Annotated in this window: 60 protein-coding genes (1 of these 60 only partly in view); 39 read left to right on the top strand and 21 right to left on the bottom strand. The window is 72.8% G+C overall.

Annotated features, from left to right (window positions below; translation table 11 throughout):
• From Q9S36_RS25435 to Q9S36_RS25445, 3 genes are all read left to right on the top strand, one after another.
• The coding region (locus Q9S36_RS25435; RefSeq protein ID WP_311287625.1) for a hypothetical protein at positions 1–755 on the top strand (755 nt) is incomplete at its 5' end.
• Between the two features lie 21 nt (positions 756–776).
• On the top strand, positions 777–1,337 hold the full coding sequence (locus Q9S36_RS25440) for a basic secretory protein-like protein (RefSeq protein ID WP_311287626.1): 561 nt from the start codon (positions 777–779) through the stop codon (positions 1,335–1,337).
• A 118-nt stretch (positions 1,338–1,455) separates the two neighbouring features.
• Positions 1,456–4,029, top strand: a complete 2,574-nt coding sequence (locus Q9S36_RS25445; RefSeq protein ID WP_311287627.1) for an ATP-dependent Clp protease ATP-binding subunit — start codon at positions 1,456–1,458, stop codon at positions 4,027–4,029.
• 102 nt (positions 4,030–4,131) lie between these two features.
• On the opposite strand, the gene Q9S36_RS25450 is transcribed toward Q9S36_RS25445, so the two are convergent.
• The gene (locus Q9S36_RS25450) at positions 4,132–5,016 is read right to left on the bottom strand and encodes an A/G-specific adenine glycosylase (RefSeq protein ID WP_311287628.1); all 885 of its coding nucleotides are present in this window, start codon (positions 5,014–5,016) and stop codon (positions 4,132–4,134) included.
• Positions 5,017–5,084: 68 nt separating this feature from the next.
• Between Q9S36_RS25450 and Q9S36_RS25455 the strand changes: the two genes are divergently transcribed.
• Genes Q9S36_RS25455 through Q9S36_RS25465 form a run of 3 tightly spaced genes read left to right on the top strand, consistent with a single transcriptional unit; the run spans position 5,085 to position 6,568 of the window.
• Positions 5,085–5,903: a hypothetical protein gene (locus Q9S36_RS25455; RefSeq protein ID WP_311287629.1), complete on the top strand. Its 819-nt coding sequence runs from the start codon at positions 5,085–5,087 to the stop codon at positions 5,901–5,903.
• A gap of 54 nt (positions 5,904–5,957) precedes the next feature.
• Complete coding sequence (locus Q9S36_RS25460) at positions 5,958–6,203, top strand: hypothetical protein (RefSeq protein WP_311287630.1); 246 nt, start codon at positions 5,958–5,960, stop codon at positions 6,201–6,203.
• Positions 6,204–6,208: 5 nt separating this feature from the next.
• Complete coding sequence (locus Q9S36_RS25465) at positions 6,209–6,568, top strand: hypothetical protein (protein ID WP_311287631.1); 360 nt, start codon at positions 6,209–6,211, stop codon at positions 6,566–6,568.
• Positions 6,569–6,921: 353 nt separating this feature from the next.
• Here Q9S36_RS25465 and disA read toward each other — a convergent pair whose 3' ends face one another.
• Both disA and radA read right to left on the bottom strand, forming a co-directional pair.
• Positions 6,922–8,004: a DNA integrity scanning diadenylate cyclase DisA gene (gene disA, locus Q9S36_RS25470; protein ID WP_311287632.1), complete on the bottom strand. Its 1,083-nt coding sequence runs from the start codon at positions 8,002–8,004 to the stop codon at positions 6,922–6,924.
• Positions 8,005–8,067: 63 nt separating this feature from the next.
• On the bottom strand, positions 8,068–9,462 hold the full coding sequence (radA, locus tag Q9S36_RS25475) for a DNA repair protein RadA (protein WP_311287633.1): 1,395 nt from the start codon (positions 9,460–9,462) through the stop codon (positions 8,068–8,070).
• 521 nt (positions 9,463–9,983) lie between these two features.
• Here radA and Q9S36_RS25480 point away from each other — a divergent pair.
• The gene (locus tag Q9S36_RS25480; RefSeq protein WP_311287634.1) at positions 9,984–11,024 is read left to right on the top strand and encodes a LacI family DNA-binding transcriptional regulator; all 1,041 of its coding nucleotides are present in this window, start codon (positions 9,984–9,986) and stop codon (positions 11,022–11,024) included.
• Here the strand turns inward: Q9S36_RS25480 and Q9S36_RS25485 are convergent.
• From Q9S36_RS25485 to Q9S36_RS25495, 3 genes are all read right to left on the bottom strand, one after another.
• Positions 11,021–11,704, bottom strand: coding sequence for a class I SAM-dependent methyltransferase (locus Q9S36_RS25485; RefSeq protein ID WP_311287635.1), 684 nt, complete (start codon positions 11,702–11,704; stop codon positions 11,021–11,023). The genes Q9S36_RS25480 and Q9S36_RS25485 overlap by 4 nt on opposite strands.
• A gap of 10 nt (positions 11,705–11,714) precedes the next feature.
• A complete protein-coding gene (locus tag Q9S36_RS25490) occupies positions 11,715–12,353 on the bottom strand; it encodes a VOC family protein (RefSeq protein WP_311287636.1) in 639 nt (212 codons plus the stop codon).
• A gap of 81 nt (positions 12,354–12,434) precedes the next feature.
• Complete coding sequence (locus Q9S36_RS25495; protein WP_311287637.1) at positions 12,435–13,196, bottom strand: hypothetical protein; 762 nt, start codon at positions 13,194–13,196, stop codon at positions 12,435–12,437.
• A 26-nt stretch (positions 13,197–13,222) separates the two neighbouring features.
• On the opposite strand from Q9S36_RS25495, the gene Q9S36_RS25500 reads away from it, so the two are divergent.
• From Q9S36_RS25500 to Q9S36_RS25525, 6 genes are all read left to right on the top strand, one after another.
• Complete coding sequence (locus Q9S36_RS25500) at positions 13,223–14,167, top strand: Ppx/GppA phosphatase family protein (protein ID WP_311287638.1); 945 nt, start codon at positions 13,223–13,225, stop codon at positions 14,165–14,167.
• A gap of 14 nt (positions 14,168–14,181) precedes the next feature.
• Entirely contained in the window at positions 14,182–14,973 is a 792-nt protein-coding gene (locus Q9S36_RS25505; RefSeq protein WP_311287639.1) for a sugar phosphate isomerase/epimerase, read from the top strand.
• A gap of 19 nt (positions 14,974–14,992) precedes the next feature.
• Positions 14,993–15,607, top strand: a complete 615-nt coding sequence (locus Q9S36_RS25510) for a TetR family transcriptional regulator (protein WP_311287640.1) — start codon at positions 14,993–14,995, stop codon at positions 15,605–15,607.
• Between the two features lie 63 nt (positions 15,608–15,670).
• Complete coding sequence (locus Q9S36_RS25515; RefSeq protein ID WP_311287641.1) at positions 15,671–17,299, top strand: heme peroxidase family protein; 1,629 nt, start codon at positions 15,671–15,673, stop codon at positions 17,297–17,299.
• Between the two features lie 63 nt (positions 17,300–17,362).
• On the top strand, positions 17,363–18,082 hold the full coding sequence (locus tag Q9S36_RS25520) for an ABC transporter ATP-binding protein (protein WP_311287642.1): 720 nt from the start codon (positions 17,363–17,365) through the stop codon (positions 18,080–18,082).
• A 64-nt stretch (positions 18,083–18,146) separates the two neighbouring features.
• Positions 18,147–18,884, top strand: a complete 738-nt coding sequence (locus Q9S36_RS25525) for an ABC transporter permease (protein ID WP_311287643.1) — start codon at positions 18,147–18,149, stop codon at positions 18,882–18,884.
• Here Q9S36_RS25525 and Q9S36_RS25530 read toward each other — a convergent pair.
• Genes Q9S36_RS25530 through Q9S36_RS25540 form a run of 3 tightly spaced genes read right to left on the bottom strand, consistent with a single transcriptional unit; the run spans position 18,865 to position 20,941 of the window.
• The gene (locus tag Q9S36_RS25530; protein WP_311287644.1) at positions 18,865–19,233 is read right to left on the bottom strand and encodes a hypothetical protein; all 369 of its coding nucleotides are present in this window, start codon (positions 19,231–19,233) and stop codon (positions 18,865–18,867) included. The two genes, Q9S36_RS25525 and Q9S36_RS25530, sit on opposite strands and share 20 nt — an antisense overlap.
• Positions 19,234–19,265: 32 nt before the next feature.
• Entirely contained in the window at positions 19,266–20,033 is a 768-nt protein-coding gene (locus Q9S36_RS25535; RefSeq protein WP_311287645.1) for a hypothetical protein, read from the bottom strand.
• Positions 20,030–20,941, bottom strand: a complete 912-nt coding sequence (locus tag Q9S36_RS25540; protein ID WP_311287646.1) for an ABC transporter ATP-binding protein — start codon at positions 20,939–20,941, stop codon at positions 20,030–20,032. Before Q9S36_RS25540 ends, Q9S36_RS25535 begins: the two co-directional genes overlap by 4 nt.
• A gap of 83 nt (positions 20,942–21,024) precedes the next feature.
• Here Q9S36_RS25540 and Q9S36_RS25545 point away from each other — a divergent pair, with 83 nt between their 5' ends.
• The 9 genes from Q9S36_RS25545 (at position 21,025) to Q9S36_RS25585 (ending at position 27,920) form a co-directional block, all read left to right on the top strand.
• Positions 21,025–21,960, top strand: a complete 936-nt coding sequence (locus tag Q9S36_RS25545) for a proline dehydrogenase family protein (RefSeq protein ID WP_311287647.1) — start codon at positions 21,025–21,027, stop codon at positions 21,958–21,960.
• 29 nt (positions 21,961–21,989) lie between these two features.
• Positions 21,990–22,790 (top strand): pyrroline-5-carboxylate reductase, encoded by an 801-nt coding sequence (proC, locus tag Q9S36_RS25550; protein ID WP_311287648.1) that lies wholly within the window; start codon positions 21,990–21,992, stop codon positions 22,788–22,790.
• Between the two features lie 61 nt (positions 22,791–22,851).
• Positions 22,852–23,358 (top strand): SigE family RNA polymerase sigma factor, encoded by a 507-nt coding sequence (locus tag Q9S36_RS25555; protein WP_311287649.1) that lies wholly within the window; start codon positions 22,852–22,854, stop codon positions 23,356–23,358.
• The gene (locus tag Q9S36_RS25560) at positions 23,345–23,917 is read left to right on the top strand and encodes a hypothetical protein (protein WP_311287650.1); all 573 of its coding nucleotides are present in this window, start codon (positions 23,345–23,347) and stop codon (positions 23,915–23,917) included. The genes Q9S36_RS25555 and Q9S36_RS25560 overlap by 14 nt, the downstream gene beginning before the upstream one ends.
• A 70-nt stretch (positions 23,918–23,987) precedes the next feature.
• Complete coding sequence (locus tag Q9S36_RS25565; protein ID WP_311287651.1) at positions 23,988–25,169, top strand: acetoin utilization protein AcuC; 1,182 nt, start codon at positions 23,988–23,990, stop codon at positions 25,167–25,169.
• 196 nt (positions 25,170–25,365) lie between these two features.
• Entirely contained in the window at positions 25,366–25,572 is a 207-nt protein-coding gene (locus Q9S36_RS25570; protein WP_156385092.1) for a helix-turn-helix domain-containing protein, read from the top strand.
• 102 nt (positions 25,573–25,674) lie between these two features.
• On the top strand, positions 25,675–25,776 hold the full coding sequence (locus Q9S36_RS25575) for a 30S ribosomal protein bS22 (RefSeq protein ID WP_008356322.1): 102 nt from the start codon (positions 25,675–25,677) through the stop codon (positions 25,774–25,776).
• Positions 25,777–25,801: 25 nt separating this feature from the next.
• Positions 25,802–26,767: an SDR family oxidoreductase gene (locus tag Q9S36_RS25580; protein WP_311287652.1), complete on the top strand. Its 966-nt coding sequence runs from the start codon at positions 25,802–25,804 to the stop codon at positions 26,765–26,767.
• Complete coding sequence (locus Q9S36_RS25585) at positions 26,760–27,920, top strand: lysophospholipid acyltransferase family protein (protein WP_311287653.1); 1,161 nt, start codon at positions 26,760–26,762, stop codon at positions 27,918–27,920. The genes Q9S36_RS25580 and Q9S36_RS25585 overlap by 8 nt, the downstream gene beginning before the upstream one ends.
• 27 nt (positions 27,921–27,947) lie before the next feature.
• On the opposite strand, the gene Q9S36_RS25590 is transcribed toward Q9S36_RS25585, so the two are convergent.
• The 3 genes from Q9S36_RS25590 to Q9S36_RS25600 form a co-directional block, all read right to left on the bottom strand.
• The gene (locus Q9S36_RS25590) at positions 27,948–29,174 is read right to left on the bottom strand and encodes a DUF5667 domain-containing protein (RefSeq protein ID WP_311287654.1); all 1,227 of its coding nucleotides are present in this window, start codon (positions 29,172–29,174) and stop codon (positions 27,948–27,950) included.
• A gap of 79 nt (positions 29,175–29,253) precedes the next feature.
• The gene (locus Q9S36_RS25595) at positions 29,254–30,027 is read right to left on the bottom strand and encodes a sigma-70 family RNA polymerase sigma factor (protein WP_311287655.1); all 774 of its coding nucleotides are present in this window, start codon (positions 30,025–30,027) and stop codon (positions 29,254–29,256) included.
• 92 nt (positions 30,028–30,119) lie between these two features.
• Positions 30,120–31,007: an HAD-IB family hydrolase gene (locus Q9S36_RS25600; RefSeq protein WP_311287656.1), complete on the bottom strand. Its 888-nt coding sequence runs from the start codon at positions 31,005–31,007 to the stop codon at positions 30,120–30,122.
• Positions 31,008–31,075: 68 nt separating this feature from the next.
• Here Q9S36_RS25600 and Q9S36_RS25605 point away from each other — a divergent pair, with 68 nt between their 5' ends.
• From Q9S36_RS25605 to hemB, 8 genes are all read left to right on the top strand, one after another.
• On the top strand, positions 31,076–32,644 hold the full coding sequence (locus tag Q9S36_RS25605; protein WP_311287657.1) for a class I adenylate-forming enzyme family protein: 1,569 nt from the start codon (positions 31,076–31,078) through the stop codon (positions 32,642–32,644).
• Entirely contained in the window at positions 32,641–32,901 is a 261-nt protein-coding gene (locus Q9S36_RS25610) for a glutaredoxin family protein (protein ID WP_311287658.1), read from the top strand. The genes Q9S36_RS25605 and Q9S36_RS25610 overlap by 4 nt, the downstream gene beginning before the upstream one ends.
• A gap of 15 nt (positions 32,902–32,916) precedes the next feature.
• The gene (locus tag Q9S36_RS25615; protein ID WP_311287659.1) at positions 32,917–33,885 is read left to right on the top strand and encodes an LLM class flavin-dependent oxidoreductase; all 969 of its coding nucleotides are present in this window, start codon (positions 32,917–32,919) and stop codon (positions 33,883–33,885) included.
• A 182-nt stretch (positions 33,886–34,067) separates the two neighbouring features.
• On the top strand, positions 34,068–34,742 hold the full coding sequence (locus Q9S36_RS25620; protein WP_311287660.1) for a redox-sensing transcriptional repressor Rex: 675 nt from the start codon (positions 34,068–34,070) through the stop codon (positions 34,740–34,742).
• Positions 34,739–36,025 (top strand): glutamyl-tRNA reductase, encoded by a 1,287-nt coding sequence (locus tag Q9S36_RS25625; RefSeq protein WP_311287661.1) that lies wholly within the window; start codon positions 34,739–34,741, stop codon positions 36,023–36,025. Before Q9S36_RS25620 ends, Q9S36_RS25625 begins: the two co-directional genes overlap by 4 nt.
• Positions 36,022–36,999: a hydroxymethylbilane synthase gene (gene hemC, locus Q9S36_RS25630; RefSeq protein WP_311287662.1), complete on the top strand. Its 978-nt coding sequence runs from the start codon at positions 36,022–36,024 to the stop codon at positions 36,997–36,999. Before Q9S36_RS25625 ends, hemC begins: the two co-directional genes overlap by 4 nt.
• On the top strand, positions 36,996–38,654 hold the full coding sequence (locus tag Q9S36_RS25635) for a uroporphyrinogen-III synthase (protein ID WP_311287663.1): 1,659 nt from the start codon (positions 36,996–36,998) through the stop codon (positions 38,652–38,654). The genes hemC and Q9S36_RS25635 overlap by 4 nt, the downstream gene beginning before the upstream one ends.
• 28 nt (positions 38,655–38,682) lie before the next feature.
• On the top strand, positions 38,683–39,675 hold the full coding sequence (hemB, locus tag Q9S36_RS25640) for a porphobilinogen synthase (protein WP_311287664.1): 993 nt from the start codon (positions 38,683–38,685) through the stop codon (positions 39,673–39,675).
• 292 nt (positions 39,676–39,967) lie between these two features.
• Here hemB and Q9S36_RS25645 read toward each other — a convergent pair whose 3' ends face one another.
• Positions 39,968–41,161, bottom strand: a complete 1,194-nt coding sequence (locus tag Q9S36_RS25645) for a lytic murein transglycosylase (RefSeq protein WP_311287665.1) — start codon at positions 41,159–41,161, stop codon at positions 39,968–39,970.
• Between the two features lie 181 nt (positions 41,162–41,342).
• Between Q9S36_RS25645 and hemL the strand changes: the two genes are divergently transcribed.
• The 5 genes from hemL (at position 41,343) to ccsB (ending at position 46,574) form a co-directional block, all read left to right on the top strand.
• Positions 41,343–42,671, top strand: a complete 1,329-nt coding sequence (gene hemL / locus Q9S36_RS25650) for a glutamate-1-semialdehyde 2,1-aminomutase (RefSeq protein ID WP_311287666.1) — start codon at positions 41,343–41,345, stop codon at positions 42,669–42,671.
• Between the two features lie 2 nt (positions 42,672–42,673).
• A complete protein-coding gene (locus Q9S36_RS25655) occupies positions 42,674–43,351 on the top strand; it encodes a histidine phosphatase family protein (RefSeq protein ID WP_311287667.1) in 678 nt (225 codons plus the stop codon).
• A gap of 119 nt (positions 43,352–43,470) precedes the next feature.
• Entirely contained in the window at positions 43,471–43,914 is a 444-nt protein-coding gene (locus Q9S36_RS25660) for a TlpA disulfide reductase family protein (protein ID WP_311287668.1), read from the top strand.
• A 9-nt stretch (positions 43,915–43,923) separates the two neighbouring features.
• Positions 43,924–45,543: a cytochrome c biogenesis protein ResB gene (locus tag Q9S36_RS25665; protein WP_311287669.1), complete on the top strand. Its 1,620-nt coding sequence runs from the start codon at positions 43,924–43,926 to the stop codon at positions 45,541–45,543.
• Positions 45,540–46,574, top strand: coding sequence for a c-type cytochrome biogenesis protein CcsB (ccsB, locus tag Q9S36_RS25670; protein ID WP_311287670.1), 1,035 nt, complete (start codon positions 45,540–45,542; stop codon positions 46,572–46,574). Before Q9S36_RS25665 ends, ccsB begins: the two co-directional genes overlap by 4 nt.
• Here ccsB and Q9S36_RS25675 read toward each other — a convergent pair.
• Positions 46,488–46,676 carry a hypothetical protein gene (locus Q9S36_RS25675; RefSeq protein ID WP_311287671.1) on the bottom strand — a complete coding sequence of 63 codons (189 nt, stop codon included), beginning with the start codon at positions 46,674–46,676 and terminating at the stop codon, positions 46,488–46,490. The two genes, ccsB and Q9S36_RS25675, sit on opposite strands and share 87 nt — an antisense overlap.
• A gap of 36 nt (positions 46,677–46,712) precedes the next feature.
• Between Q9S36_RS25675 and Q9S36_RS25680 the strand changes: the two genes are divergently transcribed.
• Both Q9S36_RS25680 and Q9S36_RS25685 read left to right on the top strand, forming a co-directional pair.
• Positions 46,713–46,976 (top strand): DUF4229 domain-containing protein, encoded by a 264-nt coding sequence (locus Q9S36_RS25680; RefSeq protein ID WP_311287672.1) that lies wholly within the window; start codon positions 46,713–46,715, stop codon positions 46,974–46,976.
• 11 nt (positions 46,977–46,987) lie between these two features.
• The gene (locus Q9S36_RS25685) at positions 46,988–48,085 is read left to right on the top strand and encodes a DNA glycosylase AlkZ-like family protein (protein ID WP_311287673.1); all 1,098 of its coding nucleotides are present in this window, start codon (positions 46,988–46,990) and stop codon (positions 48,083–48,085) included.
• On the opposite strand, the gene Q9S36_RS25690 is transcribed toward Q9S36_RS25685, so the two are convergent.
• The 7 genes from Q9S36_RS25690 to Q9S36_RS25720 form a co-directional block, all read right to left on the bottom strand.
• Complete coding sequence (locus Q9S36_RS25690; protein WP_311287674.1) at positions 48,072–49,328, bottom strand: GNAT family N-acetyltransferase; 1,257 nt, start codon at positions 49,326–49,328, stop codon at positions 48,072–48,074. The genes Q9S36_RS25685 and Q9S36_RS25690 overlap by 14 nt on opposite strands.
• Before the next feature lie 48 nt (positions 49,329–49,376).
• The gene (locus tag Q9S36_RS25695; RefSeq protein WP_311287675.1) at positions 49,377–49,892 is read right to left on the bottom strand and encodes a DUF1707 domain-containing protein; all 516 of its coding nucleotides are present in this window, start codon (positions 49,890–49,892) and stop codon (positions 49,377–49,379) included.
• A gap of 50 nt (positions 49,893–49,942) precedes the next feature.
• The gene (locus Q9S36_RS25700; protein ID WP_311287676.1) at positions 49,943–50,815 is read right to left on the bottom strand and encodes a 1,4-dihydroxy-2-naphthoate polyprenyltransferase; all 873 of its coding nucleotides are present in this window, start codon (positions 50,813–50,815) and stop codon (positions 49,943–49,945) included.
• 7 nt (positions 50,816–50,822) lie between these two features.
• Positions 50,823–52,181 (bottom strand): MFS transporter, encoded by a 1,359-nt coding sequence (locus Q9S36_RS25705; RefSeq protein WP_311287677.1) that lies wholly within the window; start codon positions 52,179–52,181, stop codon positions 50,823–50,825.
• Positions 52,182–52,459: 278 nt separating this feature from the next.
• Positions 52,460–52,618, bottom strand: coding sequence for a hypothetical protein (locus tag Q9S36_RS25710; RefSeq protein WP_311287678.1), 159 nt, complete (start codon positions 52,616–52,618; stop codon positions 52,460–52,462).
• Between the two features lie 55 nt (positions 52,619–52,673).
• Positions 52,674–52,961 carry a DUF1330 domain-containing protein gene (locus Q9S36_RS25715; protein WP_311287679.1) on the bottom strand — a complete coding sequence of 96 codons (288 nt, stop codon included), beginning with the start codon at positions 52,959–52,961 and terminating at the stop codon, positions 52,674–52,676.
• A gap of 29 nt (positions 52,962–52,990) precedes the next feature.
• Positions 52,991–54,271: an MFS transporter gene (locus Q9S36_RS25720; RefSeq protein WP_311287680.1), complete on the bottom strand. Its 1,281-nt coding sequence runs from the start codon at positions 54,269–54,271 to the stop codon at positions 52,991–52,993.
• A 37-nt stretch (positions 54,272–54,308) separates the two neighbouring features.
• Here Q9S36_RS25720 and Q9S36_RS25725 point away from each other — a divergent pair, with 37 nt between their 5' ends.
• Together Q9S36_RS25725 and Q9S36_RS25730 are read left to right on the top strand one after the other, a co-directional pair.
• Positions 54,309–55,328, top strand: a complete 1,020-nt coding sequence (locus Q9S36_RS25725; protein ID WP_311287681.1) for an AMP-binding protein — start codon at positions 54,309–54,311, stop codon at positions 55,326–55,328.
• Between the two features lie 8 nt (positions 55,329–55,336).
• On the top strand, positions 55,337–55,467 hold the beginning of the coding sequence (locus tag Q9S36_RS25730) for an o-succinylbenzoate synthase (protein WP_311287682.1). It continues 823 nt past the right edge of the window; only the first 131 of its 954 coding nucleotides appear in the window; its start codon is at positions 55,337–55,339; the stop codon falls past the right edge of the window.

Genomic DNA, 55,467 nt, shown 5'->3' on the forward strand with positions numbered 1-55,467 from the left:
TCCTCGGCGCACTCACCACGCTCGCGGCCCTGGCCGGCGGCGGCCTCGCCACCCTGCCGGCGGAGGCGTCTGGGCCGGCGGCCCCGGCGACCCGCACCGTCGAGGTCGCCTACGGCGACGGCCCCGTCGCGCAGACCAGCTGGGACGAGCCGATCGACCTCGTCTTCCGCGGCGAGAAGGGCGACCGCGTGTCTGTCGTGACGAGCCTGAAGCCTGACGGCTGTGACACCGGTGAGGACCTCGTGCTCACCGGGCGCGATGGCGAGGTCCCGCAGCCCGAGTCGCTGTTCTACCGCCTTCCCGCCTCCGGTCGTTACACCTTCTCCTATCGGCAGGACTGCTGGGACTCGACCAACGACGAGCACAACCCGACGCTGCGCTACCCGGCTCGGCTGCAGCTGGTCAAGCTGCGGGTGAAGGACGCCACCGCTCGGGAGGAGGTCAGCATCCCGTTCCAGACGGGCTACGTGGCCGCCGTCCGCATCGCCCTGCAGCGCCACGAGCGCCCCCTCGAGATCCCCGCGCTGGAGTGGGACGACCTGATCACGCCCTACGCCACGCGGACGACCATCGCGGGCGCCGGAACGCCGATCCAGGACTGGTACCACGGCTACGGCACGAAGATCGTGCTGAAGAAGGGCGCGCGGGTCCCCGGGTTCAACGTCTCGCACTCGCGCGTCCGCTACGGCAAGCCGTTCGTGTTCTACCGGATCGACGCAGGGATCACGCTGACGCTGCGCCACGTCCGGTCCTGACGTCGAGCTGAGGGGCGCACGGTGGGGTTCAGCCGTCGAGCCGTGATCCGCGCGTGGGCCGAGTCGCTGGTGGCCGAGCTCGGGCCCGACGTGGCGGCGATCGTGGGGATCGCTCCGCCGCTCCCGCGCGTCCGGGTGCGCGTCGTACGGGTGGCCGACCACCCCGCCTCCTGCTCGGGTACGACGATCACGCTGCACGAGCAGTGGTTCGCCGACCACCCGGACGACGCGGGAGCCGTGGTCCACGAGCTGTCGCACGCCTACCTCCGCCGACGGCGTGCCCGACCGCACACGAGCTGGCTGGTCGAGGGCATCGCCGACCTCACCCGGAACCGGCTCGGGCTCGACACGTCCTGGTCCTTCGCCTACTACGAGCCCGGACGCGCCACGGCCGGCTACCAGACCTCGGCCCACTTCCTCGCCTGGGTCGAGGCGAGCAGTCCCGGCACGGTCGCCACGCTCGCGCACCGGCTTCGGAGGGACGCCTACGCCGAGCGGGACTTCACCGCCGACGGGCGCTCGCTGCACGAGATGGTCCGGCTCTACGAGGAGCTCTGCAGCGCGGAGGGTCGTTCGCTGTGAGCGGACGCTCTCGTGTGTGCGGTGGGAACACGTAGGCTGAGGTCGGGCGTTGAGCCCAGTGTTCGCAACCCGGCGCCTGCGTCGGCCCCGCGGACCACGCAGACGTAGAGGAGCGCACATGTTCGAGCGGTTCACCGACCGAGCCCGGCGAGTTGTCGTGCTGGCCCAGGAAGAGGCCCGCATGCTCTCCCACAACTACATCGGGACCGAGCACATCCTGCTCGGCCTCATCCATGAGGGTGAAGGCGTCGCAGCCAAGGCGCTGGAGTCCCTCGACATCTCCCTGGAGGCCGTGCGCGCCCAGGTGGAGGAGATCATCGGCCAGGGTCAGCAGGCCCCGTCCGGCCACATCCCGTTCACGCCGCGCGCCAAGAAGGTGCTCGAGCTCTCGCTGCGCGAGGCGCTCCAGCTCGGCCACTCCTACATCGGCACCGAGCACATCCTGCTCGGCCTGATCCGGGAGGGCGAGGGCGTGGCGGCCCAGGTCCTGCAGAAGCTCGGCGCCGACCTCAACCGGGTCCGCCAGCAGGTCATCCAGCTGCTCAGCGGCTTCCAGGGCAAGGAGTCGGCCACGGCCGGCGCCCAGACCTCCGGATCCGGTGGCGAGGCACCGTCCAGCTCGCTGGTCCTCGACCAGTTCGGGCAGAACCTCACCCAGGCGGCCCGCGAGGGCAAGCTCGACCCCGTCATCGGGCGCGAGCAGGAGATCGAGCGCGTGATGCAGATCCTGTCGCGCCGCACGAAGAACAACCCCGTCCTCATCGGCGAGCCCGGCGTCGGCAAGACCACGATCGTGGCTGGCCTGGCCCAGGACATCGTCAAGGGCAACGTGCCCGAGACGCTGAAGGACAAGCAGATCTACACGCTCGACCTCGGCGCCCTCGTCGCCGGCTCGCGCTACCGCGGTGACTTCGAGGAGCGCCTCAAGAAGGTGCTCAAGGAGATCCGCACCCGCGGCGACATCGTGCTGTTCATCGACGAGATCCACACCCTCGTCGGTGCCGGCGCGGCCGAGGGCGCGATCGACGCCGCCAGCATCCTCAAGCCGATGCTGGCCCGCGGCGAGCTGCAGACCATCGGTGCCACCACGCTGGACGAGTACCGCAAGTACCTCGAGAAGGACGCCGCGCTCGAGCGCCGCTTCCAGCCGATCCAGGTGCAGGAGCCCTCGATCGCGCACACCATCGAGATGCTCAAGGGCCTGCGCGACCGCTACGAGGCCCACCACCGCGTCACCATCACCGACGAGGCCCTGGTCTCCGCGGCGACGCTGGCCGATCGCTACATCTCCGACCGGTTCCTGCCGGACAAGGCCATCGACCTCATCGACGAGGCCGGTTCGCGACTGCGCATCCGCCGGATGACCGCGCCGCCGGACCTGCGCGAGTACGACGACAAGATCGCCGACGTGCGCCAGCGCAAGGAGGCCGCCATCGACGGGCAGGACTTCGAGGCCGCGGCCCGCCTGCGCGACGAGGAGAAGCAGCTCACCGCCCGCCGCTCCGAGCGCGAGAAGCAGTGGCGCGCCGGTGACCTCGACGAGATCGCCGAGGTCGACGAGGAGCTCATCGCCGAGGTGCTGGCCGTCGCGACCGGCATCCCGATCGTGAAGCTCTCGGAGGAGGAGTCCACCCGTCTGCTCAAGATGGAGGACGAGCTCCACAAGCGGGTCATCGGCCAGGAGGAGGCCGTCAAGGCGCTCAGCCGGGCGATCCGTCGTACGCGAGCGGGGCTCAAGGACCCCAAGCGTCCCGGTGGCTCGTTCATCTTCGCCGGCCCGTCCGGTGTCGGCAAGACGTGGCTGTCCAAGACGCTCGCGGAGTTCCTCTTCGGCGACGAGGACGCGCTGATCCAGCTCGACATGTCCGAGTTCTCGGAGAAGCACACCGTGTCGCGGCTGTTCGGCTCGCCTCCCGGCTACGTCGGCTACGAGGAGGGCGGCCAGCTCACCGAGAAGGTGCGCCGCAAGCCGTTCTCGGTCGTGCTCTTCGACGAGGTCGAGAAGGCCCACCCCGACATCTTCAACAGCCTGCTGCAGATCCTCGAGGAGGGTCGCCTGACCGATTCCCAGGGTCGGGTGGTCGACTTCAAGAACACCGTGATCATCATGACCACCAACCTCGGCACCCGCGACATCTCCAAGTCCGTCAACCTCGGCTTCGGCCAGACGGGCGACGCGGCCGGCTCCTACGAGCGGATGAAGAGCAAGGTGTCGGAGGAGCTCAAGCAGCACTTCCGCCCCGAGTTCCTCAACCGTGTCGACGAGATCGTCGTGTTCCCGCCGCTGTCGCGCGAGCAGATCATCGCGATGGTCGACAACATGATCGACGCGGTGGAGCTGCGGCTGAAGGACCGCGACATGTCGCTGGAGCTGACCCAGGCGGCCAAGGACCTGCTCGCCGAGCGGGGCTTCGACCCGGTGCTCGGTGCCCGGCCGCTGCGCCGCACGGTGCAGCGCGAGATCGAGGACGTCCTGGCCGAGAAGATGCTCTTCGGCGAGGTCGGCCCGGGTCAGATCGTCCTGGTCGACGTCGAGGGCGAGGGTGTCGAGGCGAAGTTCACCTTCCGTGGCCAGAAGAACTCCACGGTGCCCGACATGCCGCCGCTCGAGACGGTCGTGGAGGGTCCCACCGGTGAGGGTCCCGACGACACCGCCGGCCCGACCGACGTGCCGAAGGCCAACGAGGCCTGACCGGGCACTTCCTCGCGGTAGACCACGTCGACCGGGCGGTTCCTCGCGCAGCAGCGCGAGGAATCGCCCGGTCGGTGCATTTCAGCGCGAGGAAGTGCCCGGTCAGGAGGGGAGGGCCCAGCGGCCCGGGCCCACCTCGGCCAGCAGGCCGTCGGCGACCAGCCCCTGCAGGCAGCGCTCCCGCTGCTCGGCCTGCGGCCAGGCCGCCTCGACCTCGGTGCGACCGATCGAGGCGTGTGCCTCGCGGGCCAGGGCCATGATCCGGCCGCGGCACTGCCGGTCCGTGCCGGCCCACGCCTGCCCGCGGCGGGGCGGGCCGTCGTAGGCCGGGAAGCCGGCGCGGCGCCAGGCGCACGCCTCGGCGATCGGGCACCGGTCGCAGGAAGGCTGGCGGGCCGTGCACACCAGCGCGCCGAGCTCCATCGTCGCCACCGCCCAGGTCGCCGCGGTGGCCGGGTCGTCGGGGAGCAGGCCCGTGGCCAGGTCCCTCTCGGCGCGGGTCACCGCGGGGGAGGGGAGCTCCTGGCCCGCCACGGCGCGCGCCAGCACCCGGCGGACGTTGGTGTCGAGGACGACGTGCCGACGGCCGAACGCGAAGCTCGCGATGGCTGCCGCGGTGTAGTCACCGACGCCGGGCAGCGCGATCAGGTCGTCGTACGACGACGGCACCTCGCCGCCGTGCCGCTCGACGATCGCGACCGCGGCGGCGTGCAGTCGCAGCGCCCGTCGGGGGTAGCCCAGGCGGCCCCACATCCGGACCGCCTCGCCGGTCGGCTCGGCGGCGAGGTCCGCAGGCGTCGGCCAGCGCTCGAGCCACAGGGCGTGCACCGGCAGCACGCGCGCGACGGGTGTCTGCTGGAGCATGAGCTCGCTGACCATCACCGACCACGGCGACGCGTCCGCACCGCGCCAGGGCAGCTCGCGTGCGTGGTCGTCGTACCAGTCGAGCACGGCCTCGTGCAGCACGCCGGGGGTGAGGTCGTCCATCGCGGGCGATCGTAGGTGAGCCGGTGCGCCTCCGCCGAGACGGGGCCCACGCTCCCTACCCTGACCCCATGGCGACGTCAGTGCGACCACGGGGGCCGCTGCCGGCCCGCGTCTACTGGACCCGGCGCCTCGTCGTGCTCGGGGTGCCGCTCCTGCTGGTCGTGGTGCTCGCCCGGCTGCTCGGCGGGTCGTCCGACGCCCAGGACGGCAAGGACGGCACGGCGAGGCAGGCCGGAGCCGCCGTCGAGACCTCACCGGCCCCCACCGCCGGGCCCACGATCGACCCGGGTGCCACCGGCGCCAAGGGCAAGAAGGGTCGCAAGAACCAGGAGACCGCGCCCCCGGAGCCGGTCCTGGCCGAGCCGTCGGGCCCGTGCGCCGACTCCGACATCGTCGCGACCCCGGTGATCACCTCGGCCGCCGGCGGAGCCGACGTGCCGATCACGATCAACCTGCGCACGGTCACGGCCGAGGCCTGCACGTGGCAGACCTCCCCGGAGACGATGACGGTCACGATCACCAGCGGCAGCGACTTCATCTGGAGCTCGCGCGAGTGCCCCGCCGCGATCCCGGTCCAGGACGTCGTCGTCCGCCAGGCCGTCGACACGCCGGTCGTGGTCACGTGGAAGGACGCCAAGCGCTCCGACGAGACGTGCTCCGGTCGGACCGAGTGGGCGCGCCTGGGGTTCTACCACGTCGAGGCGGCCGCCCTGGGCGGCGAGGGCACCGACGTCCAGTTCGAGCTGGTCGCCCCGCAACCGGGTGTCATCACCCAGACGGCCGACCCGCAGCAGGGCGGCACGAAGGGGAAGAAGGGCAAGAAGGGCACGGACGGCGACACCACGCACACGCCTGGCGAGGACGGCTCCGGCAACTCCGAGGGATGACCTCGGGCCCTTCGGCCTGCCGGGCCCCGCACGTCCGCGGGGACCGTCACCCTGGTGCTGAGCACCGTGTTCACGCTCGCCGTCGCCTACGCCTATGCGTTGAGCCTCGGGGACGGCATCGGCCCGCCCGACTGGGCCCGCGTCCTGGGGCTGGTGTGGCTCCCGGTCGGTCTCGTCGGTGTGCCGGTCGGCTACTACTGGTCGCGCGGCAGTGCCCGCCAGGGGCGGGCCGAGCTCGGAGTGGTGCTCGCCCTGGTCGCGGTGCTCGCCTTCGTGGTCCTCGTCGTGGCGCTGGGGTGAGGGCGATGGAGACCCTGGACGTCCGGCGCACCATCGCCCTCGCCGACGTACGCCGCGCGTGGTGGTCGCTGCTCGGGTTCGTGCCGACGTTCGGCCTGGCGTTCGCGGTCGGCGAGGGCCTCGCCACGGCGCTCGGTCACCCGCCCGGCGGCGACGAGGCGGCGTCGTGGTGGGTCATGGTCGTGGCCGGGGTGCCGGCACTGCTGGTGTTCGTCCTTCCCGCCGTGGTCGCCGTGCACTTCGCGCGACGTGCGGACCGTGCCGGCGACCGGCGCGGGCGGCTCCCCGCGACGATCGCGGTGGCCGTCGCCGCCGGGTTCGTGCTGCTCAACCTCGCCTCGGCCGTCGGGCTGGTGGCGGGCTGAGGGTACGCCGCGCACGTGCGGCGGTTGTTGCCCTTGGCGAGGCGATCTGGGGGCCAGAAGTCGGACACGTGTGGCGGTTGTAGCCCTTGCTGACTCGATCCGGGGGCGAGAAGTCGGACACGTGCGGCGGATGTGGCCCTTGGAGGTGGGGTCGAGGGGCCATACGCCGGACACGTGTGGCGGTTGTGGCCCCGGGCAGAGGCGTACGCGCACGTGCGGCGGTTGTGGCCCTTGGTGACGCGATCTGGGGGCAAGAAGTCGGACACGTGTGGCGGTTGTGGCCCTTGGCGACGCGGTCCGGGGGCCAGAAGTCGGACACGTGTGGCGGTGGTCGCCCTCCCGCGAGGCGTGTCTCAGATGTAGCGCTCGGTGATGCTGGACTCGGCGAGCCGGGAGAGTCCCTCGCGGACGCTGCGCGCCCGCAGCTCGCCGACGCCCTCGACGGCCTGGAGGTCGTCGATGCCGGCGGACAGGAGCTGCTGGAGGCCGCCGAAGTGCTCGACGAGCCGGTCGACGACCGAGGCGGGCAGGCGCGGCACCTTGGCGAGCAGGCGGTAGCCGCGAGGGGCGACGGCGGCGTCGAGGTGCTCGGCGCCACCGAGGCCGATGGCCCGGGCGACCGAGGCCGGGTCGACGAGCTCGGTGGGCGAGAGCGCCTCGAGCTCGGCGAGCTGGGTCTGGGGGTTGGTCGGCCGGCGACGCCCGCCGGGGAGGTAGTCGCGCACGACCAGCTCGCGCTCGGCGTCGACGCCGGTGACGAGCTCCTCGAGCTGCAGCGACAGCAGGCGCCCGTCGGTGCCGAGCTCGAGGACGTAGTCCTCGATCTCGCGGGCGATGCGGATGACCATCTCGAGGCGCTGGGCGACGACGGCGACGTCGCGCACGGTGACCAGGTCCTCGATCTCCAGCGCGGACAGCGTCGCGGACACCTCGTCGAGCCGCAGCTTGTAGCGCTCGAGCGTGGCCAGCGCCTGGTTGGCCCGGGAGAGGATCTTGCCGGAGTCCTCCAGGACGTGGCGGATGTCGCCGACGTAGGCCGCGATGATCTGCATCGACTGCGACACCGAGATGACCGGGTGGCCGGTCTGCTTGGCGACCCGCTCCGCGGTGCGGTGGCGGGTGCCGGTCTCCTCCGACGGGATGGTGTGGTCGGGCATCAGGTGCACGGCCGCGCGGTGGATCCGGGTGATGTCCTTGTCGACCACGATGGCGCCGTCCATCTTGGCGAGCTCGCGCAGGCCCGTCGCGGTGAACGGGACGTCGAGGGTGAAGCCGCCGGTCGAGATGGACTCGACGGTCTTGTCCAGGCCCAGCACGATCAGCGCACCGGTGCGGCCGCGCAGGATCCGCTCGAGGCCGTCACGCAGCGGCGTACCGGGTGCGATCGACGCCAGGGTCGCGCGCAGCCGGAGCTGCTCGTCGATGCGCTCTGCCACCGGTCCTCCACCTTCACATGGCGCACCCCCGTGCACCGTCCGGGTGAAGTGTAGGGGCCCCGCTCAGAGCGGAGGGGTGAGTTCGAGCGTGAGCAGCGCGCCGAAGACGTCGTCGACCTCGATCACCCGCAGCCCGTCGACCATCCGGTGGCTCGGGATGCCGCGCTCGCCGGACAGCGCCCGACCGCGCGGCACGACCGCGACCTTGAACCCGAGACGGGCCGCCTCGGAGATCCGCTGGGGGAGGTCGCGCACCCGGCGCAGCTCGCCGGCCAGGCCGATCTCGCCGATCGCCACGGCCCCGCGCGGCGCCGGGACGCCCAGGTGGGAGCTGGCGACGGCGACGGCGATCGCCAGGTCGGCAGCCGGGTCGTGGAGCTTGGCGCCACCGACGGTCGCGACGAAGGTGTCGCTGCCGGCGATGCGCAGCCGGGCGTGGCGCTGCAGCACCGCGAGGACCATGTCGACGCGCGAGGACTCCACGCCGGAGACCGTGCGCCGCGGGCGCTCGAGCGGCGAGGGCGTCAGCAGGGCCTGCACCTCGGCGAGCAACGGCCGGCGGCCCTCCATGGTGACCGCCACGCAGGTGCCGGAGACGTCCTGGGTGTGGTGCTCGACGAAGAGCCCGGTGGGGTCGGTGACGGCCTGGATGCCCTCGGAGGAGAGGTCGAAGCAGCCGACCTCGTCGACCGGGCCGTAGCGGTTCTTCATCGCGCGCACCATGCGGAACCGGGAGTTGCGGTCGCCCTCGAAGTGGAGGACCACGTCGACGAGGTGCTCGAGCACGCGCGGGCCGGCGATCGAGCCGTCCTTGGTCACGTGGCCGACGAGCATGGTGGTGATGTTGCGGGTCTTGGCCACCCGGATCAGGGCGGCCGCCACCTCCTTGACCTGGGTGACCCCGCCGGGCACCCCGTCGATGCCGGAGGCGCCGATCGTCTGCACCGAGTCGACCACCAGCAGGGTCGGGCGCACCTCCTCGATGTGGGTGAGCAGCGCACCGAGGTCGGTCTCGGCGGCGAGGAAGAGCTCGTCGTGGACGCCGCCGGTGCGGTCGGCGCGGAGCCGGACCTGGGCCGCGGACTCCTCGCCGGTGACGTAGAGGGTGCGCTGGCGGGTGCGCGCGGTCTGGGCGGCCACCTCGAGCAGCAGCGTGCTCTTGCCGACGCCCGGCTCGCCCGCCAGCAGGATCGCGGCGCCGGGGACGAGGCCGCCGCCGAGCACCCGGTCGAGCTCCGGCACGCCGCTGGAGCGCGCCACCGACTCGGAGATCGCAACCTGGCCGATCGGCACCGCGGGCGTCGAGACCGGTCCGGCCGCGGCCCGCAGCGTCGGGGCGCCCGCCTCCGCGACGGAGCCCCACGCCTGGCACTCGCCGCAGCGGCCGACCCACTTGGCGGTCTCCCACCCGCACTCGGAGCAGCGGTAGGTGGAGCGCGGTCTCGCCTTCGTCGACATGGCCGTCACGCTAGGCGAGGCCACCGACATCCTCGGGGAGGCGTCACCGGGAGGGGAGGGCCGACCGAGCGGAAACCGGTCTGGACCACGTGTCCACAGGTGGCCCCCCAGGCTGTGGATCGTGCCCGGATCCTGTGGACCGTACGGCGTCCGGCTGGGGACGACGCGCGCCGATCCGTGGACAGACGGTGGACAGCCGACCCGGCGCGATCGGGGCCCGCCGTACCTCTTGCGCGGTGCCCGGTGCACGCCGTAGAACTTCTCCCACGCCGACCTTCACGGGTGGGCGGGATGGCTCGGAGACGAGGGTCCATCCGGGCGGGACGCTCCGGCGTGCCGGCCGACGTGGCTGGGTGACGCGGCCGCGGGGACCATCGGGGAACAGCCGTCGACCGGAGGTCGTCACACGATCCGGTCACCGGAGGGCCCTTGCGACTCATACTCGCGAGGGCCCTTCCTCCATTTGGCGTGTCGGGGTCGGCTTATGCTGGCGGCCTTGGATCGATCAAGGGGGTTGCGGCATGGGGCGCAGCGAGAGGATCGGCAGCCAGCTGCCGGTGACGCCGCCGACGCTGGCCGACGTCGCCGAGCGCGCGGGCGTCTCCCGCCAGACGGTCTCCAACGCCGTCAACAACCCCGACCTGCTCCGACCCGACACCCTCGAGCGGGTCCGCCAGACGATCGCCGAGCTCGGCTACTCGCCCAACCGTGCCGCCCGCAACCTGCGCACCCGGACCTCCTCCCTGATCGGGCTGCGCTTCGCCCCGGCCCAGGAGGGCACCGCGAACGCCGCGATGGACCGCTTCGTCCACTCGCTCGTCGAGGCCAGCGAGGAGGTCGGCTACCACGTCCTGCTCTTCCCCGGCGACGACGAGGACCCCGTCGGCGGCTACGACAACCTGCTGCGCTCGACCGCGGTGGACGCGTTCGTCGTCACCGACACCTACCTCGGCAACCCGCAGGCCGCCTGGCTGAGCCAGCAGCGTGCGCCGTTCGTCGCGTTCGGCCGGCCGTGGGACGACGACGAGGCCCGCCACGTCTGGGTCGACGTCGACGGCGCGGCGGGCATCCGGCTGGCAACCCAGCACCTCATCGACCGCGGCCACACCCGCATCGCGTGGATCGGCTGGCGCAAGGACTCCCCGATCGGCGAGGACCGGCGCTCGGGCTGGGTGCAGACGATGCACGCCAACGGCCTCTCGACCACGGGTCTGGCCTCGCGGGTGGAGGACGTCGTGCACAGCGGTGCCGAGGCGGCCGCGGTGCTCCTCGACGAGTCCAGCCCGACGGCCTTCGTGTGCGCCTCCGACACCCTGGCCATGGGCGTGCTCCACACGCTCTGGATCCGGCAGCTCGCGCCCGGCAAGGACATCGCGGTCGTCGGGTTCGACGACTCCCAGGTGGCGCAGGTGTTCCCGGTCGGCCTCACCTCGGTGCGCCAGCCGCTGGAGGACGTCGCCGTCGAGGTCGTGAAGGCGCTGCGGGCGCTGCTGTCGCACCAGCAGGTCGAGGAGCGCGGGGTCCTGCTCACGCCGACGCTGGCGATCCGCGAGTCGAGCTAGAACTCGCGCCACCAGAGGTTGACCGCGTAGTCGACCTCGGTGCCGGAGTGCGAGGCGAGCGCCTCCTCGGCGGCCTCGGGCGGGAGCTCGATTCTCACCACCGCCTCGAGTTCCTCGCGCGAGGTGAAGGACCAGCCCATGTCGATCGGTCGGCGTCGCCATCCCTGCCGCGACCAGAACCGCTCCACCGCCACGGGGTCGACCTCGGGGAAGCCTCGCCGGAACCAGCGGCCGAAGGTGGACCGGGTCGGGTCGTTGTCGATCACGAAGGCGGTGCCGCCGCGGCGTACGACCCGGTCGAGCTCGCGCAGCCCCGGCTCCGACCCCGGCCCGAAGAAGTAGGCCCAGCGGGCGTGCACGACGTCGACGGACGCGTCCGGGAGCGGCAGCGCCTGCGCGGTGCCCTCGAGCACCGTCACGTGGGGGAGGGACCGGGTACGCCGTCGCGCGAGCGCCGCCAGCGGCGGGTGCGGCTCGACGCCGACGACACGCTCCGCGGTGGTCGCCCACAGCGGCAGGTGGAAGCCGCTGCCGCAGCCGACGTCGAGGAGGGTGCGGCCCGCCCAGTCGCCGAGCTCGCGCATCGCGGAGACGATGCGGTCGTGCGGGTCGGCGGCGCGGTTCTCGAGCTCGTAGAGCTCAGGGGTGTTCCAGATGTTCGGGGACGGGCGAGCCCTCAAGGCCAGACCCTCAGAGGCGGACGAGCCCGTTCGGCGTCTGGATCTGGACCGCGACGATGCCGGGGGTGCCGTTGGGCGCCACCCACTCGACCTTGACGTCCTCCAGCGGGGCCTCGACGGTCTCGCCGAGCCACTCGCTGACGCGCTGCGGGTCGCCGGCGATCTCGAGGCAGGCGAGGGAGAAGTCGCCCGTCGCGCCGTTGCTCGGGTGCATCTCGGCGGGCGACTGCCACTGGATGAAGAACGGCAGCTGCGGGTCGGAGATGAGGCCGTTGACGCCGATCTGCTGCCAGACCAGCTCGGTGCCGTCGGGGCGGTGGCGGTTGCCCTTGACCGCCTCGCGGCCCAGGCGGGTCTCGATCGGGGCGATGTCGTCGACGGAGACGACCCAGCCGAGCCAGCCGCCGCCGAGCGCCGAGCGGGCGCGGACGGCCTGGCCGAAGGGTGCCTTGTCGCTGGCCGGGTGGTCGAGCACCTCGACGATCTCGAGGTAGGTGTCGTCGGCCAGCGGGAGGATCATGTTGCGGGTGCCGAAGCGTGGGTGGACCCCTCCGTCGAGGAAGTCCGTGCCGAGCAGCCCCCCGAGGCGCTGGGCGGTGCTGGCGAGTCCATCAGGTCCGGCGGCGAAGCTGACGTGGTCCAGGCGCATGCAGAGATTGTGAGCCGGGTACCCGGAGATCGCCACACCGGGGTCGTGTTCTCTTGACGTCGAGAAAACCCGCGCGCACCGTCAGCGCGGGTCGGCGGGATGGAGGGCGAGCGCCGACCGGGACCGGACGTGGGCGTCGCAGTGGCGGACGAGCTCGGCGTACCCCTGCGGGCCCATCAGCTCGACCAGCTCGGCCTCGTGGGTGACGTAGACGGGCTCCGGGGCGACGTGTGCCTCGGTGTTGCCCGAGCAGTACCAGTCGAGGTCGTGCCCGCCCGGACCCCAGCCGCGCCGGTCGTACTCGCCGATCGACACCTCGGTGTACGACGTCCCGTCCTGCACCTCGACGGTGCGGAACTGGCGGCGGATCGGCAGCTGCCAGCACACGTCCGGCTTGGTCTCGAGCGGGTTGCGGCCCTGGCGCAGCGCCAGCCCGTGGAGCGCACAACCGGCCCCGCCGGCGAAGTCGGTGCGGTTGTGGAAGACGCACGCCTGCTGGTCCTCGTGGGTGATCGCCAGGGTCTTGCGCTCGCCGTCGTCGTCGGTCTCGACCCAGTCGGCGCGGCGCACCGCCCGCCGTGGGTGGAACTGCCAGTCGGCCGGGGTGAGCTGGGCGACGAAGCCGGCGACCCGCTTCTCGTCGGCCTTGTCGGCGAAGTGCGCGCCGAGCGTGCAGCAGCCGACGTCGGGGGTGTCGGCGTAGATGCCCTGGCAGCCGCGCCCGAAGATGCACGTGTAGGACGACGTCAACCAGGTGAGGTCGCACCTGAACACCTGGGTCTCGTCGGCCGGATCGGCGAACTCGACATACGCGCGGGGAAAGACGAGGTCGACTTCGGGCACGCACCGAGCCTAGTAGTTTGGGGGGCATGCGCCTGGGCGTCCTCGACATCGGCTCCAACACCGGCCACCTGCTGGTGGTGGACGCGCACGGCGGGGCGGCCCCGCTGCCGGCGTCCTCCCACAAGCAGCCGCTGCGCCTGGCCGAGCACCTCGACGAGGACGGCGCGGTGACGAAGAAGGGCATCAAGGCGCTCACCGACTTCTGCGCGTCGGCGATGCGGACCGCGGAGGACAAGGGCTGCGAGGAGATGCTGGGCTTCGCGACCTCCGCCGTGCGCGACGCGGTGAACTCCGACGACGTCCTCGCGCACGTCGAGAAGCACAGCGGCGTGGCCCTCGAGGTGCTCTCGGGTGAGGACGAGGCACGGCTGACCTTCCTGGCCGTGCGGCGCTGGTTCGGCTGGTCGGCGGGCCGGCTGGTGGTCTTCGACATCGGTGGCGGGTCCCTGGAGATCGCAGGCGGCACCGACGAGGCGCCCGACGTGGCGTGGTCGTTGCCCCTGGGCGCGGCCCGGATGGCGCGCATGTGGTTCGACGGCGACCGCCCGTCCGACGACGACATCCGCGAGCTGCGCAAGCAGATCCGCGCCGAGATCGCCCGCGACGCCGGGCACCTCCTGCGTCCCGGTGCGCCCGACAAGGCGGCCGCGACCTCCAAGACGTTCCGCTCGCTCGCCCGCATCTGCGGCGCCGCGCCCAGCGCGGAGGGGCCGCTCGTGCCGCGCGTGCTGGAGCTGGAGACCCTCTCGGACTGGATCCCCAAGCTGATGGAGCTCTCGCCCGACGAGCTCGCGGACCTGCCGGGCGTGTCGCCGAGCCGCACGCACCAGATCGTCCCGGGCGCGCTGGTGGCCGAGGCCTGCATGGACATCTTCGACCTCACCGAGCTCGAGATCTGCCCGTGGGCGCTGCGGGAGGGCGTCATCCTCGAGCGGCTCGACCAGATCTCCGTCGTGACCCGGCCCCGCTGACGATGGGATCAGGCATGGCCCCCACGATCGGCCTCTCCACCGCCTCGGTGTACCCCGAGTCGACGGCGCACGCCTTCGGCTGGGCGTCCTCGCTCGGGTACGACGCCGTGGAGGTGATGGTCGGCATCGACGCGCTCAGCCAGCAGGTCGACGCCGTCAAGAAGCTCAGCGAGCACCACCAGGTCCCCGTCTGCGCGGTCCACGCGCCGTGCCTGCTGTTCACCCAGCGGGTGTGGGGCACCGACCCCTGGGGCAAGCTCGAGCGCTCGGCCGAGATGGCCGAGGCGGTCGGCGCCGACGTGGTCGTGGTGCATCCGCCGTTCCGCTGGCAGAAGGACTACGCCGCGGGCTTCGTCGAGGGCATCGCCTCGCTGGAGGCGCGCACCGGTATCGCCTTCGCGGTGGAGAACATGTACCCCTGGCGCGCCTCCTCCCGCCGCGGCATGGAGATGTACCTCCCGGGCTGGGACCCCAGCGCGGAGGACTACGCCAACACCACGATCGACCTCTCCCACGCCGCGATCGCGCGCAGCGACGTCATCGAGATGGCCGAACGGATGGGCGAGAGCCTGCGCCACATCCACCTCACCGACGGCACGGGATCGGCCAAGGACGAGCACCTCGTGCCGGGTCGTGGCGTGATGAAGGCCGATGAGTTCCTGCAGCACCTCGCCCGCACCGGCTTCTCCGGGCACGTCGTGCTGGAGATCAACACCCGTCGCGCCGCCGGCCGCGCCGAGCGCGAGGCCGACCTCGCCGAGTCGCTGCAGTTCGCCCGCGCGCACCTCGGGGTGACCGCGCGGTGAGCGTCCTGCCGGGGACCGGATGAGCACGCGCACGTCCCGCGGCCGTCGTCCGGGCGCCCCCGACACTCGGGCGCAGGTCCTCGACGCGGCGCGGGCGTCGTTCGCGGAGAAGGGCTTCCGCGCCACCACGATCCGCGCCGTCGCGTCCACCGCCGGCGTCGACCCGGCGCTCGTCCACCACTACTTCGGCACGAAGGACAACCTGTTCCTCGCCGCCCTCGAGATGCCGGTGGACCCGCGTGAGCTGCTCGCGCCGGTGGTGCAGATGGGGCCGGACGGCGCGGGGGAGCGCCTGCTGCGCACCTTCTTGTCGGTGTGGGACGACCCCGACATCCAGGTGCGACTCCTCGCCGTGGTCAGGTCGGTGCTCGACGAGGACGGCGGCCAGCTGCTCAAGGAGGGGTTCATCCCCGTCGTGGTGGGCCCGGTGCTCGCCCGGCTCGTCGCCGACGAGCCCGACGTCCGGATCCCGCTCGTGGTCAGCCAGGTGCTGGGGCTCATCGTGGCCCGCTACGTCCTCGCGCTGCCGCCGATGGCAGTCATGCCCGCGGAGGACCTGGTGGCGCGGATGGGGCCGGTGATCCAGCACTACCTCACCGGCGACCTCGCCGCCGGTGTCGTCCGACCCGTCTAGTCCGCTCGGGGGATCCGCAGTCCACGGATGCGCCGCGGGTCCCCGGCCCAGCACTCTTGGGGCATGTCACCCACCCCAGGACGGACGCCTCGCCACGGTCGCGAGAGCTTCTTCGTCGAGGGCGAGGGGGTGGTGGGGTCCGACTCCGCCGCGGTCCCGCCCGTCACCGCCCGTGCCAACACCACGGCCGCCAGCGGCCCCGCGCTCGAGCCCGCGCCCACCTTCCGCTTCTCGCGACTGGGGCCCAGGGGCGTACGCCTTCCCGAGGCGACCCTGCGCAAGGTCGCCCTCGCGATGACCGGCGGCTCGGAGGTCGACGGCACGATCCCGGCCGGGTACACCTACCTCGGCCAGTTCGTCGATCATGACCTGACCTTCGACGCCACGACCGTCGCCCTCGGCGACGACATCTCACCCGCCGCGCTGCTCCAGGGCCGCTCGCCCACGCTCGACCTCGACAGCCTGTACGGATTCGGGCCGCTCGATCCCGTCTCGGCGGGCTTCTACGAGGCCGACCGCACGCGGCTCAAGGTCGGCAGGACCACGCGCATCGGGCGGGACCAGGCCCGCGTGGGCTTCGACCTGCCCCGGGTCGGCACCGGCACCGCCGCGGAGAAGCGGAGGGCCGCGATCCCGGACTTCCGCAACGACGAGAACCTCGTCGTCGCCCAGACCCACGCCGCGATGATCCGCTTCCACAACCGGGTCGTGGCCGGGCTCGGACCCGCCACGCCGGCGGCGGAGCGCTTCGAGAAGGCCCGCCGCAAGGTGGTGCTGCACTACCAGTGGATGCTGCGCACCGACTACCTGCCGAGGATCTGCGACGCCTCGGTCGTGAGGGACGTGTTCACCCACGGCCGCAAGGTGGTCGATCCGGGCGCCGACCCGCTGAGCATGCCCACCATGCCGATCGAGTTCTCGGTCGCCGCCTTCCGGATCGGTCACTCGATGATCCGCGAGGGCTACGACTGGAACGCCCGCTTCCCGAGCGGCTCCGGCACGCTCGACCTGCTCTTCTTCTTCTCCGGCACGAGCGGGGACCTCGGTGGCAACCCGACGCTGCCGTCCAACTGGATCGCCGACTGGCGGCGGTTGTACCGCTTCGCCCAGATCGGCCACCGCGAGCTCAAGCCGCCGCCGGGCGAGCTCAACCTGGCGCGCCGCATCGACACCCGGCTGGTGGACCCGCTCGCGCGGCTGCCCATCGGCTCGTTCGGGGGCACGGGCGCCGACGAGGGCACGATCCGCGCCAACCTCGCCTTCCGCAACCTCCTGCGCGGCCGGATGCTGCGGCTGGCGAGCGGCCAGCAGATGGCCGCCCTGCTCCGGTCGCGGGGCGTCGCGGTCAGCACGCTGACGAAGGCCCAGCTGCGGGACGGAGCCGGCGGCAAGGGGTCGGCGACGCTCGACGGACTGACCGGGGCGCAGCTCGACGCGTTCCTCAAGGACACGCCGCTGTGGTTCTACGTGCTCCGTGAGGCCGAGCTCAACGGCGGCACCCTCACCGGCGTCGGCGCCCGGCTGGTCGCCGAGACCTTCCACCGGGCGATGGAGGGCAGCACGCACTCCATCGTGCGCACCCCCGGCTTCACGCCGGACCTGGGCGAGAAGGACGGCCGGTTCCGGATGACCGACCTGCTCCTGTTCGCCTTCGAGGGGCAGGAGGCGCTGCTCGCCCCGCTGGGCGACTGAGCTCGGGGCGACTGAGCACGGGGCGGTTGACGCGAGCGCGGTGGCGGGCGCACAATTCAACACATGATGAAAAACGTCATCGAGGTGCGTGACCTCGTCGTCGTACGAGGTGAGCGCGAGGTGCTGCCCGGCATCTCGCTGGACGTCCCCGCGGGCGTCACCGGGCTCCTGGGGCCCAGCGGCTGCGGCAAGACCACCCTCATGCGGAGCATCGTCGGTGCGCAGCAGGTCCGCTCGGGCACGGTCGAGGTGCTGGGCGAGCCGGCCGGCAGCGCGTCGCTGCGCGACCGGATCGGCTACGTCACCCAGGCAGCGAGCGTGTACGACGACCTGACGGTCGCGGAGAACCTCGCGTTCTTCGCCCGGGTGCTCGGCGTCGACCGCGCCTCGGTGGACGAGGCGGTCTCCGCGGTCGCGCTGGACGACCACCGCGACCAGGTCGTGGGCCGGCTCTCGGGAGGGCAGCGGAGCCGGGCCGGCCTGGCGGTCGCCCTGCTGGGGAAGCCCGACCTGCTGGTGCTCGACGAGCCGACGGTCGGCCTCGACCCGGTCCTGCGCCGGGACCTGTGGCAGCTCTTCCACCGCATCGCCGATGGCGGGGCTGCCGTGCTCGTGTCGAGCCACGTGATGGACGAGGCCGAGCGCTGCCACCGGCTGCTGCTCATGCGCGAGGGCCGGATCATCGCCGACGGCTCGCCGGAGGAGATCCGCGAGCGCACGGGGACCGCCGACATCGAGGCGGCGTTCCTGCACCTCGTCGAGGACACGGAGCCCGCGTCATGAACTCACCCCACGACGTTCTCCTCCTCCGCTGCGCTCCCCCGGACAACGTTGTAGGGACCCCGAGATGAACCCCAGGATCACCTTTGCCGTCGCGGGTCGCGTGCTCACGCAGGTGCGCCGCGACCACCGCACGCTCGCGATGCTCCTCGTCGTCCCGTGCGTGCTGATCAGCCTGCTGTGGTGGATGTTCGAGGACCTCCCCGGCGACCTCTTCGACCGGTTCGGCCCGGGGCTGCTGGCGATGTTCCCGTTCATCGTGATGTTCCTCGTGACGAGCGTGACCACGCTGCGCGAGCGGTCGTCGGGGACCCTCGAGCGCCTGCTCACGATGCCGATGGGCAAGCTCGACTTCCTGGTCGGCTACGCGCTCGCCTTCGGGCTGCTGGCCGCCGTGCAGTCGGCGCTGGCCGTGGCGGTGAGCGTGGGCCTGCTCGGGCTCGAGGTGCAAGGATCGGTCTGGCTGCTCGGGGTGGTCGCCGTGGCGGACGCCGTGCTCGGCACCGCGCTCGGCCTGCTGGTCAGCGCCTTCGCGACCACCGAGTTCCAGGCCGTCCAGTTCATGCCGGCGTTCGTCCTCCCGCAGATCCTGCTGTGCGGCCTGTTCGTGCCGCGCGAGGCGATGCCCGGCGTGCTCGAGGCGATCAGCGACGTGCTGCCGATGTCGTACGCCGTCGACGCGATGCAGGAGCTCGTCGGCGCCGCCGACACGGGAGCGATCTGGCGCTCGGTCGCGGTCGTGGCCTGCTTCGCGCTGGCCTCGCTCGGTCTGGGGGCGGCGACCCTCAGGCGCCGGACGCCCTGACCCGGGTGAACAGAAACGCCGCGACCGCGAAGAGGACGGCGTACATCCCGGAGATGCCGACCACGTCGATGAGCGAGGCCTCTTCGCGGTCGGTCGCGATCAGCACGACGGCGACCACGCCCGCCACGACCGTGGTGAGCGACGCCGCCGCGAGGGCGGCGGCCATCCCGCCGGCCCGGAACCGGGTGGCGACCGCGACGACGAGGGCCACCGCGGGCGCGAGGAGGTACATCGCGTCACGGTCACCGTCGCCGACGATGCCCAGCGCGCCGTAGCCGAAGAGCAGGAACAGGACGGTCAGGAGCGAGACGCCGAGGGCGAGCAGGTAGCGGGAGCGGGCAGTGGTCACGATGTCCTCCGGTAGGTGGGTGGTCGAGGGGGTCAGCGGTCGGCGTCGGTGGCGAGGAGCCGCCACCCGCCCGCGGCCAGGGCGGCGAGGGCCCACGCCGCCATGGTCACGCGTGCCGAGGTCGTGGTCATGTCGTCGCTCGGGCCCTCGCCGAAGATGAGGAAGAGGGCGCCGGAGCCGGGCAGGTGCGTCGCGGTGGTGAGGGTCCACTGGTAGGGGAGCTGGGTCAGCAGCAGCGGCCCGACGAGCAGCAGCGCGATCGCCAGGACGAGGGAGGCGGCGGAGCTGCGGGACGCGAGGCCGAGCCCGACCCCGAGCAGGGTCCCGCAGAGCAGCACGACGCCCATCTCCCCGGCGAGGGCGAGCCCGTCGCCCGGCGGGAGGCCGAGGTGCGGGACGAACGTCCAGACCACGACCGCCCCGGCCGCCATGGACAGCAGGCCGACGAGGGTGGTGGTGGCGGCCACGACCGCGGTGCGGGCGGTCAGCAGCAGCCCCCGCCGAGGGGTCCACTGCAGCGTCGGCACGATCCCTCCGGTGGCGTGGTCGGCGGTGGCGACCACCGCAGCCATGGCGACGAGCCCGAACAGGGCGAACATCCCGGTGAAGCGGATGCCGTCCCAGGCGGTGGAGCCCGGGGTGACGCCCGACGGGTCACCGGCCGCGTCGTGGCCGATGACGGCGCCGAACCCGACGACCACCACGGCGAGGGCGACGGCGAAGATCCAGCTCGAGCGGACGGTCCAGATGCGGGACCACTCGGCGCGGCCGGTGCGGGCGAGGGCGAGGGCGGGGCTCATCGGGGGAGTCCTTCCGGGAGGGCGTCGACCTGCTGGCCGGTGAGGGTGAGGTAGGCGTGCTCGAGCGACTGCTCCACCTCCGAGAGGTGGTGCACCGGTACGCCGATCGCGTGGGCGAGGTCGCCCACCTCGGCCGCGCCGACCCCGGCGACCTCCAGCTCCCCGGTGCCGGTGCGCTCGACGACCGCGTGGTCCGGCAGGTGGCCCAGCAGGTCGTCGGCGCGCGGCGTCCGGACCCGCACCCGTTGTCCGCCCGACCGGCCGAGGAGCTCGGCGACGGTCGCATCGGCGACCAGCCGGCCGTCGCCGATGACCACGACGCGGTCCGCGACGAGCTGCACCTCGCTCATCAGGTGGCTGGAGACCAGGACCGTGCGGCCCTCGTCGGCGAACCCGCGCAGCAGCGTCCTGATCCATCGGACGCCGTCGAGGTCGAGGCCGTTGACCGGCTCGTCGAACAGGAGCACCTGCGGGTCGCCGAGCAGCGCGGCGGCGATGCCGAGCCGCTGCCGCATGCCGAGGGAGTAGCCGCGGACGCGTCGCCGGGCGGCGTGGGCGAGGCCCACCTGCTCGAGCACCTCGTCGACGCGCTGCAGCGCGATGCCGTGGGTGCGCGCCGCCACCGCCAGGTGCGACCGGCCGGTGCGGCCCGGGTGCATGGCGCCCGCGTCGAGCAGCGCCCCGACCTCCCGCAGCGGCGCGGGGAGGTCGGCGTACGCGCGGCCGCCGACCGTCGCGGTGCCGGCCGTCGGGCGGTCCAGCCCGACGACCATGCGCATCGTGGTGGACTTGCCGGCCCCGTTGGGGCCGAGGAACCCGGTCACGGCCCCGGGCACCACGTCGAAGGAGAGGTCGTCGACCGCCCGGATGCTGCCGTAGACCTTGGTGAGGCCGCGCACGCTGATCATGGCGACGACGCTAGGAGAACACCCCGCCGGGAGGGGTGGAGGAGGTGTGAAGGTTCGGTGGGGATCGGCGTAGCCTTCGCTCCATGTCGTTGCTCCGCCAGCCGATCCTCCTCCTCGCCCGCAGCGAGGGGGTCAAGAAGCTCGTCTCGACGATGCCCGTCTCCAGCGGGATCGTGACGAGCTACGTGCCCGGTGAGGGCACCGACGAGGCGGTGGCCGCCACCTCGACGCTCGTGCAGGACGGGCTCCGGGTCACCCTGGACTACCTCGGTGAGGACACCACCGACGCCGCGCAGGCCGACGCCACCGTCGCGGCCTACAAGGAGCTGCTGGCCGACCTGTCCGCGAAGGGCCTGGCCCCGCACGCGGAGGTCTCGGTGAAGCTGAGCGCGATCGGGCAGTTCCTGCCCGACAACGGCCACAAGGTCGCGCTCGAGAACGCCCGCGACATCTGCCGTGCCGCCCGCAACGCCGGCACGACGGTGACCCTCGACATGGAGGACCACACCACCACCGACTCGACGCTCACCATCCTGCGCGAGCTCCGCAAGGACTTCCCCGAGACCGGTGCCGTGCTGCAGGCGATGCTGCACCGCACCGAGGCCGACTGCCGCGCCCTCGCCTACGAGGGCTCCCGCGTGCGTCTCTGCAAGGGCGCCTACATGGAGCCCGAGGAGGTCGCCTTCCAGGACAAGGTCGAGATCGACAAGTCCTACGTCCGCTGCCTGAAGGTGCTGCTCGGTGGCCAGGGCTACCCGATGATCGCCACCCACGACCCGCGGATGGTGCAGATCGCCTCCTCCCTCGCGAGCCGCTTCGGCCGCCGGCCGGGCACCTACGAGTTCCAGATGCTCTACGGTATCCGCCCGGAGGAGCAGAAGCGGCTCGCTGCCGCGGGCGAGACGGTCCGCGTCTACATCCCCTACGGCACCGAGTGGTACGGCTACCTCATGCGCCGCCTGGCCGAGAAGCCGCAGAACCTCGCGTTCTTCCTGCGGTCGCTGGTCAGCAAGAAGTAGGTCCGACCTCCAGCCGATAGATTGACCGCATGAGCACAGCGATCATCGGCGCCGGCGTGATGGGGGAGACCCTGCTGTCCGGCCTGGTGCGCGCCGGCCGCCGCGTCGACCAGCTGATGGTCGGCGAGAAGCGGGCCGAGCGGGCCCGAGAGCTCGAGGAGCGCTACGGCGTCGCCGTCGTCTCCAACCGCGAAGCCGCGGCGAAGGCCGACACCGTCGCCCTCGTCGTCAAGCCGCAGGACATGGGCGACGTCCTCGAGGAGATCTCGCCCGAGCTGCGTGCCGGGCAGCTGGTCGTGTCCCTCGCCGCCGGCATCACGACGTCCTTCATCGAGTCGCGCGTGCCGGAGGGCGTCGCCGTCGTCCGGGTCATGCCCAACACGCCGGCGCTCGTCGACGAGGGGATGGCGGCGATCTCACCCGGCTCCCACTGCGACGACGCCCACCTCGCGGAGGTCGAGTCGCTGATGGCCTCCACGGGCAAGGTGCTCCGCATCCCGGAGAAGCAGATGGACGCGGTCACCGCGATCTCCGGGTCCGGCCCGGCCTACATCTTCTTCGTCGTCGAGTCGATGATCGAGGCGGGCGTCCACCTCGGCCTGCCACGCGCGACGGCGACCGACCTGGTCGTGCAGACGCTGGTCGGGTCGGCCGCGATGCTCCGCGAGACCGGGACCCACCCGGTCGTGCTGCGCGAGCAGGTCACCTCGCCCAGCGGCACCACGGCCTCGGCGCTGCGGGAGCTGGAGATCCACAAGGTCCGTGCGGCCTTCCTCGCCGCGATGGAGGCCGCGCGCAACCGCTCGCGCGAGCTGGCCGAGGGTTCCTGACGGGGCTGACAACCTCCGCAGCCCCGGTGGAGTTGTGGTGGGTGTGACGAGACGACACCCGATGCTCGACCGGGCCGACCAGGCCGCCTTCGAGGCCTTCGCCCGCGGGTCCTCGGACCGGTTGCTCCGCACCGCCCTCCTGCTCAGCGGGGACCACGGCCACGCGGAGGACCTGGTCCAGACGGCCCTGCTGCGCACGGCCCGGAGGTGGTCGGCGGCGCGACGCGATCCCGACGCGTACGCCAGGCGCGTGGTGGTCAACCTCGCCCGGGACCGGTGGCGGCTGCTGCGCCGGCGGTTCGGCGAGGCGCCGCTGGAGATCGACGTCGCCGTGCCCGTGACGGACGGGCTCGCCGACCGGGAGCTCCTGGTCGCGGCCGTCCGGCAGCTGCCGCCCGGCCAGCGCGCGGTGCTGGTGCTGCGCTACTTCGACGACCTCAGCGTCGCCGACACCGCCGCGGCGCTCGGCTGCTCGACGGGCACCGTCAAGTCACAGACCGCACGCGCCCTGGACCGCCTCCGGGCCGCGTTGACCAGTGAGAGGGAGAAGACCAGTGCTGACCGATGACGACCTGACCCGACAGCTGCGTGAGGCGTTCGAGGACGACACCCGCGGCGTGACGTACGACGCCGCGGTGCCGCGGGTGCGCACCCGTCCCGTGTGGGCGGCCCCGGGCTGGGTGGCCCTGCCGGCCGCCGGCGCCGTTGCCGCCGCCGTGCTCGTGCTCGGCTCGACGGGCGACCCGCAGCCCACGACGCCCGGCGCCGCGACCGCGCCACCCAGCCGCACCCCGTCCGCCACGAGCACCCCGGCGGACACGGTGACCGAGACGTTCACCCTCGCCGGCATGACGTTCACCTACGAGCGGGGCGCCGACGAGGTGCCCCTCGACGACCAGTTCCTCCGCGTCTACGACCCGGGCAAGCTGCCGGGCTGGGCCCGGCCGGTCGAGCTGGAGAGCGGCGCGTCGGCCGAGGTGTGGGTCGGCCAGGACCCCGCGACGGGCGACGTGAGCATGTTCGTCAGCTCGCCCGAGCGGTGGGGCGGCGCGCTCACCGGCCTCGCCTCCCCGTCGATCACGGTCGAGCAGATGACCTCGCTCGCCCGGACCGGGCGCCTGAGCTGACCGCGGACGACCGTGCTCACGGACGGACCACTGGTCGGCGAATGCCCGGAGCCGGAGTAACGTCCGCCACATGGAGTGCGCGGGACCCACGTCGGTCGTCTTCGACCAGACGCTCACGGAGTACAACTTCGGACCCACGCACCCGATGTCGCCGATCCGGGTCGACCTGACCATGCGCCTGGCCGAGGAGCTCGGTGTCCTCGACGGGATCAAGCGCGTCGACGCACCGGTGGCCACGGACGAGCAGATCGCCACCGTCCACGAGCAGGGCCTGATCGACGCGGTCACCCGCGCCGGCGCGACGCCGGGCTTCGAGGACCCCGCACGCGGGCTCGGCACCGAGGACGACCCGGTCTTCAAGGACATGCACCTCGCCAGCGCCCACGTGGTGGGCGCGAGCCTCGAGGCGTTCCGGCAGGTCTGGAGCGGGGAGTCGCTGCACGCGGTGAACATCGCCGGTGGGCTGCACCACGCGATGCCCGACCGGGCCAGCGGGTTCTGCATCTACAACGACGTCGCGGTGGGCATCACGCAACTGCTCGCCGAGGGCGTCGAGCGGGTGGCCTACGTCGACATCGACGTCCACCACGGCGACGGGGTCGAGGCGATCTTCTACGACGATCCGCGGGTGCTGACGATCTCGCTGCACGAGACCGGTCAGATGCTCTTCCCCGGCACGGGCTTCCCGACCGACACCGGCGGCCCCGGCGCCGAGGGGAGCGCCGTCAACGTGGCGCTCCCGCCCGGCACCGCCGATGCCGGCTGGCTGCGTGCCTTCCACGCCGTCGTACCCCCGCTGCTGCGGGAGTTCCGGCCCCAGGTGCTGGTCACCCAGCACGGCTGCGACTCGCACATGAACGACCCGCTCGCCCACATGATGCTCAGCGTCGACGGGCAGCGCGCGGCGTACCTCGCCCTCCACGACCTCGCCCACGAGGTCGCCGACGGGCGCTGGGTCGTCACCGGCGGCGGTGGCTACTCCGTGGTGGACGTGGTGCCGAGGGCCTGGACCCACCTGCTCGCCATCGCCTCGGGGCGTCCGCTCGAGCCGACCACCCCGACGCCTCCCGGGTGGCGGGCCTACGTCGAGGAGGTGCTCGGGGCGAGCGCGCCGCACCGGATGACCGACGGTCGTACGCCGGCCTACCGGGACTGGTCCGGCGGCTACGACCCGGAGACCTGGCTGGACCGCGCGATCCACGCCACCCGGATGGAGGTCTTCCCGTTGCACGGCCTCGACCCGCTGCCCTGAGGAGACCGGCGCGGAGGTCGCCACAAAGGTCGGGACGGTAAAGAATCAAACCGACACGCCGCGAGTCCCACAAGTTTCTCTGGCATTCCTCTTCCCCACGCGTCACGCGAGCCCTAATCTCAGTCGTTAGCGGCACGCCTGTGACGCCGGCGCGGAAGCCGGCGCCGTCGCCGCGAGAAGGATCGGTGCACACACCATGGCTGAGAACACCCCTGGCGACATGTCCGAGGCACACTTCCTCACGATCGCCGAGGTCGCGGCCAAGATGCGCGTCTCGAAGATGACGGTCTACCGGCTCGTGCACGGTGGCGAGCTGCCCGCGGTCCGCGTCGGCCGCTCCTTCCGCGTCACCGAGGACGACGTGAACGAGTACCTCCGCAAGAGCTTCTACAACGCAGGCTGAGCCTGCGGGGCCCGCCCGGACTCGATTCCGCACTGCACACCCCTGCCAAGTAGGGTGTGCGGGTCCGGCCGACGAGCGTCGGCCGAAAGGAAAGGTCTCACCGTGGGTTCTGTCATCAAGAAGCGGCGCAAGCGCATGGCCAAGAAGAAGCACCGCAAGCTGCTCAAGAAGACGCGCGTCCAGCGCCGCAAGCTCGGCAAGTAACACCTCCTCGCCCATGGGTCGGGTCGTGCTGGTCACCGGGATCTCCCGGGACATAGGGCGACGCTTCGCGCGCGCCGCGGCCGGCGACCCGTCCATCGAGCGAGTGATCGGCGTCGACGTCGTCCCCCCGCGGGGCGACATCGGGGACGTCTCCTTCGTCCGCGCCGACATCCGCAACCCCGTCATCGCGAAGGTCCTCGCCAAGGAGGACGTCGACACCGTCGTCCACATGAGCGTGATCGCCACGCCCGGCTCGGCCGGCGGGCGCGGGACGATGAAGGAGCTCAACGTCATCGGCTCCATGCAGCTGCTCGCTGCGTGCCAGAAGTCGTCGACCGTCGAGCGCCTGGTCGTGAAGTCGACGACCACCGTCTACGGCTCCAGCCCGCGCGACCCGGCGATGTTCACCGAGGACATGGGCCCCAAGCGCCTGCCGTCCTCCGGCTACGCCAAGGACGTCTTCGAGGTCGAGGGCTACGTCCGCGGCTTCGCCCGCCGGCGCCCCGACGTCAGCGTCACCATGCTCCGCGCGGCCAACGTCATCGGCCCCCACGTGTCGAGCCCGCTGACCAACTACTTCCGGCTGCCGGTGATCCCGCGCGTGCTGGGCTTCGACCCCCGCCTGCAGTTCCTCCACGAGGACGACCTGCTCAGGGTCCTGCGCCACGCCGTCGTCACCGGGACCCCTGGCACCTTCAACGTCGCCGGCGACGGGCTGCTGACCCTGAGCCAGGCCGTACGCCGGCTCGGCACGCCGTCCGTGGCGATGCCGCGCTTCGCCGTCGGCCGCCTCGGCGCGACGATGCGGCAGGCCCGCCTGTCGGACTTCTCCCCGGAGCAGCTGGGGTTCCTCACCTACGGTCGGGGTGTGGACACCACCCGGATGCGCACCCAGCTGCACTTCGAGCCGCGGTTCACCACGGCCGAGGCCTTCGCCGACTTCTGCCGCGAGCTGTCGCCGGGCGAGCTCGAGGGAGCCGGCCGTGGCTGAGGAGGCGCAGGAGAACGCCCGCGAGGACGCCGTGGTCATCCCGATCGGCACCGGCGGTCGACCCGGCCGCGGCACCGGCAAGGCACGTCCCTCGTCCGCTGCCCGCAACCTCGCGCCGGCGGCCCGCAAGCCGGCGGCGCGCAAGGCCCCCGCCAGGAAGGCCGCTCCCCAGCCCACCCCTGCTCCCGAGCAGCCCCCGGTCGCGGAGGAGGCTCCACCGCGCGAGCCGACCCGCACCTCCGACCGCAGCCCCCTCCCCGGCATCCCGGTGGGCGACTGGCTCTCGGCCCTGCAGGGCGCCGCGCACGAGGTGTTCGGCGACGACTGGGAGCGGCGGCTCGCGGGGCTGATGGCGTTCGTGCGGCGCCGCCTCGAGGGCGACTACGAGGTCGACGACTACGGCTTCGACCGCGAGCTCACCGAGCGGTTCCTGATGTCGGCGCTGCGCCCGGTCGCGGAGAAGTGGTTCCGGCTCGAGGTGCGCGGGCTCGACAACATCCCGGCCGAGGGCGGTGCCCTGGTCGTGTCCAACCACTCCGGCACCGTGCCCGTCGACGGGCTGATGACGATGCTGACCGTGCACGACCACGCCGGGCGGTTCCTGCGGCCCCTCGGCGCCGACCTGGTCTTCAAGCTGCCGGTCGTCAGCTCGCTGGCGCGCAAGAGCGGTGCCACCCTGGCCTGCACCGAGGACGCCGAGCGGATGCTGTCCGGGGGAGACCTCGTGGGCGTGTGGCCCGAGGGTTTCAAGGGGATCGGCAAGCCGTTCAGCGAGCGCTACAAGCTCCAGCGGTTCGGCCGCGGTGGGTTCGTGTCCGCGGCCCTGCGCACCGGGGTGCCGATCATCCCGCTGTCGGTCGTCGGCGCGGAGGAGATCTACCCGCTGGTCGGCAACGTCCCTTCGCTGGCCCGCCTGCTGGGCGTCCCCTACATCCCGATCACCCCGTTCTTCCCCTGGCTGGGGCCGCTCGGGCTGGTGCCCCTGCCGTCGAAGTGGATCCTCGAGTTCGGCGAGCCGATCCGCACCGACGCCTACGACCCCGCCGAGGCCGAGGACCCGATGCTGGTCTTCAACGTCACCGACCAGGTGCGCGAGACGATCCAGCACACGCTGTTCGACCTGCTGCGCGAGCGCGACGGGGTCTTCAGCTAGGTCTCGGCCGGATCGCGGGACCGACCGTCAGGGCAGCAGCCCGCCTGTCGCGTTCGTGACCGTGTTGCCGGTCAGCCCGTCGACGGTGCCGGTGACCTCGCTGATCAGGCCGCCGGTCGCGTTGTCGACGGTGCCGGTGAGCCCGCCGAGCGCCCCGCCGGTGACGCCGTCGAGCTGGGTCACCACGTCGCTGGTCGTGTCGGTGACGGTGTCGACGGTGTCCTCGACGGTGTCGTCGACCGTGCCGGGGACGTCGGGCTTGGTCGTCGGCGTCGGGCTGGGCAGTACCTCGGGCGTCGTGGTCGGGACCGCCGCGGTGGGCTGGACCGTCGGCGACTGGAGCACCTCGGGCACCGTGATGCCGGTGAGGTCCTGGCCGGACACCGGCGCGGCCGCCGGCTCGAGGGTGAGCTCGTCGGAGTCGAGGCCGCTCAGCAGGTCGACCGGCGCGCTGCTCAGCAGGAACTCCGGCGTCGTGGTGATGCCGCCCCCGCACGTCACGCAGGCGTTGCTGGCCTCGATGTCGAGGTCGGTCAGCGTGCGACCCGCGGCGAGCAGCTCGTCACGCGCGCTCTCGGGCAGCTGGCCCTCGAGCGACTCGAGGCGGTCCATGCTGGCGGCGGTGAAGTCGCGGGCGACCTGGACGTCGGCCGTGGTGCCCGTGGTGTCGTACGACGCCAGCAGGCTGCGGACGCCCTCGCTGGACTGGCGGGTGAAGGTCTCGAGGGTGTCGGGGACGAGCGCCTCGGGTGCCTGGCCGCCGGCGATCTCCTCCAGCTCGGCGAGCCGGGTGTCGGCCTGGGCGAGGAGCGTGCGCCCGCGGGCGGCGTCGTCGCCGGCGAGGCGGACCTCTGCGGACTCGATGCCGCGCTTGACGCCGTAGAGGGACTCGCCCGGGAGCGCGGTCTGGGCGGCCACGCCCATGGTCGCGGCGGCGCCGGCCATCGCGACGCCCCCGAGGAGCACCCCGATGCGACGGTCGCGGCGACGGGACGCGACCGGCATCGCGAGGCGCTCCGGGGCCGGCGGCTGACGGACCAGGACGGTGTCGGCCTCCGCCATCAGGCGCTCGCGCAGCGAGCCCACGAACTCGGCACGCGGCGCCACCTCGGGCAGGGCGCGGAGGTCGGCGACGACGTCGAGGAGGGCGGCGAAGCGCGCCGCACCACGCTCGTCGAGCGGTGCGTCGGGGCCTCGGGAGAGGAGTGCCTCGAACTCGTCGGCACGCCGGCGTGCCGAGAAGGCGGGTGTCATCGCGCTGGTCCTGTCTCACATCTGGTGGGTGCTCCCACCCAGACGAACGAACGGGACGAGGCGGAGGTTACGCGCCGGCTCACGAGTCCCTCAGCCCCTCCGGCAGCAGTTTGGCGAGGTTGCGCACGCCGCGCAGCTGGAGCTGCTTGACGGCGCCGTCGCTGCGGTCGAGGGCCAGCGCCGTCTCGGCGATCGACAGGCCCTGCAGGAAGCGCATGATGAGGCACTCGCGCTGCTCGGTCGGCAGCTCGGTGAGCGCCTTGAGGAGCACCTCGTTGGTGAGCCCGGCGATGACGGCGTTCTCGGGGCCCTCCGTCGCGTCGTCGTGGGGCGTCATGTCCTCGGTGGACATCTCGAGGCGTGTGCGGCCGGCCTTGAAGTGGTCGGTGGTGAGGTTGCGCGCGATCGTCATCAGCCAGGCGCCGAAGTCCTTGCCCTGCCACCGGAAGTTGTTCATGCTGCGCAGCGCGCGGAAGAAGGTCTCCGAGGTGAGGTCCTCGGCGAGCGTCTGCGAGCGGGTGCGGTAGTAGAGGAACCGGTAGACCGAGGCGTGGTAGTGGTCGTAGAGGAGGCCGAACGCCTCCTTGTCGCCGCTGCGGGCCAGCTCGACGAGCGCGATCAGTCGCTCGCGCTCGGCCTCGTCGCCCTCGGACGACGCGGCGAAGCCCTCGTCGCCGACCGGGCCCGGGCCCAGGGTGCCCGGCCCGCCGTGGCCACCGGTTCCGCCGCCCGTCGCGGGCGCTGCGGCCTCGGCCATGAGCAGCACGCCCTGCGGGGAGAGCGCAGCCAGGACTGCGCGCCGGAGCGCCTCGAGTCCCTCCTCGAGCGTGCGCCCGAGCTCCTGTCGCGGCATGCGGTCGTCCCTCCCAGATACTGCAGTCTCCACGATAAGTGGCGCAGGCCACTCTGTGAACCCGCGAGTAACTACGAGTTACAGCGCAGGCGTCAGGAGAGCCGGCGGTGCGCCTTGACGCTGACACCGGCGGCGACGGCGCCCGACACCGCGCCGGCGACCGCCGCCGCCATCAGCCCGGCGCGCGCCGCCTTGCGCCCGGTGCGGTAGTCGCGGATGCGCCAGCCGTTCGCGCGGGCGTGGGCGCGCAGGCGCGCGTCGGGGTTGATCGCGCACGGGTCGCCGACCATCGAGAGCATCGGCAGGTCGTTGCTGGAGTCGGAGTACGCCGAGCACCGCGCGAGGTCGAGCCCCTCGCGCTCCGCGAGGGCACGGATCGCCTCGGCCTTGGCCGGGCCGTGGAGCAGGTCGCCGACGAGCTGACCGGTGTAGACGCCATCGACGTGCTCGGCGACGGTGCCCATGGCACCGGTGAGCCCGAGGCGCCGGGCGATGATGCTGGCGATCTCGATCGGCGCCGCCGTCACCAGCCACACGCGCTGCCCCTCGTCGAGGTGGAGCTGGGCGAGGGCACGGGTGCCGGGCCAGATCCGGTGCGCCATCGCCTCGTCGAAGATCTCCTCCCCGAGCTCCTCGAGCTCGGCGGTGGTGTGGCCGGCGATGAAGGACAGCGCCGAGCTGCGGGCCTGCGCGACGTGCTCGGGGTCCTCGACGCCCACGACCCGGAAGTAGGCCTGCTTCCAGGCCGCCGAGGCGATCTCGCGGGTGGTGAAGAACTTGCGCCGGTGCAGGCCCTTGGCGAGGTGGAAGATGCTCGCGCCCTGCATGACCGTGTTGTCCACGTCGAAGAACGCCGCGGCGGTCGGGTCGCTGGGCGTGGACAGCGCGTGCTCGACGTCGGCCGAGGCCGCCGCGGCCTCGCCGGCGAGCACGGACCGCTGCCGGAGGTTGAGCCGACGGGGCCGCTCGGTCGGGGTCACGTCCGCAGCCTAGCGGCGGCTCCCGTCATCGGCCGGTGGGTCGGACGCGGCTGTGGAAGGATCGCGGCATGCAGCGCAACGACATCTCCGCCCTCGTGGCCGAGGCCGCCGCTGACGTGCCCGACCGGCAGGCCCTCGTCGAGAGCGGCGGCCGGACCCTCACCTGGGCCGCGCTCGAGGACGAGGTCGCACGCATCGCGACGGGCCTGGGCGCCCAGGGCGTGCGCGCCGGCCAGCGCGTGATGATCGTCGTGGGCAACCGGGTCGAGTTCGTCACGGCCTACCTCGGCGTGCTCCGCGCGCAGGTCGTCGCCGTACCGGTGAACCCGCGCTCCAGCGCCGGCGAGGTCGCCCGGATGATCGCCGACTCCGGCACCCGGCTCGTCGTCGTCGACGACACCGCGCTGGCGGTCGTGCGGGCCGCGCTCGACGAGCTCGCCGAGCTGCCCGAGCCCCGTGTCCAGCCGCCGACGGTGGTGGTCACCGGGACCGCGCCCCGGGCCGGTGAGCTCGCCTTCGACGCGCTGCGCGCGGACGTCGTACGGCCGGTGCCGCCGCTGCCGGATCCGGAGAAGCTGGCCGCCATCCTCTACACCAGCGGCACCTCCGGGCGACCGCGTGGCGCGATGCTCAGCCACCGCGCGCTGCTGGCCAACATCGAGCAGGTCGCCTCCGTCGAGCCCCCGATGATGCACGGCGACGACGTGGTGCTCGGTGTCCTTCCGCTCTTCCACGTCTACGGCCTCAACGCCGTCCTCGGCGGGGTGCTGCGCCACCGCGCCCGGCTGCTGCTGGTCGAGCAGTTCGAGGCGCAGGCCGTGCTCGACCTGATCGACGACGAGGCGTGCAGCGTCGTGCCGATCGCCCCGCCGGTCTTTGCCCACTGGCTCCCCGACGAGCACCTGCGCGAGCGCCTCGGCCCGGTCCGGCTGGTGCTGTCCGGCTCGGCGCCGCTCGAGCCGCGGGTGATCGAGCAGTTCACGGCGATCACCGGCATCCCGGTGCACCAGGGCTACGGCCTCACCGAGGCCGCGCCCGTCGTGACCAGCACGCTCTGCAGCCGCGACGGCCGCCCGGGGTCGGTCGGCGCCGCCCTGCCCGGCATCGAGATCCGCCTCGTCGACGAGACCTGGCAGCAGGTGGAGGGCGAGGACCCGGGCCAGATCCAGATCCGGGGCGAGAACCTGTTCAGCGGCTACTGGCCCGACGGCTCCGACGGACCCGACGCCGACGGCTGGTACGCCACCGGGGACGTCGGCTTCCTCGACGCCAACGGCGACCTGTTCCTCGTGGACCGCGTCAAGGAGCTGGTCATCGTCAGCGGGTTCAACGTCTACCCGACCGAGGTCGAGGACGTGGTCCGCGAGGTCGAGGGGGTCGCGGACGCCGCCATCATCGGCGCGCCCGACCCGGAGACCGGCGAGGCCGTGGTGGCGTACGTCGTCCCTGCCGCCGGCGCCGACCTGGCGGGTCTCGCGGACGCGGTCCGCGCGCACGCGGCCGAGCGGCTCGCCCGGTTCAAGCAGCCCACCCGCCTCGAGGTCGTCGAGGAGCTGCCGGTCACCGGCACCGGCAAGGTGCAGAAGGGGCGGCTGCGCGGCATCGAGCGCCGCCGTGCCCTGGGGATCCTGGAGTGAACAGCCGAGCAGCGGCGACGAGCGCACGCGTCACCCTCTACTCGCGTCCGGGATGCCACCTGTGCGACGACGCCCGCGAGGTCGTCGTGCGGGTGTGCGCGGAGCTGGGGGAGTCCTTCGACGAGGTCGACATCGAGTCCGACCCCGACCTCGAGGACCGCTTCGGCGAGGAGGTCCCGGTGACCTTCGTCGACGGCCGGCAGCACGACTTCTGGCGCGTCGACGAGGCGCGGCTGCGGAAGGCTCTCGGCGCCTGAGGCGTTGAGGAGGGCGTGAGGCTCTCCCTGCTCGACCGTTCCCGGACCCGCGACGGCGTCCCCGACGGCGACGCCCTCGCCGCCACCGTGGCCCGGGCCGTGCACGCCGAGCAGGTCGGCTACGACCGGTTCTGGGTCGCCGAGCACCACGGCGTCCCGGGGATCGCGTCCGGGTCCCCGGCCGTGCTGCTCGCCGCCGTGGGCGCCCGCACCGACCGCATCCGGATCGGGTCGGGCGGGGTGATGCTCCCGCTGCACCAGCCACTGGTGGTCGCCGAGCAGTTCCTCGTCCTGGACGCGCTGCACCCCGGCCGGGTCGACCTCGGGCTCGGCCGGTCGCTTGGGTTCACCCCGCCGGTGCGCCGTGCGCTCCGCCGCGACCACGAGGACGGCGACACCTTCGAGGACGACCTCCGCGAGCTGCGCGCGCACCTCGAGGGCACCGCCGAGGTGACCGCGCGCCCCGCCACGGGCCGGGTGGTGCCGATGCACCTGCTCGCCACCGGTCGCGGGCTGGAGGTGGCGGCCCGCCTCGGGCTCCCCGTGGTCGTCGGGGGCCCGGTCCTCGACTCCGACGAGCTGCCCGGTGCGCTGTCGGCGTACCGTCGCACGTTCCGCCCGCACCGGGGCAGCGAGCCGCGGGTGACGGTCTCCCTCGACGTGCTCGTCGCCGACGACGACCGCACCGCGCGCGAGCTCGTGCTGCCCGAGGCGTGGGCGATGGCGCGGGCGCGCCGCAGCGGCGAGTTCCCTCCGCTCGAGGACGTCGCCGCCATCCGTGCCAGCCCGTGGCCCGACCAGGTACGACGCCGGGTCGAGGCCTCGCTGGACCGGGCCGTGGCCGGCAGCCCCGCGACGGTGGCGAGGCGACTCGAGGAGCTGGCCGGGCGGACCGGTGCCGACGAGCTGTTGGCGAGCTCGTCGACGTACGACACGGAGGCGCTGCTCGCCTCCGACCGGATGCTGCGGGAGCTGCTGCGGTGAGCGGTCCGCGCACCCCCGGTTACGCCCTCGGGCACCCCGCGCGCAAGTCCGCGACGACCCCGGCGCGGGTGTGACTTCTCACATGTGCTAGCCCGCTCGTCCGCGTTTTGTTCTCCCGTTCACAAACTCCTACAGTGACCGGGTCAGGCGATCCCCGTCACCTGGCTGGAGAGAAGCAAGCTGTGACCGCACGGACCCCCGACTCTGCCCGGGACATTCCCGAGGCGACTGTCGCGCGGCTTCCCGTGTACCTGCGTGCCCTGACCGGCCTCGCCGACGACGGCACGACGACCTGCTCGAGCGAGGAGCTCGCCGCGGCGGCCGGCGTCAACAGCGCCAAGCTCCGCAAGGACCTCTCCTACCTCGGCAGCTACGGCACCCGCGGCGTCGGCTACGACGTGGAGTACCTCCGCTACCAGATCGCCCGCGAGATCGGTGTCACCCAGGACTGGCCCGTGGTCATCGTCGGCATCGGCAACCTCGGTCACGCGCTCGCCAACTACTCCGGGTTCCGCAGCCGCGGGTTCCGGGTGGTGGCGCTCCTCGACGCCGACCCGAGCCGGCACACCGAGGTCGTCGCCGGCCTCGAGGTCCGCTCCTTCGACGACCTCGAGTCGATCGTCGCCGAGCACGACGTGTCCATCGGCGTGATCGCGACCCCGGCGGTCGCGGCCCAGGACGTGGCCGACCGCATGGTCGCGACCGGCATCACCAGCATCCTGAACTTCGCCCCGACCGTCCTGTCCGTGCCGGACGGCGTCGACGTGCGCAAGGTGGACCTGTCCATCGAGCTGCAGATCCTCGCCTACCACGAGCAGCGCAAGGCGGTCGCTCCCGCATCGGAGGTGGTCTCGTGAGCGTCCTCGTCGTGGGGATCTCCCACAAGTCGGCGCCCGTCGAGCTCCTCGAGAAGCTCGCCCTCGACGCCGACGGAACCGTGAAGCTGATCGCCGACGTGATGGGCGGTGAGCACGTCAGCGAGGCCACCGCCATCGTCACCTGCAACCGCCTCGAGGTGTACGCCGAGGTCGACCGCTTCCACGGCAGCGTCGAGGACCTCTCCGGGCTGCTCGTCGCCCGCGCCGAGAAGTCCACCGAGGCGCTCCTGCCCCACCTCTACGTCCACTACGACGAGGGCGCCGTGTCGCACCTGTTCCAGGTCGCGGCCGGCCTGGACTCGATGGTCGTCGGCGAGGGCCAGATCCTCGGCCAGACGCGTGACGCGCTCAGGATCGGCCAGGAGCACGGCACCGTCGGCCCGGCCCTCAACACGCTCTTCCAGCAGGCGCTGCGCGTGGGCAAGCGCGCGCACGCCGAGACCGACATCGACCGCGCCGCGCCGTCGCTGGTCAGTGCGGCGCTCGAGCGCAGCACCGTCCCCGTCGCGGGCGCGCGCACGGTCGTCATCGGCGCCGGTGCGATGGCCTCCCTCGCCGTCGCCCACCTCTCCCGGGGCGGGGCCGACCGGATCGCGGTCCTCAACCGGACCTCGGCCAACGCCGACCGCCTCGCGTCCGAGTACGCCGCCTCGGCCGTGCCGCTCGACGCCCTGCCCGCCGAGCTCGCCGAGGCCGACATCGTGGTCTCGTGCACCGGCGCCCCCGAGCCGCTGGTCCGGCTCGCCGACGTGGTGACCGCGCGCGGCGCGAGCGAGCGCCCGCTGACCGTCATCGACCTCGCCCTGCCCCACGACGTGGAGCCGGCCGTGGGGCAGCTGCCGGGCGTGGAGCTGATCAGCCTGGCCGGTCTCGCCGACGAGCTGCGCGGCCTCGAGGCCACCGCCGGCGTGGACGACGTACGCACCATCGTGGGCCAGGAGATCGCCGCGTTCCTCGCCGTGCGCCGCCAGGCGAGCGTCACCCCGACGGTCGTCGCCCTCCGCTCGATGGCCACCGCCGTCGTCGACGCCGAGATGGAGCGCCTGTCCGCGCGGCTGCCCCAGCTCGACGACGCGACCCGCGCCGAGGTGCTGCACACCGTGCGCCGGGTCGCCGACAAGCTGCTCCACGAGCCGACGGTCCGGGTCAAGGAGCTCGCCGACGCCGAGCCCGCGGTCTCCTACACCGCTGCGTTGGCCGAGCTCTTCCGGCTCGACCCCGAGGCCGTCGACGCGATGACCCGGGCGGAGGGACAGTCATGACCGCCACCTCCCTGCGCCCCCTGCGCCTTGGCACGCGTGCGTCCGCCCTGGCCACCACCCAGTCCGGCCACGTCGCCGACATGGTCCGCGAGCGCCTCGGCCGCGAGGTCGAGCTCGTCGAGGTCTCCACCGAGGGCGACCGCAGCGCCGCCCCGCTCGCCTCGCTCGGCGGCACCGGAGTCTTCGTCAGCGCCCTGCGCGACGCCCTGCTCGACGGGCGCGTCGACGTCGCCGTGCACTCGCTCAAGGACATCCCCACCACGCCGGCCGAGGGCATCGCGCTGGCCGCGACCCCGACCCGCGAGGACCCGCGCGACGTCGTGGTGGCCCGCGACGGCCTGACCCTCGGCGAGCTCCCGGTGGGCAGCCGGCTCGGCACCGGCTCTCCGCGCCGCGTCAGCCAGCTCGCGGCGCTCGGCCTGGGGCTGGAGCTGCAGGGCATCCGCGGCAACGTCGACACCCGGATCCGCAAGGTCCGCGACGGCGAGGTCGACGCGATCGTCCTGGCACGGGCCGGCCTGTCACGGCTGGGCCGCCTCGACGAGGCGACCGAGGTGCTCGACCCCCTGCAGATGCTCCCCGCCCCCGGGCAGGGCGCCCTCGCGGTCGAGTGCCGCTCCGACGACACCGAGCTCGTGGCCGCCCTGGCCCTGCTCGACGACCCCGCCACCCGCGCCGCGGTCACCGCCGAGCGCGCGGTGCTCGCCACCCTCGAGGCCGGCTGCTCGGCCCCGCTGGGCGCGCTCGCCGAGGTGGTCGAGGGCGAGGACGGGGAGGAGCTGTGGCTGCGCGCCGTGGCCCTCTCCGAGGACGGCGTCCTCTCCGTGCGGATGAGCGCGACCGGCCCGGTCGAGGACGCGGCCGGGCTCGGCACACGCCTCGCGAGCGAGATGCTCGCCGAGGGAGCAGCAGACCTGATGACGGCACCACCTGCACTTGAACAGGGACCACCAGTGAGGAACCAGCACGCATGACGCGAGTACAGAACCCGCAGGCCACTGGCACGACGGGCCAGGGCGCGACCCCCGGCTGGGTGTCGTTCGTCGGCAGCGGACCCGGTGACCCGGGTCTGCTGACGGTGCGCGCCGTGGAGCTCCTCCAGGGCGCCGAGGTCATCGTGACCGAGGCCCCCGAGCACGTCGACCTGGTCCGCTCGGTCCTCGGCCTGACCGAGGATGCCGACGGCCAGTGGGACGGCCCGGAGATCGTCGACGGCGGCTTCGGCGAGGACGGCCAGCCGCTGACGCACGCGGCCCGCGCCAAGGTCGTCGTACGCCACGGCAAGAAGCAGCGCGTCGTCCGCCTGATGACCGGCGACCCGTTCCTCTACGCCTCAGGGCCCGAGGAGGCGCAGGCGTGCGTCAAGGCCGGCGTCGGCTTCGAGGTCGTGCCCGGTGTCTCCTCCGTCAGCGCCGTCCCGGCCTACGCCGGCATCCCGCTGACCACCAAGCGCCACAAGGAGATGGCCGTCGTCACCTGCGGCGACAAGGTCGACTGGAGCGCGTACGCCGACGACCGCACGCTCGTGCTGCTGTCCGGCGTGGGCACCATCGGCGAGACCGCCGCCGCCCTCATCGAGGCCGGCCGCGCCCCCGAGACGCCGGTCGCGATGACCCGCGTCGGCACCACGACCGAGCAGCACACCCTCGTCTCCACGCTGGCCAACATCGCCGCCGACGCCCGCGCCGCGCGCATCGCGCCGCCGGCGATCACGGTCATCGGCGACGTCGTCGACCTGCGCCAGACGCTGTCGTGGTTCGAGACCAAGCCGCTGTTCGGCTGGCGCGCGCTGGTGCCCCGCACCAAGGAGCAGGCCGGCTCGCTCTCGCGCCGCCTGCGCGAGTACGGCGCCGTCCCCGAGGAGGTGCCGACCATCTCGGTCGAGCCCCCGCGCAACCCGCTCCAGATGGACAAGGCCGTCCGCGGCCTGGTCGAGGGCCGGTACGAATGGATCGCCTTCACCTCCGTCAACGCGGTCAAGGCCGTCCGCGAGAAGTTCGAGGAGTACGGCCTCGACGCGCGTGCGTTCTCCGGCCTCAAGATCGCCGCCGTCGGCGACAAGACCGCCGAGGCCATCGCGGCCTGGGGCCTGCGCGCCGACCTCGTGCCCTCGGGCGAGCAGTCCGCCGCCGGCCTGCTCGCCGAGTGGCCGCCCTACGACGAGGTGCTCGACCCGATCAACCGGGTCTTCCTGCCCCGCGCCGACATCGCCACCGAGAACCTGGTGGCCGGCCTGGTCGACCTGGGCTGGGAGTGCGACGACGTCACCGCCTACCGCACGGTGCGCGCGACGCCGCCGCCGGCGCCGGTGCGCGACGCGATCAAGACCGGCAAGTTCGACGCCGTGGTCTTCACCTCGTCCTCGACCGTGCGCAACCTCGTCGGCATCGCCGGCAAGCCGCACCCGTCGACGATCATCGCCGTGATCGGCCCCCAGACGGCCAAGACCGCCGAGGAGCACGGCCTGCGGGTCGACGTCCTCGCCCCCACGCCCGACGTGGAGGTCCTGGTCGACGCCCTCGCCGACTTCGGCGCCACCCGCCGACTCGCGATGCTGGAGGCCGGCGAGCCGGTCACCCGCCCCAGCGAGCGCACGGCGTCCGGGCGGCGCAAGGCCCGCGCGAAGTAGCCGACCACCGCTGGGGAAGGATGGAGCCGTGACCGAGGAGACCAACGTCCAGGGCCCGCTCGTCCGACCCCGGCGGCTGCGCCGCACGCCGGCGCTGCGGCGCATGGTCGCCGAGACCCACGTGCACCCCAGCTCCCTGGTGCTGCCGGTGTTCATCCGCGAGGGCCTCGACGAGCCGCGTCCGATCTCGTCGATGCCGGGCGTGGTCCAGCACTCGCGCGACTCGCTCAAGAAGGCCGTCTTCGAGGCCGCCGAGCTCGGCCTGGGCGGCGTGATGCTGTTCGGCATCCCCGAGCACAAGGACGCCATCGGCTCCGGCGGCATCGACCCGGGCGGCGTGCTGAACCTCGCGATCACCGACGTGGTCGCCGAGGTCGGCGACCAGCTCACCGTCATGTCGGACCTCTGCCTCGACGAGTTCACCGACCACGGCCACTGCGGCCTGCTCACGCCCGACGGCGAGGTCGACAACGACCAGACGCTGGCGGCGTACGCCCAGATGGCCCTCGCACAGGCCGCGGCCGGCGTCGACATGGTCGGCCCGAGCGGGATGATGGACGGCCAGGTCGCGGTCGTCCGCGAGGCGCTCGACGCAGCCGGCCACAGCCACGTCTCGATCATGGCCTACTCGGCGAAGTACGCCTCGGCGTTCTTCGGCCCCTTCCGCGAGGCCGTCGACTCCTCCCTCGTCGGCGACCGGCGCACCTACCAGCAGGACCCCGCCAACGCCCTCGAGGGCGTGCGCGAGGTGCTGCTCGACGTCGAGCAGGGCGCCGACATCGTGATGGTCAAGCCCGCCCTCGCCTACCTCGACGTCGTACGCCGGGTGCGTGACGTGGTCGACGTCCCCGTCGCCGCCTACAACATCTCCGGCGAGTACGCCATGGTCGAGGCCGCCGCCGCCAACGGCTGGATCGACCGCGAGGCCGCCATCCTGGAGACCCTCACCTCGATCCGCCGCGCGGGTGCCGACGTGGTGCTGACCTACTGGGCCTCCGAGGCCGCCCGCCTGCTGAGCTGATGGCGCTCGGTGCTTGATGGCGCTCGCTCCGCTCGCGCGTGCTCGGCGCCCCTGAAGACGTCGTCTTCCCTCCTCGCTCCCGAGTTCCCTCCTCGCTCCCGAGCTGTCTCGCTGCGCTCGCCGCGCTCGCTCGCTCGTCAGTCCAGACGACGTCGGGCGCCGAGCGCGCGGGTTGAGGAGCCCGGGGCGATCCGGGCTCTCGCCCGATGGTTGAGCAGGGCCGCCAGGCCCGTGTCGAAACCGAGGGCCTTGGTTTCGACACGCTCGCTGCGCTCGCTGCTCAACCGGCGGTCTAAGGGTTCATCAGGCGGTTGATGCAGGCGTTGAGGGCGGCCACGTCGAGCTGCGAGATGCCGCTGGCGAGGCACTGGGCCTGCGCCTCGAGGTAGGTGAGCGGCTGGGTGATGGTCGTGGGGACGGGGACCGTCGGGAGCGGCGGGAGCGTGGTGCTCGTCGTCGGCAGGACGGTGGGCAGGGTCGTCGGGTCCTTCGTCGGGGTCGGCGACTGCGTGGGCGTCGGCGTGGGGGTCGGCGTCGGGGTCTGCGTGGGGGTGGGCGTGGGCGTCGGCGTCTGCGTGGGGGTCGGCTTCGACGTGGGCGTCTGGTCGTCCTTGCCGGTTTTGCCGCCCTTGCCGCCCTTGTCGCCGTCGTCCTTGCCCGAACCACCCGTGCCGCCACCGGTGACCTCGGGGGTGATCACGCCGGACGTCAGCGTCGAGGTCGGGACCGCGCTGAAGTCGCCGTCCATGTAGGCCTGCATCACCTCCAGCACGAGGTCGACGTAGGCGTTGGAGTGGTTGTAGCGGTAGACCGAGGCCCGCTGGCCCTTCTCCTCCGACAGGTCGTCGTCGCCCGAGCAGAGGTACACCGCGGTCGCGAGGGCCGCGTCGTCGACGTCCTGCGGGTTGCGGGTGCCGTCGCTGTCGCCGTCGACGCCCACGACCGACCACGTCGAGGGGATGAACTGCATCGGACCGACCGCGCGGTCGTGACGGGTGTCGTTGTCGTACTGGCCGGCGTCGGTGTCGCTGATGTCCTGGGTGTTGTTCTTGCCGTTGAGGGCGACGCCGTAGATGCCGGGGCGGGCCACGCCCTGCTCGTCGAGGGAGTTGCCGCCGTAGCGGCCGTGGTCGGACTCGACGCGACCGATCGCGGCGATCAGCTCCCACGGGAGGTTGCAGCCCCTGTCGGCCTGGTTGATGACCGCCTCGGCCCGCTGGTAGGCCGCGAGCGCGGCCTGCGGGATGCTGCTCGGGGCGCCGGGGGTGAGGGCGGCGGCGCGGCTGACGGCGTCGTCACCGACGCTGGCGGGAGCCTCGACCGCGGCGGAGGGCAGCACCGTCCCGTCCGGGAGGGTGCCGGAGCCGTCGGGGTCGGCGCTCGCGGTGCCGGCGCCGACGCCGGCCAGGCTGGCCGTCCAGGCGGCGGAGAGCACGGCGAGCGGGATGATCGCGGTCGCCCTGTGCAGTCGGCCGGAACTCGACATGTCGCGCATCTCCCCTGGTGGTCCTGGTGTCATGATGCCCCGATCCGGGGTCTCCCACACCTCTCAACGACGAACCGTCACACCAAGTTACGCGCCGCTGCCGTGTGCGCCAAGGCACATCCCACCCTCCCCGGCGACCGCCGACTGGGAGCCGGTTGGCCGTCTACGTGACAATGAGGCGGTGACCCCCGCGACGACCACCTCGACGACCGCGGCGAGCGAGGCGCTCTTCGAGCGTGCGCGCGCCGTCACCCCGGGCGGTGTGAACTCTCCCGTGCGCGCGTTCAACGCGGTCGGCGGCACCCCGCGGTTCATCACCTCGGCCTCCGGCGCGTGGCTGACCGACGCCGACGGCAACGACTACGTCGACCTCATCTGCTCGTGGGGCCCCATGCTCCTCGGCCACGCCCACCCCGACGTGCAGGCCGCGGTGGCGGGCGCCGTCGCGCGCGGCACGTCGTACGGCACGCCCACCGAGCCCGAGGTGGAGCTCGCGGAGGAGATCGTCGCCCGCACGCCCGTGGAGCGGGTCCGCTTCGTCTCCTCCGGCACCGAGGCCACCATGTCGGCCATCCGGCTCGCCCGCGGGGTGACCGGTCGCGACCTCGTCGTGAAGTTCAGCGGCTGCTACCACGGCCACGTCGACGCGCTGCTGGCCGAGGCCGGCTCCGGCGTCGCCACGCTGGCGGTGCCCGGCACGAGCGGCGTGCCGGCGAGCTCGGCGGGGGAGACCCTCGTCCTGCCCTACAACGACCGCGCGGCCGTCCTCGCCGCCTTCGAGACCCACGGGCCGCGGATCGCCTGCCTGATCACCGAGGCCACGCCGGGCAACATGGGCATCGTCCCTCCCGCGCCGGGGTTCAACGCCTTCCTCGCCGAGACCTGTCGCAGCCACGGGGCGCTGTTCATCAGCGACGAGGTGATGACCGGCTTCCGCGCGACCGCGCAGGGCGGCTGGGGCCTCGACGGTGCGATCGAGGGCTGGACCCCCGACCTGATGACGTTCGGCAAGGTGATGGGCGGCGGCTTCCCGGCGGCGGCCTTCGGCGGCCGCACGGACCTGATGGCGCACCTCGCCCCCGAGGGCCGGGTCTACCAGGCCGGCACCCTCTCCGGGAACCCCGTCGCGACGACGGCGGGGCTCGCCACGCTGCGCCTGGCCACCCCCGAGGTCCACGACCACCTCGACGCGACGGCCCTCACCATCCGCACCGCGGTCTCCGAGGCGCTCGCCGCCGCGGGCGTGCCGCACACCGTGCAGGCCGCCGGCACGATGTTCTCGGTGTTCTTCCGCGACTCCCCGGTGCACGACTTCGCCGAGGCCAGCACCCAGGACACCGCCGCCTACGCGGCCTTCTTCCACTCGATGCTGGCCCAGGGCGTCTACCTCCCGCCGTCGGCGTACGAGGCGTGGTTCGTGTCCGCGGCCCACGACGACCGGGCCGTGTCGACGGTCCTCGACGCGCTCCCGGCGGCCGCGCTCGCGGCCGCCACGGCAGGAGGTCACTGACCATGGGTGTCCAGACGATCGTGCACCTGCTCAGGCACGGAGAGGTGCACAACCCGCAGGGCGTGCTCTACGGCCGTCGCGACGGCTTCCACCTCTCCGACCTCGGCAACCAGATGGCGCAGCGGATCGCCGAGACCGTCGGCGACCGCGACATCACCCACATGCGGACCTCGCCGCTCGAGCGCGCGCAGGAGACGGGCGCACCGCTGGCCGCGGCCCGCGGCCTGACGCCGGTGGTCGACCCGCGGGTGATCGAGTCGGGCAACGTCTTCGAGGGCCTGAGCTTCGGGGAGGGCGCGATGACGATCATCAAGCGTCCGCACCTGTGGCGCCACCTCTACAACCCGTTCGAGCCGTCGTGGGGCGAGCCCTACGACGAGATCGCGGGGCGCATGGTCGCCGCGATCCACGACGCCCGGGACGCCGCCCGCGGCCACGAGGCCGTGATCGTGTCGCACCAGCTGCCGATCTGGACGACGCGCCTGTTCCTCGAGAAGCGCAGCTACCTCCACCACCCCAAGAGCCGCCAGTGCACCCTCTGCTCGTTGACGAGCGTGGTCTTCGACGACGACCGGATGGTCCAGGTGCGCTACTCCGAGCCGGCCGGCGACCTGATCCCGGTCGCCGACCGCTCCGCGCCGTTCTCCGCCGGCGGCGCCGTTCAGGAGGACCGGCCCTGAAGCTCCGCTCGACCGTCGTCCCGCTCGTCCTGGCCTGCCTCCTCGTCCTGACGGGCTGCTCGAGCCTGTCCGGCACCGGCGACAAGGGCTACATCACCGGCGAGGGCGTCCCCGTCGAGGTGGCGGCCGCGGACCGGGAGGCGCCGCTGGAGCTCTCCGGCGAGGACCTCGAGGGCAACCCCGTCGACCTCGCCGACCTGCGCGGCAAGCCCGTCGTGATCAACGTGTGGTGGTCGGAGTGCCCGCCCTGCCGCGTCGAGCAGCCGGACCTCAACGAGGCCGCCGCCGAGCTCGGCGACCGCGTGGCCTTCCTCGGCGTCAACATCCGCGACTCCTCCGCCGAGAAGGGGCTGGCCTTCACCCGCAACTTCGACGTCACCTACCCCTCTCTCTACTCGCCCGACGGCTCCGCGCTGCTGTCCTTCGCCGGCACGCTCAACCCCCGCTCCATCCCCAGCACCGTCGTCCTCGACGACGAGGGGCGGGTCGCCGCGTCGGTCCAGGGGCGCATCCCCACCACCCAGACGCTCCTCTCCCTGGTCGACGTGGTGCTCGATGAGTGAGCGGCCGCTGTGACACAGCTCGACCACCGGCCGTCCGACGACCGCCAGGCCACCGCCCTGCCCCCCGACCTCACCGCACGCGAGCTCGCACGCTGGTCGTGGCGCCAGCTCACCTCGATGCGTACGGCGCTGGTGCTCCTGCTGCTGCTCGCCCTCGCCGCGATCCCCGGCTCGGTGATCCCGCAGGAGGACATCGACTCCCTCGCGGTCTCGCAGTGGCGCGACAACCACCCGCGTCTGGCTCCGATCTGGGACCGCCTCGACCTCTTCGCCGTCTACGGCTCGGTGTGGTTCTCCGCGATCTACATCCTGCTGATGATCTCGCTCGTCGGCTGCATCGTGCCGCGGCTGTTCGTCTACGCCCGCGCGCTGCGCGCCCGGCCGCCCAGGGCGCCCCGCAACCTCGCGCGCCTGCCGCAGCACACGTCGTACGAGACCGACGAGGACCCCGAGGTCGTGCTCGCGCGTGCTGCGACGGCGCTGCGCCGCAAGCGCTACCGGGTCGCGCGCACCGACGGGGCGGACTCCGTCGACGCCGAGCGCGGGCACCTGCGCGAGGCCGGCAACCTGCTCTTCCACCTCGCCGTGATCGTGGTGCTGGTCGGCGTCGCCATCGGCAGCCTCTTCGGCTACAAGGGCGGCGTCATCATGTACAACGGCGCCGACTACGGCTTCTCCAACAACCTCACCCAGTACGACGACTTCGCCCCGGGCAGCCTGTTCGACCCCGCGGTGATGGAGCCGTTCTCCTTCAGCATCACCGACTTCGACGTCGACTGGATCACCGACGGCCCCCGGGCGGGCATGGCGCGCAAGTTCGTCGCGCACCTCGACTACACGACCGAACCGGGTGCGCAGACCCAGCAGTACGACCTCAGGGTCAACCACCCGCTGTCCATCGGCGGCACCGACGTCTTCCTCATCGGCCACGGCTACGCGCCCGTGATCACCATCCGCGACGGAGAGGGCAACATCGCGCAGTCCGGCCCGACCGTGTTCCTGCCGACCAACGCCCAGACCTTCGAGTCCTTCGGGGTCGTCAAGGCGCCCGACGCCCAGCCCACCCAGATCGGGCTGGAGGGCACCTTCTACCCGACCTTCACCATGGGCCAGGACGCGGACGGCAACCTCACCATGCCCGCGTCGGCGTGGGGCGACGCGCTGGACCCGCTCGTCTCCCTCCAGGTCTTCACCGGCGACGTGGGGCTCGACGACGGCACCAGCAGCTCGGTCTACGTCCTCGACAAGACGAGGGCCGACCAGGTGACCAAGGCCAACGGCCAGCCGTTCCGGCTGGACCTGCGCCCCGGCGAGTCCGTCGACCTCCCCGACGGGCTGGGGTCGGTGACGTTCGAGGGCCTCCAGCGCTGGAACAAGATCCAGATCAGCCGCACCCCGGGCAAGATGGTGGCGCTGACCGGTGTCGTCGCCGCCCTGCTGGGGCTGCTCGGCTCGCTCTTCGTGCGCCCCCGCCGCCTGTGGGTGCGCGCACGCCGTCGCGACGACGGCACCACCCTGGTCGAGGTGGCACGACTCGACCGCTCCTCCGGAGGAGACCCGGAGACCGGCCGCACCGAGCTCGCCGGGATCGTGGCAGCACTGAGACAGGACCGAGAGGCACGACCATGACCGACGCACAGTGGGAGACCCTCAGCAACCAGGGCGTGGCCGCCGCGGGGGTGGTCTACTTCCTCGCCCTGCTGGCGTACGCCGTCCAGTGGGCGGCGCTGCGCGACGTCCCGGTCCGGCAGGCGGTCGCCGCGGGCGGCGGGGCGCCGGTCCTCGACGTCGAGGACGACCGCACCTCCGAGCGCGTCGAGATGACCGGCCGGCTCGGGGTGCTGCTCACCGCCGTCGGCGCCCTGGCCCACCTCGTCGCGCTGGTCGGCCGGGGCATGGCCGCGGACCCCAACCGGGTGCCGTGGGGCAACATGTACGAGTTCACCCTCAGCGGCACCTTCGTCGTGGTGGCCCTGTTCCTCGCGACCACCAGCCGCTGGCGGCTGTCGTGGCTGGGCCCGATCGTGGTGGGCTTCGTGCTGTGCGTCCTGCTCGCCGACGTGCTGTGGCTCTACGAGCCCGTCGCGCCGCTGACCGAGGCACTGGAGTCCTACTGGCTGGTGATCCACGTGGTCGCCGCGGTCATCGCCACGGGCGCCTTCACCCTCGGTGGCATCACCTCGATCCTCTACCTCCTCAAGGCGCGCTCGACCAAGGAGACGGGATACCTCGCCCGCCTGCCCGAGCTGCCCGACCTGGACCGCATCGCCTACCGGATGCACGCCTTCGGCTTCCCGGTGTGGACCTTCGGCGTGCTGATCTCCGGCCCCATCTGGGCGCACCAGGCGTGGTCGTCGTACTGGAACTGGGACCCGAAGGAGGTGTGGGCGTTCATCACGTGGGTGGTCTACGCCGCCTACCTCCACGCCCGCGCGACCGCGGGCTGGCGCGGGCGCAACGCCGCGCTGCTGGCGCTGGTCGGTGCCGCGACCCTGTGGTTCAACTTCATCGGCATCAACTTCTTCAGCACCACGAGCCAGCACTCGTACGCCGAGAGCGCCGCGCAGGAGCGCTCAGTCGTCCTCCGGGTCGCGGCGTCGCCGGTCGATGTCGCGCAGGAAGTCCGGGTCGTCGTCGGGGCCGATCACCCGCGGGCGTGACGCCCCGCCGTCGCCGCCGTCGCCGATCCGCCTCAGGATGAGCCTCACGAGCAGCCACACGACGAACGCGATGACGGCCACCACGAGCAGCACCTTCAGCATTCCTCCAATGTAGACGGCCCGTCCTAGGCTGGACCCGTGAAGGAGTTCGTGGTCTACACCCTGCTGCGGGTGGTTCTGTTCCTCGCCTCGCTGGGCGTGGTGGTCGGCGTGATGGCGCTGCTCTTCGACGGCACGTTCCACCTGTTCTGGGCCGTCGTCCTGGCCTTCCTGGTCTCGGGCGTCGCGTCGTACTTCATCCTCGACCGGCAGCGCGAGGCCTTCGCCCGACGCGTGGAGAGCCGGGCGGCGAAGGCCTCCGCGGCCTTCGAGGAGCGCAAGGCGCGCGAGGACGAGGACTGAGCGGTCCCGGCATGGGCGCGCGGTCGATCACCCGGCAGCAGGCCCTCGCCTGGCGGTTGCGCCGCCAGCACCTGCGCGACGGTGCCGCCGACGCGACCGAGGTGGTGCGCACGCTGGCCGCGGTGTCGGTGTTCGGCTCGGACGCCGACCTCGCCGTCCGGCGGCGGCTGGCGGAGCCGGGTGAGCCGGGGGAGGTGGAGCGGGCGCTGGCTGAGGGCCGACTGGTGCGCACCTTCTCCTTCCGCGGGTCGGTGCAGGTGATGGCGCCGGAGACGGCGGGCACCTACCTCGCGCTGCGGGCGGCCGGACGGCAGTGGGCGCGCGCGAGCTGGGTGGAGCACTACCGGCTCTCGCCGGAGGACTGGCCGGACCTGCGCGCGCTCGTCCGCGGGGTCGTCGCCGAGGGTCCGGTGCCGCCGCAGGCGGTCGCGGACGCGCTGGTGGGACACCCGCGCTTCGGCCACCTGGCGAAGGAGTTCGCCGAGGAGAACACCACGTTGATGAAGCCGCTCGCCTGGCAGGGCGACGTCGTGCTCGGGCCGAGGCTCAGCGGGCCCCTCCTGCTCCAGAGCCCCACGGTGGCACCGGCGTGGGCGGGGATCCCCGATCTCGACGAGGCGGGCCACCGGGCGGTCGTGGACTACCTCGGCGCCTACGGTCCCGCGGGCCCCGAGCACCTCGAGTACTGGCTCGGCGGCGGCCTCAGTGCCGGGCGCTCACGCCTTGCCCGGTGGTGGACCGAGCTGCAGGACCGGCTGGTGGAGGTCGACGTGGACGGGCAGCCGAGGTGGCTGCTCGCCGAGCACGAGGCGGAGCTGGGCGACGTACGCCCCGAGCCGCACGTCGTGCTCCTGCCCGGCAAGGACGACTGGGTCATGGGGCCGGGCACCAAGGACGCATGGGTCGTGCCGCCCGACCAGCGCAGCGCCATGACGCGCGGCGCGAACCCGGTCGTCGTCGACGGGGTCGTCGCCGGCACGTGGCGTGCCGACGCGGACGGGGTCGACGTGACCTGCCCGCTGGCCGGCGTGGTGCGGGACGCGGCCGTCGCCGAGGCGGCGCGGCTGGGCCGGCTCCTCGGGCGCGAGCTGTCGCTCAGAACCCCGTGAGGCTGTACGGCGGGTCGCTGAGGTCCGCCATCGCCCCGAGGCGCGCCACCGCGTCGGGCGCTCCCTCCACGCGGCCGGCGTGGTGCATCCGGCGTACCTCCACCTCGCCGAGGTAGAGCGAGGCGAGCGTCTCCGCGGTGAGGCGCACGTCGGCCGGCCGGTCGGTGCGCGACACGGTCGCCACCCCGCCCGACGTGGTGAGCTCGTAGCGGCCGGAGGCGTGGCCCTGGGCGTCGTCGACCTCGAGGACGACCGTGCCGTCCGCGGCCCACGGCCGGGCGGCCAGGCACCGCGGCACGTCGAGGAGCCGGAGCCAGAGGAACTCCTCGACCTCGGTGGTCTTGACCCGGTTCATGTCGGTGAGCGCCCACACCACCGGGTCCTCGGGGTGGAAGAGGTTGAAGGTCACCGTCGTGACCCGGTCCATGTGGCCGAGGAACGACCAGAAGGCCAGCTGTGCCTCGGGCGTGAGGGCGACCATCTCGTCGACCTTCACGGAGTTCTTCTCGCCGTGCTTGAAGAGCACGAAGCCGTCGACCTCGCCGGCGGCGTCGAGGTGCACCGCGCCGCGGAGCTTGCGGTTGGCGGACCCGCTCTCGAAGTCGAACGCGGCGCTGTGCATGTCCTCGTACTGGACCGGCCACTCGACCGAGCCGCGCTGACGGGCGTGGAAGGTGTCGAAGACGGCCTTGACGTGGGGCCAGGCGTCGGCCGGCTCGACGAGCTCGACGCGGCCGGTGTCGACGAAGGAGCGGAAGCCGAAGCCCGGAGACGTGTTGAGCTCGACGCCCTTGCGCAGGGTCGCGGCACCGAAGCCCCAGCGGCCGTAGATGGTCGCCTCGGAGGCCGTCAGCGCCGCCATCGGCACGCCCTGCGCGACGGCGTCGGCGAGGTCGTCCTCGATCATCCGGCGCAGCAGGCCCCGGCGGCGGTGGGTCGCGCTGGTGGTGACGTCGGTGACCATCCGCAGGGGCAGCAGCTCGCGCCCGGCGTTGAGCGTCTTGTCCAGGCTGGCGTAGGTCGCCACCGGCATCGGGCCGGCGCCGAACTCGCCCTCCGGCAGCCACGCGCCGCGCACGGTGACGTCGTCGGCGCGGTAGTGGCCGACCCACCGGTCGATGAGCGCGTCCTCCGGCCGGTCCTCGCGGAAGCCGCGCAGCACCGCACCGATCCAGCCGCGCCGCCGCGCGACCGCCTCGTCCGACTCGTCGGCGAAGTCGAGGATGGCGAAGTCGTAGTCCACCCGCTCCACGCTAGTGAGGGCGGCCGTTGCGGGCCACGGAATATCGGGTCAGCGCATCCGTGGCCAGCGCGTGCCGTCGGCCTTGGGCCAGGCCCAGCGGTTGAGGGCGAACAGCCCGGGCGCGAAGAGCACGATGAGGACGAGACCGAAGACGCGACCACCGTTGTCGCTGCCGGCCAGCAGCAGGCCCAGGCCCATCAGCAGGAACGGGGAGGTCATCACGGTGACCATCCAGAACAGCACCCTGCGCGCGGCATGCGTCTCGGTCGCCTGCGGCGCCGGGACGTGCAGCCCGGCCAGCACCCGGTCGAGGTCTCCGTGGGTGCGCGCCGTGAACGCGCCCGTGGTGCGCTCCGCGTGCTCCTCCGCGGTCAGCCGCCCCTCGGCGAAGGCCTGGTTGAGGACGCCGGCCGCCAGGTCGCGGTCGGTGTCGGAGGCGAGGGTGGACGCCCGCAGCTCGGCGTCGGCGGCCGCCCGCGCCTCCTTGCGGCGTACGGCGTCGGCGACCTGCCGCTGGACGAACGCGTCGAGGCGGGCGCTCTCCTCGGGCTGCTGCTGGGACATACGACGAGGATCGCATGCCCGCGCGGGGGCGGCCGGGCGAACCCCGGATCTCAGGCGACGAACAGGGGCGCCGCGACGAGCACCGACCAGATCAGCTCCGCCGCCCCGGTGCCCGCGAGGACCGGGACCAGCGCCGGACCGGTCGCTCCGCCGAGGACGGCACGCGTCGGTGCCGCCGCCCGGGCCAGGAACCCGAGGCCGACGAGCGCCCACCAGGTGGTCGCGGCGGCGACGGCGACCACGGCGGCCGCCGCGACCAGGACCAGGAAGGCGTAGAGGTGGCGGGTGCGCTCGTCGCCGAGCCGGACCGCGAGCGTGCGCTTGCCCGCGACGGTGTCGGTGGGGATGTCGCGCAGGTTGTTGGCCACGAGGATCGCGCAGGCGAGCGCGCCCACGCCGATCCCGGCGTAGAGGGCGGCCCACTCCCAGGTCCTGGTCTGGACGTAGGTCGTGCCAATGACCGCGACGAGTCCGAAGAACACGAAGACCATCACCTCGCCGAGGCCGAGGTAGCCGTAGGGCTTCTCGCCGCCGGTGTAGAACCACGCCGCGACCACGCACACGGCGCCGACCGCGACCAGCCACCACGCGGTGGTGGCCGCGAGCACCAGCCCCCCGAGCGCGGCCACGCCGAAGGCGGCGAACGCCGCCGCCTTCACCGCTCCCGGCGACGCCGCCCCGGAGCCGACCAGGCGCATCGGCCCGACCCGGTCGGCGTCGGTGCCACGGATGCCGTCGGAGTAGTCGTTGGCGTAGTTGACCCCGACCTGCAGGGCGAGGCTGACGAGGAGGGCGAGAGCCGCCTTCCACCACACGAGCGCATCGACGTACGACGCGACGCCGGTGCCGGCGAGGACGGGCGCGACGGCGGCGGGGAGGGTGCGCGGCCGGGCGCCGGCGATCCAGTCAGCGGAGGAGGTCACCGGTGGATCATGGCAGCCCGTCCAGCGGCGACGCGCCGCCGGGCTCGGCCGGCTGCTCGACGGTCGGCGGGCCGACCGGCGCGTCCTCGACGGCGTGGGCGGCCGCGTCGGCCAGCACGTCGGCCGGCACGTGCTCCTCGAGGAAGCGGCGGGCCATCGCGGTCGACGGGTGGAGGCCGGCGGCCGCGAGGACGATCAGGCCGGCGATGACCAGCCAGCCCGTCGATCCCCAGTTCATGGCGAGGAAGGTGAACGCGGCGGGCGCCCAGACCCGGCCCAGGGTGCCGGCGAGCTCGGCGGCACCTTGGTACTCGCCACGGCGGCGGGGGTCCATCAGCTCGGCCTCGAAGGTCCAGCTCGCGGCGGAGAGGTAGAGCTCGGCGCCAGTCAGGGTGATGTGGCCGAGGAAGAACAGCACGATCGTCCACAGGCCCACGGTGTGGTGCGTCGAGAGCGTGATCACGCACGAGATGACGAAGAACAGCGTCGAGACCCGGATCGCACGCAGGGCGGTGGTGACGTCCTTGACGCCGCGGGCGGCGGCCATCGGCAGCACGATGCACATCACGGTGTTGGTGCCGAAGAGCAGCGACAGGATCACCCAGGGCGCGTCGGTCTTGTCGACCAGCCACAGCGGGATGACGACGTTGAGGATGACCTGGTTGGTCCAGAGCACGCCGTGGAAGAAGCTCGACACGAGCCAGCCGACGTTCTTCATCGGGCCCGGGCCGGGGATCGTCGCCTTGCGCTCCTCGGGCGTGCGCATGTCGTGCGCGGCGTGGGGCAGCCGGGTGATGTTGACGGCGTTGAAGAGGAAGACGACCGAGGTGAAGACGGGCATCACCATGAGCAGCGTGAGGGACTCCGGGCCCAGCGCGATGATGCCGAGCAGCGAGCCCAGCGTGAAGCCGACGTTGAGCGCGGAGTACATGTAGGCGCGTGACGTCACCCGTTCCTGCGGTGGCAGGACGTCGATCGTGTAGGCACCGTGCGCGACGCCGCCGAGGGCGCCGATGACCTCCATGGTCACCGCCATCGCGAGGTAGCCCTGGAAGGAGTCGATGAACGGCCAGACCGCGAACATCGCGCCCTGGCCGGCCGAGCTGATGGCCCAGCACCGCTTGGCGCCGAGCCGGTCGACGACGCGGCCCATCGGGTACGCCGCGATGAACGACGCGATGCCCGCGATCGTCAGGCCGAGGCCGACCTGCACCACGGACAGGCCGACGACCTGGGTGAAGAACACCGCGGAGCCGGCCATGAAGGTGCCCTCGCCGAGGGCGAAGAGGAGCGACTGTGTCGCCAGGCGCCCCGCCAGGGGTGACGGTGGAGTGGCCTGCTGCTTGAAGGTCGACACGATGCTCATCGGGGCCATTGTGAGCCGTGGGTACGACGTCCGTCCTGCGATTTCCGGAGAGTCCTTTACTTTTCCGCACCGCCCCGGAAGCCGCGGCGACCGCGGCCGTGGCCGCCCTCGCCGAGCGCGGCGTCGGGTCCCGAGGGTGGCGGCGGACGACATCGAAGCAGCCCCTCGGGGTGTCGTGTGCCGCCACCTGCGCGGCGTCGGGTTCGGGGGTGGCGGCGGACGACATCGAAGCAGCCCCTCGGGGTGTCGTGTGCCGCCACCTTCGCGTCCGTGCCGGACTAGGACTGGTCGTCGGTGTCCTCGCCATTGGGGCGACCCTGCGCCATCCGGCGGGTGTCGCGCTCGATGCCCCGCGCCCGGCGGCGCTCGAAGAGGAGGATGGCGGCGACCACCCCCACCGTCACGAGGACGGTCAGCACGAGGCGGAAGGCGTCCATCACTCCACCATGCCACCCGGCCGGTCGGCGGGGGAGCGCGGCTGCAGCGGAGCGGTCACGCCCCGGGCACGACGCGCATGTCGCGGTCGGCGCCGCCGTCGAGCGCGCGCAGCGCCTCCTGGTAGGCCTCGCTGTCGTGGGCCGCGACCGCCGCCTCGACGGACGGGAACTCGATGACGATCGTGCGGGTGGACTGGCCCCTCTCGAAGGTCACCTCCGGCATGCCGCGCACGAGGAAGCGCCCGCCCGCCGCCGTCAGCGCCGGCCCGGCCAGCGCGGCGTACGCAGCGACCTTGTCGGGGTCGTGCACGGCCTGGTAGGTGGTGATCCAGTAGGCAGTCATGCCGCCGACCCTACGGCGGGGCGCTCACCTCAGGCGGCGGAGCCGTGGCGCGCGAGATAGCGCTCCGCGGCGCGGGCGGACGGGCCCATGGTGAGCGTCGCGACGAGGCACACCGCTGCGATCGTGATCCAGCCGAGGGAGCCGTGCTCCATGGCGAGCCAGGTGAAGAGGGCCGGCGCCCACACCGAGCCGGCGGTGTGGCCGATGTGGGCGGCACCCTGGTACTCCGCACGCTGGGAGGCGTCCGTCAGCTCGGACTGGAAGCCCCACGAGCCGGCCGACTGGAACAGCTCCGCGCCGGTGACGGTCACGTGGCCGAGCCAGACGAGGAAGATGGTGAGCCAGCCGACGGTGTCGTGGGTGACCAGCACGATGGCGCAGGACAGGACGAAGAACCCCGCCGAGATGTACGACGCCCGCAGCGAGCGCGCGACCGAGTCCACGCCGCGGGCCGCGGCCACCTGCAGCAGCACCGCCATCACCGTGTTGGTGCCGAAGAGCCAGGCGAGCAGCACCCGCGGCGCATCCGTCTCCTCGACCAGCCAGAGTGGGATCACGATGTTGAGCAGGACCTGGTTGGTGCCGAGCACGCCGTCACCGGTCATCAGGGCCAGGAACGCGCGGTTCTTCAGCGCCGCCGGCTTGATCACCGCCTCCTCGGTGGCGACCGGCTCCTTGGCGGGCGGGTCGGGGAGGCGGGTGATCCAGTAGGTGTTCAGCAGCAGGACGAGGCCGGTCAGGATCGGCACCGCCCGCACCACGGCGTCGCTGTTCGTCGCCAGCGCCAGGCCGCCGATGAGCGCGCCCACCGTGAAGCCGATGTTGAGCGCGGCCCGCATGAACGCCTGCGACTGCACGCGCTCCTCGCGGGTGAAGATGTCGATCGTGTAGGCGCCACGGCCGCTCCAGCCGGCCTGGCTGACCACCTCCAGGGCGACCATCATCAGCAGGTAGGCGGCGAAGCCGTGGATGAACGGCCAGACCAGGTAGAGCAGCGCGGTCAGCCCGGCCCCGATCGCCCAGATCCGCTTGGTCCCGACCCGGTCGGCGAGCTTGCCCGCCGGCACGGCGAAGAAGAACGACGCGATCCCGGCCACCGTCAGGCCGACGCCGACCTGCGCCGCCGACAGGCCGACGATCTGGGTGAAGAACACCGCCGAGCCCGTGATGAACGTGCCCTCGCCGATGGCGAAGAGGATCGACTGCACCGAGAGCGACCGGGCGAGCGGGCTCGTGGGCAGCTGGCGCTGGAACCAGCTCCCCCTCGGTGTGCCGGCGCGGGCGGTCGCCTGCTCGTCGGTCTCCTCCATCGCAGCCCATGGTGGCAGAACGGATAGCGTGGGTCGCGTGAGTTTCCTGCGCCCCTCCGACGAGCCGCCGGTGGCGGTCCGGCAGCTGGCGCGGTGGCTCGAGGACGACCAACCCGAGCCCCTGCTGATCGAGACGTCCGGCTCGACCGGCAGGCCGAAGCGGGTGGTGCTGCCACGCGACGCCGTGGTCGCCAGCGCGACCGCGTCCGCCGCGCGGCTGCAGGGCTCGGGGCGCTGGCTGCTGGCGCTGCCGTCGTCGTACGTCGCCGGGGTGCAGGTGGTCGTCCGGTCGCTGCTGGCCGGCCACGCCCCCGTCGTCGTCGACGGCCTGGACGTCGCCGGCGCGCTCGCCGGCCACCGCACCGACGCCGCGGACTTCCTCTCGCTCGTCCCCACCCAGCTGCACCGGATGCTCGACCGGGCCGACCAGCGCAAGGCGCTCACCAGCGTCCACACCGTCCTCGTCGGCGGGGGTGGCCTGGACGCCCAGCTGCGGCGCCGGGCCGAGGACGCCGGTGTCCGCGTGGTCGTGACCTACGGCTCCTCCGAGACGGCCGGCGGGTGCGTCTACGACGGCCGGCCGCTCGACGGCGTCGAGGTGCGCGTCGACGACACCGGCCGGGTGCGCATCGGTGGTCCGACGCTGTTCAGCCGCTACGAGGGTGACCCGCAGCTCACCGCGGAGTGCCTCGTCGACGGCTGGTTCCTCACCTCCGACACCGGTCGCGTCGACGACACGGGTCGCCTCCGGATCACCGGTCGCATCGACGACGTCGTCATCAGCGGCGGCGTCAAGGTCCCCGTCCCGGCGGTCGCGGAGCGGCTGCGCGAGCACGCGCTGGTGGAGGACGCCGAGGTGCTCGGCGTGCCCGACGACGAGTGGGGCCAGCGGGTCGTCGCCGTCGTGGTCGGCACCGCGCCCGACCCCGAGCTGCGCGACTGGGTGGGCCTGGTCCACCCGCGCTCGTGGGCACCGACCCGCTTCGTGCGGGTCGCGGAGCTGCCCCGGCTGCGCAACGGCAAGGTCGACCAGCAGGCGATCCGGGCCGCCCTGTGACGCCGCCCGTGACGCCGACTGTGCACGTCTTCTCGATCCCCCTGCGCACCCGCTTCCGCGGCATCACGGTCCGCGAGGGCGTGCTGCTGCGCGGCGAGGCCGGGTGGGGGGAGTTCTCGCCCTTCCTCGAGTACGACGA

Source organism: Microbacterium sp. ARD31, from assembly GCF_031844425.1.

Excerpts from the sequence above, each read along its gene's own strand:
- Q9S36_RS25445 (WP_311287627.1), top strand. The coding sequence starts at position 1,456 with ATGTTCGAGCGGTTCACCGACCGAGCCCGGCGAGTTGTCGTGCTGGCC.
- Q9S36_RS25450 (WP_311287628.1), bottom strand. The coding sequence starts at position 5,016 with ATGGACGACCTCACCCCCGGCGTGCTGCACGAGGCCGTGCTCGACTGG.
- Q9S36_RS25455 (WP_311287629.1), top strand. The coding sequence starts at position 5,085 with ATGGCGACGTCAGTGCGACCACGGGGGCCGCTGCCGGCCCGCGTCTAC.
- Q9S36_RS25465 (WP_311287631.1), top strand. The coding sequence starts at position 6,209 with ATGGAGACCCTGGACGTCCGGCGCACCATCGCCCTCGCCGACGTACGC.
- radA (WP_311287633.1), bottom strand. The coding sequence starts at position 9,462 with ATGTCGACGAAGGCGAGACCGCGCTCCACCTACCGCTGCTCCGAGTGC.
- Q9S36_RS25480 (WP_311287634.1), top strand. The coding sequence starts at position 9,984 with ATGGGGCGCAGCGAGAGGATCGGCAGCCAGCTGCCGGTGACGCCGCCG.
- Q9S36_RS25490 (WP_311287636.1), bottom strand. The coding sequence starts at position 12,353 with ATGCGCCTGGACCACGTCAGCTTCGCCGCCGGACCTGATGGACTCGCC.
- Q9S36_RS25500 (WP_311287638.1), top strand. The coding sequence starts at position 13,223 with ATGCGCCTGGGCGTCCTCGACATCGGCTCCAACACCGGCCACCTGCTG.
- Q9S36_RS25505 (WP_311287639.1), top strand. The coding sequence starts at position 14,182 with ATGGCCCCCACGATCGGCCTCTCCACCGCCTCGGTGTACCCCGAGTCG.
- Q9S36_RS25510 (WP_311287640.1), top strand. The coding sequence starts at position 14,993 with ATGAGCACGCGCACGTCCCGCGGCCGTCGTCCGGGCGCCCCCGACACT.
- Q9S36_RS25515 (WP_311287641.1), top strand. The coding sequence starts at position 15,671 with ATGTCACCCACCCCAGGACGGACGCCTCGCCACGGTCGCGAGAGCTTC.
- Q9S36_RS25520 (WP_311287642.1), top strand. The coding sequence starts at position 17,363 with ATGATGAAAAACGTCATCGAGGTGCGTGACCTCGTCGTCGTACGAGGT.
- Q9S36_RS25525 (WP_311287643.1), top strand. The coding sequence starts at position 18,147 with ATGAACCCCAGGATCACCTTTGCCGTCGCGGGTCGCGTGCTCACGCAG.
- Q9S36_RS25535 (WP_311287645.1), bottom strand. The coding sequence starts at position 20,033 with ATGAGCCCCGCCCTCGCCCTCGCCCGCACCGGCCGCGCCGAGTGGTCC.
- Q9S36_RS25540 (WP_311287646.1), bottom strand. The coding sequence starts at position 20,941 with ATGATCAGCGTGCGCGGCCTCACCAAGGTCTACGGCAGCATCCGGGCG.
- Q9S36_RS25545 (WP_311287647.1), top strand. The coding sequence starts at position 21,025 with ATGTCGTTGCTCCGCCAGCCGATCCTCCTCCTCGCCCGCAGCGAGGGG.
- proC (WP_311287648.1), top strand. The coding sequence starts at position 21,990 with ATGAGCACAGCGATCATCGGCGCCGGCGTGATGGGGGAGACCCTGCTG.
- Q9S36_RS25555 (WP_311287649.1), top strand. The coding sequence starts at position 22,852 with ATGCTCGACCGGGCCGACCAGGCCGCCTTCGAGGCCTTCGCCCGCGGG.
- Q9S36_RS25565 (WP_311287651.1), top strand. The coding sequence starts at position 23,988 with ATGGAGTGCGCGGGACCCACGTCGGTCGTCTTCGACCAGACGCTCACG.
- Q9S36_RS25570 (WP_156385092.1), top strand. The coding sequence starts at position 25,366 with ATGGCTGAGAACACCCCTGGCGACATGTCCGAGGCACACTTCCTCACG.
- Q9S36_RS25590 (WP_311287654.1), bottom strand. The coding sequence starts at position 29,174 with ATGACACCCGCCTTCTCGGCACGCCGGCGTGCCGACGAGTTCGAGGCA.
- Q9S36_RS25595 (WP_311287655.1), bottom strand. The coding sequence starts at position 30,027 with ATGCCGCGACAGGAGCTCGGGCGCACGCTCGAGGAGGGACTCGAGGCG.
- Q9S36_RS25605 (WP_311287657.1), top strand. The coding sequence starts at position 31,076 with ATGCAGCGCAACGACATCTCCGCCCTCGTGGCCGAGGCCGCCGCTGAC.
- hemC (WP_311287662.1), top strand. The coding sequence starts at position 36,022 with ATGACCGCCACCTCCCTGCGCCCCCTGCGCCTTGGCACGCGTGCGTCC.
- Q9S36_RS25635 (WP_311287663.1), top strand. The coding sequence starts at position 36,996 with ATGACGCGAGTACAGAACCCGCAGGCCACTGGCACGACGGGCCAGGGC.
- Q9S36_RS25645 (WP_311287665.1), bottom strand. The coding sequence starts at position 41,161 with ATGTCGAGTTCCGGCCGACTGCACAGGGCGACCGCGATCATCCCGCTC.
- Q9S36_RS25655 (WP_311287667.1), top strand. The coding sequence starts at position 42,674 with ATGGGTGTCCAGACGATCGTGCACCTGCTCAGGCACGGAGAGGTGCAC.
- ccsB (WP_311287670.1), top strand. The coding sequence starts at position 45,540 with ATGACCGACGCACAGTGGGAGACCCTCAGCAACCAGGGCGTGGCCGCC.
- Q9S36_RS25675 (WP_311287671.1), bottom strand. The coding sequence starts at position 46,676 with ATGCTGAAGGTGCTGCTCGTGGTGGCCGTCATCGCGTTCGTCGTGTGG.
- Q9S36_RS25685 (WP_311287673.1), top strand. The coding sequence starts at position 46,988 with ATGGGCGCGCGGTCGATCACCCGGCAGCAGGCCCTCGCCTGGCGGTTG.
- Q9S36_RS25695 (WP_311287675.1), bottom strand. The coding sequence starts at position 49,892 with ATGTCCCAGCAGCAGCCCGAGGAGAGCGCCCGCCTCGACGCGTTCGTC.
- Q9S36_RS25705 (WP_311287677.1), bottom strand. The coding sequence starts at position 52,181 with ATGAGCATCGTGTCGACCTTCAAGCAGCAGGCCACTCCACCGTCACCC.
- Q9S36_RS25710 (WP_311287678.1), bottom strand. The coding sequence starts at position 52,618 with ATGGACGCCTTCCGCCTCGTGCTGACCGTCCTCGTGACGGTGGGGGTG.
- Q9S36_RS25715 (WP_311287679.1), bottom strand. The coding sequence starts at position 52,961 with ATGACTGCCTACTGGATCACCACCTACCAGGCCGTGCACGACCCCGAC.
- Q9S36_RS25720 (WP_311287680.1), bottom strand. The coding sequence starts at position 54,271 with ATGGAGGAGACCGACGAGCAGGCGACCGCCCGCGCCGGCACACCGAGG.